General features: G+C 40.4%; 52 protein-coding genes and 2 pseudogenes. 15 read left to right on the top strand and 39 right to left on the bottom strand.

The genetic code is table 11. The annotated features are described in order from the left end of the window. Window positions 1–966: 966 nt before the first annotated feature. From rplQ to QL995_RS20370, 18 genes are all read right to left on the bottom strand, one after another. The gene (gene rplQ, locus QL995_RS20455; protein WP_002959450.1) at window positions 967–1,368 is read right to left on the bottom strand and encodes a 50S ribosomal protein L17; all 402 of its coding nucleotides are present in this window, start codon (window positions 1,366–1,368) and stop codon (window positions 967–969) included. Window positions 1,369–1,407: 39 nt separating this feature from the next. Beyond that, on the bottom strand, window positions 1,408–2,394 hold the full coding sequence (gene rpoA, locus QL995_RS20450; RefSeq protein ID WP_002959452.1) for a DNA-directed RNA polymerase subunit alpha: 987 nt from the start codon (window positions 2,392–2,394) through the stop codon (window positions 1,408–1,410). Between the two features lie 24 nt (window positions 2,395–2,418). Next, window positions 2,419–3,039, bottom strand: coding sequence for a 30S ribosomal protein S4 (gene rpsD, locus QL995_RS20445; RefSeq protein WP_002959461.1), 621 nt, complete (start codon window positions 3,037–3,039; stop codon window positions 2,419–2,421). 21 nt (window positions 3,040–3,060) lie between these two features. Continuing rightward, window positions 3,061–3,447, bottom strand: coding sequence for a 30S ribosomal protein S11 (gene rpsK / locus QL995_RS20440; protein ID WP_002959471.1), 387 nt, complete (start codon window positions 3,445–3,447; stop codon window positions 3,061–3,063). A gap of 12 nt (window positions 3,448–3,459) precedes the next feature. Continuing rightward, window positions 3,460–3,816, bottom strand: coding sequence for a 30S ribosomal protein S13 (gene rpsM / locus QL995_RS20435; RefSeq protein ID WP_007584664.1), 357 nt, complete (start codon window positions 3,814–3,816; stop codon window positions 3,460–3,462). Between the two features lie 124 nt (window positions 3,817–3,940). Beyond that, window positions 3,941–4,054: a 50S ribosomal protein L36 gene (gene rpmJ / locus QL995_RS20430; protein WP_002959476.1), complete on the bottom strand. Its 114-nt coding sequence runs from the start codon at window positions 4,052–4,054 to the stop codon at window positions 3,941–3,943. Between the two features lie 22 nt (window positions 4,055–4,076). Continuing rightward, window positions 4,077–5,405 (bottom strand): preprotein translocase subunit SecY, encoded by a 1,329-nt coding sequence (gene secY, locus QL995_RS20425; protein WP_007584663.1) that lies wholly within the window; start codon window positions 5,403–5,405, stop codon window positions 4,077–4,079. 10 nt (window positions 5,406–5,415) lie between these two features. Beyond that, window positions 5,416–5,850, bottom strand: a complete 435-nt coding sequence (gene rplO, locus QL995_RS20420; RefSeq protein ID WP_002959480.1) for a 50S ribosomal protein L15 — start codon at window positions 5,848–5,850, stop codon at window positions 5,416–5,418. A 4-nt stretch (window positions 5,851–5,854) separates the two neighbouring features. Next, window positions 5,855–6,037, bottom strand: coding sequence for a 50S ribosomal protein L30 (gene rpmD / locus QL995_RS20415; protein WP_002959482.1), 183 nt, complete (start codon window positions 6,035–6,037; stop codon window positions 5,855–5,857). Window positions 6,038–6,039: 2 nt separating this feature from the next. Next, window positions 6,040–6,546, bottom strand: coding sequence for a 30S ribosomal protein S5 (gene rpsE, locus QL995_RS20410; RefSeq protein ID WP_002959485.1), 507 nt, complete (start codon window positions 6,544–6,546; stop codon window positions 6,040–6,042). Window positions 6,547–6,555: 9 nt separating this feature from the next. After that, window positions 6,556–6,906, bottom strand: coding sequence for a 50S ribosomal protein L18 (gene rplR, locus QL995_RS20405; RefSeq protein WP_002959486.1), 351 nt, complete (start codon window positions 6,904–6,906; stop codon window positions 6,556–6,558). 9 nt (window positions 6,907–6,915) lie between these two features. Next, complete coding sequence (gene rplF, locus QL995_RS20400; RefSeq protein ID WP_002959488.1) at window positions 6,916–7,449, bottom strand: 50S ribosomal protein L6; 534 nt, start codon at window positions 7,447–7,449, stop codon at window positions 6,916–6,918. 13 nt (window positions 7,450–7,462) lie between these two features. After that, on the bottom strand, window positions 7,463–7,855 hold the full coding sequence (rpsH, locus tag QL995_RS20395; RefSeq protein WP_007584660.1) for a 30S ribosomal protein S8: 393 nt from the start codon (window positions 7,853–7,855) through the stop codon (window positions 7,463–7,465). Window positions 7,856–7,876: 21 nt separating this feature from the next. After that, window positions 7,877–8,182 carry a 30S ribosomal protein S14 gene (gene rpsN, locus QL995_RS20390; RefSeq protein WP_010554914.1) on the bottom strand — a complete coding sequence of 102 codons (306 nt, stop codon included), beginning with the start codon at window positions 8,180–8,182 and terminating at the stop codon, window positions 7,877–7,879. A gap of 10 nt (window positions 8,183–8,192) precedes the next feature. Further along, window positions 8,193–8,732, bottom strand: a complete 540-nt coding sequence (rplE, locus tag QL995_RS20385) for a 50S ribosomal protein L5 (protein ID WP_010554915.1) — start codon at window positions 8,730–8,732, stop codon at window positions 8,193–8,195. 16 nt (window positions 8,733–8,748) lie between these two features. Next, window positions 8,749–9,063, bottom strand: a complete 315-nt coding sequence (gene rplX / locus QL995_RS20380) for a 50S ribosomal protein L24 (RefSeq protein ID WP_002959496.1) — start codon at window positions 9,061–9,063, stop codon at window positions 8,749–8,751. Window positions 9,064–9,073: 10 nt separating this feature from the next. Further along, the gene (rplN, locus tag QL995_RS20375) at window positions 9,074–9,442 is read right to left on the bottom strand and encodes a 50S ribosomal protein L14 (RefSeq protein WP_002959498.1); all 369 of its coding nucleotides are present in this window, start codon (window positions 9,440–9,442) and stop codon (window positions 9,074–9,076) included. 273 nt (window positions 9,443–9,715) lie between these two features. After that, complete coding sequence (locus tag QL995_RS20370) at window positions 9,716–11,686, bottom strand: AsmA family protein (RefSeq protein ID WP_290294960.1); 1,971 nt, start codon at window positions 11,684–11,686, stop codon at window positions 9,716–9,718. A gap of 233 nt (window positions 11,687–11,919) precedes the next feature. On the opposite strand from QL995_RS20370, the gene QL995_RS20365 reads away from it, so the two are divergent. The 8 genes from QL995_RS20365 to QL995_RS20330 all read left to right on the top strand — a co-directional run bounded on the left by QL995_RS20365 (window position 11,920) and on the right by QL995_RS20330 (window position 18,905). After that, on the top strand, window positions 11,920–12,345 hold the full coding sequence (locus tag QL995_RS20365; RefSeq protein WP_290294959.1) for a hypothetical protein: 426 nt from the start codon (window positions 11,920–11,922) through the stop codon (window positions 12,343–12,345). A gap of 8 nt (window positions 12,346–12,353) precedes the next feature. After that, window positions 12,354–12,554 (top strand): helix-turn-helix transcriptional regulator, encoded by a 201-nt coding sequence (locus QL995_RS20360; protein WP_024591361.1) that lies wholly within the window; start codon window positions 12,354–12,356, stop codon window positions 12,552–12,554. Between the two features lie 155 nt (window positions 12,555–12,709). Beyond that, complete coding sequence (locus QL995_RS20355; RefSeq protein WP_024591362.1) at window positions 12,710–13,873, top strand: hypothetical protein; 1,164 nt, start codon at window positions 12,710–12,712, stop codon at window positions 13,871–13,873. 278 nt (window positions 13,874–14,151) lie between these two features. Then, complete coding sequence (locus QL995_RS20350; RefSeq protein WP_024591363.1) at window positions 14,152–14,838, top strand: TorF family putative porin; 687 nt, start codon at window positions 14,152–14,154, stop codon at window positions 14,836–14,838. Window positions 14,839–15,030: 192 nt separating this feature from the next. Beyond that, complete coding sequence (locus QL995_RS20345) at window positions 15,031–15,744, top strand: YIP1 family protein (protein WP_290294958.1); 714 nt, start codon at window positions 15,031–15,033, stop codon at window positions 15,742–15,744. Window positions 15,745–15,800: 56 nt separating this feature from the next. Further along, window positions 15,801–16,967: an efflux RND transporter periplasmic adaptor subunit gene (locus QL995_RS20340; protein WP_166420621.1), complete on the top strand. Its 1,167-nt coding sequence runs from the start codon at window positions 15,801–15,803 to the stop codon at window positions 16,965–16,967. Beyond that, window positions 16,967–17,674, top strand: a complete 708-nt coding sequence (locus QL995_RS20335; protein WP_024594267.1) for an ABC transporter ATP-binding protein — start codon at window positions 16,967–16,969, stop codon at window positions 17,672–17,674. The genes QL995_RS20340 and QL995_RS20335 overlap by 1 nt, the downstream gene beginning before the upstream one ends. Beyond that, window positions 17,667–18,905, top strand: a complete 1,239-nt coding sequence (locus tag QL995_RS20330) for an ABC transporter permease (protein ID WP_101216074.1) — start codon at window positions 17,667–17,669, stop codon at window positions 18,903–18,905. The genes QL995_RS20335 and QL995_RS20330 overlap by 8 nt, the downstream gene beginning before the upstream one ends. 13 nt (window positions 18,906–18,918) lie before the next feature. On the opposite strand, the gene QL995_RS20325 is transcribed toward QL995_RS20330, so the two are convergent. The 4 genes from QL995_RS20325 to QL995_RS20310 all read right to left on the bottom strand — a co-directional run bounded on the left by QL995_RS20325 (window position 18,919) and on the right by QL995_RS20310 (window position 24,209). Continuing rightward, the gene (locus QL995_RS20325; RefSeq protein WP_290294956.1) at window positions 18,919–19,248 is read right to left on the bottom strand and encodes a hypothetical protein; all 330 of its coding nucleotides are present in this window, start codon (window positions 19,246–19,248) and stop codon (window positions 18,919–18,921) included. Then, complete coding sequence (locus QL995_RS20320) at window positions 19,245–19,556, bottom strand: Bor family protein (RefSeq protein WP_290294955.1); 312 nt, start codon at window positions 19,554–19,556, stop codon at window positions 19,245–19,247. The genes QL995_RS20325 and QL995_RS20320 overlap by 4 nt, the downstream gene beginning before the upstream one ends. A gap of 183 nt (window positions 19,557–19,739) precedes the next feature. Further along, complete coding sequence (locus QL995_RS20315; RefSeq protein ID WP_290294954.1) at window positions 19,740–23,318, bottom strand: M1 family aminopeptidase; 3,579 nt, start codon at window positions 23,316–23,318, stop codon at window positions 19,740–19,742. 9 nt (window positions 23,319–23,327) lie between these two features. After that, complete coding sequence (locus QL995_RS20310; protein ID WP_007584623.1) at window positions 23,328–24,209, bottom strand: ABC transporter ATP-binding protein; 882 nt, start codon at window positions 24,207–24,209, stop codon at window positions 23,328–23,330. A 187-nt stretch (window positions 24,210–24,396) separates the two neighbouring features. Here QL995_RS20310 and QL995_RS20305 point away from each other — a divergent pair, with 187 nt between their 5' ends. Next, window positions 24,397–25,074 (top strand): nitroreductase family protein, encoded by a 678-nt coding sequence (locus QL995_RS20305; protein ID WP_165726607.1) that lies wholly within the window; start codon window positions 24,397–24,399, stop codon window positions 25,072–25,074. Here QL995_RS20305 and QL995_RS20300 read toward each other — a convergent pair. Then, entirely contained in the window at window positions 25,067–25,375 is a 309-nt protein-coding gene (locus QL995_RS20300; RefSeq protein WP_165726606.1) for a metalloregulator ArsR/SmtB family transcription factor, read from the bottom strand. The two genes, QL995_RS20305 and QL995_RS20300, sit on opposite strands and share 8 nt — an antisense overlap. A gap of 285 nt (window positions 25,376–25,660) precedes the next feature. Here QL995_RS20300 and QL995_RS20295 point away from each other — a divergent pair, with 285 nt between their 5' ends. Further along, window positions 25,661–26,005 (top strand): rhodanese-like domain-containing protein, encoded by a 345-nt coding sequence (locus tag QL995_RS20295; protein ID WP_002959525.1) that lies wholly within the window; start codon window positions 25,661–25,663, stop codon window positions 26,003–26,005. Between the two features lie 21 nt (window positions 26,006–26,026). Here QL995_RS20295 and QL995_RS20290 read toward each other — a convergent pair whose 3' ends face one another. The 6 genes and pseudogenes from QL995_RS20290 to QL995_RS20265 form a co-directional block, all read right to left on the bottom strand. Beyond that, the gene (locus QL995_RS20290; protein WP_007584614.1) at window positions 26,027–26,422 is read right to left on the bottom strand and encodes a DUF1801 domain-containing protein; all 396 of its coding nucleotides are present in this window, start codon (window positions 26,420–26,422) and stop codon (window positions 26,027–26,029) included. Window positions 26,423–26,459: 37 nt separating this feature from the next. Then, on the bottom strand, window positions 26,460–27,005 hold the full coding sequence (locus QL995_RS20285) for a PH domain-containing protein (protein WP_290294952.1): 546 nt from the start codon (window positions 27,003–27,005) through the stop codon (window positions 26,460–26,462). Between the two features lie 176 nt (window positions 27,006–27,181). Further along, complete coding sequence (locus tag QL995_RS20280) at window positions 27,182–31,483, bottom strand: alpha-1,6-glucosidase domain-containing protein (RefSeq protein WP_290294951.1); 4,302 nt, start codon at window positions 31,481–31,483, stop codon at window positions 27,182–27,184. 22 nt (window positions 31,484–31,505) lie between these two features. Further along, window positions 31,506–34,379, bottom strand: coding sequence for a TonB-dependent receptor (locus QL995_RS20275; protein WP_290294950.1), 2,874 nt, complete (start codon window positions 34,377–34,379; stop codon window positions 31,506–31,508). Between the two features lie 166 nt (window positions 34,380–34,545). Beyond that, window positions 34,546–35,163 carry a LysE family translocator gene (locus QL995_RS20270; RefSeq protein ID WP_290294949.1) on the bottom strand — a complete coding sequence of 206 codons (618 nt, stop codon included), beginning with the start codon at window positions 35,161–35,163 and terminating at the stop codon, window positions 34,546–34,548. Window positions 35,164–35,371: 208 nt separating this feature from the next. Continuing rightward, a pseudogene (locus QL995_RS20265) lies at window positions 35,372–35,770 on the bottom strand (DUF3224 domain-containing protein). A gap of 88 nt (window positions 35,771–35,858) precedes the next feature. On the opposite strand from QL995_RS20265, the gene QL995_RS20260 reads away from it, so the two are divergent. Further along, on the top strand, window positions 35,859–37,637 hold the full coding sequence (locus QL995_RS20260) for an ABC transporter transmembrane domain-containing protein (RefSeq protein ID WP_290294948.1): 1,779 nt from the start codon (window positions 35,859–35,861) through the stop codon (window positions 37,635–37,637). Here QL995_RS20260 and QL995_RS20255 read toward each other — a convergent pair. Next, window positions 37,634–38,266 carry an OmpA family protein gene (locus tag QL995_RS20255; protein ID WP_007584604.1) on the bottom strand — a complete coding sequence of 211 codons (633 nt, stop codon included), beginning with the start codon at window positions 38,264–38,266 and terminating at the stop codon, window positions 37,634–37,636. The genes QL995_RS20260 and QL995_RS20255 overlap by 4 nt on opposite strands. A gap of 190 nt (window positions 38,267–38,456) precedes the next feature. Between QL995_RS20255 and chrA the strand changes: the two genes are divergently transcribed. Further along, complete coding sequence (gene chrA, locus QL995_RS20250) at window positions 38,457–39,611, top strand: chromate efflux transporter (RefSeq protein WP_169061338.1); 1,155 nt, start codon at window positions 38,457–38,459, stop codon at window positions 39,609–39,611. Here chrA and QL995_RS20245 read toward each other — a convergent pair. From QL995_RS20245 to speA, 4 genes are read right to left on the bottom strand one after another with little or no spacing between them, the layout of a single operon-like run. Then, on the bottom strand, window positions 39,568–40,827 hold the full coding sequence (locus QL995_RS20245; RefSeq protein WP_007584595.1) for a mechanosensitive ion channel domain-containing protein: 1,260 nt from the start codon (window positions 40,825–40,827) through the stop codon (window positions 39,568–39,570). The genes chrA and QL995_RS20245 overlap by 44 nt on opposite strands. Then, window positions 40,824–41,744 (bottom strand): acetyltransferase, encoded by a 921-nt coding sequence (locus tag QL995_RS20240; RefSeq protein WP_290294947.1) that lies wholly within the window; start codon window positions 41,742–41,744, stop codon window positions 40,824–40,826. The genes QL995_RS20245 and QL995_RS20240 overlap by 4 nt, the downstream gene beginning before the upstream one ends. Window positions 41,745–41,769: 25 nt before the next feature. After that, on the bottom strand, window positions 41,770–42,648 hold the full coding sequence (locus QL995_RS20235) for an acyltransferase (protein WP_024594279.1): 879 nt from the start codon (window positions 42,646–42,648) through the stop codon (window positions 41,770–41,772). Window positions 42,649–42,708: 60 nt separating this feature from the next. After that, entirely contained in the window at window positions 42,709–44,589 is a 1,881-nt protein-coding gene (speA, locus tag QL995_RS20230; protein ID WP_290294946.1) for a biosynthetic arginine decarboxylase, read from the bottom strand. Window positions 44,590–44,787: 198 nt separating this feature from the next. Here speA and speE point away from each other — a divergent pair, with 198 nt between their 5' ends. Further along, a complete protein-coding gene (gene speE / locus QL995_RS20225; protein WP_290294945.1) occupies window positions 44,788–45,651 on the top strand; it encodes a polyamine aminopropyltransferase in 864 nt (287 codons plus the stop codon). Between the two features lie 221 nt (window positions 45,652–45,872). On the opposite strand, the gene QL995_RS20220 is transcribed toward speE, so the two are convergent. Further along, window positions 45,873–47,105 carry a hypothetical protein gene (locus tag QL995_RS20220; protein ID WP_290294944.1) on the bottom strand — a complete coding sequence of 411 codons (1,233 nt, stop codon included), beginning with the start codon at window positions 47,103–47,105 and terminating at the stop codon, window positions 45,873–45,875. Next, window positions 47,095–47,718 carry a plastocyanin gene (locus QL995_RS20215; RefSeq protein WP_024591381.1) on the bottom strand — a complete coding sequence of 208 codons (624 nt, stop codon included), beginning with the start codon at window positions 47,716–47,718 and terminating at the stop codon, window positions 47,095–47,097. The genes QL995_RS20220 and QL995_RS20215 overlap by 11 nt, the downstream gene beginning before the upstream one ends. 158 nt (window positions 47,719–47,876) lie before the next feature. Between QL995_RS20215 and QL995_RS20210 the strand changes: the two genes are divergently transcribed. Further along, window positions 47,877–49,919 carry a glycoside hydrolase family 97 protein gene (locus tag QL995_RS20210; protein WP_290294943.1) on the top strand — a complete coding sequence of 681 codons (2,043 nt, stop codon included), beginning with the start codon at window positions 47,877–47,879 and terminating at the stop codon, window positions 49,917–49,919. 22 nt (window positions 49,920–49,941) lie between these two features. Here the strand turns inward: QL995_RS20210 and envZ are convergent, their stop codons facing one another. Then, the gene (envZ, locus tag QL995_RS20205) at window positions 49,942–51,255 is read right to left on the bottom strand and encodes a two-component system sensor histidine kinase EnvZ (RefSeq protein WP_024607434.1); all 1,314 of its coding nucleotides are present in this window, start codon (window positions 51,253–51,255) and stop codon (window positions 49,942–49,944) included. Window positions 51,256–51,260: 5 nt separating this feature from the next. Beyond that, window positions 51,261–51,980 carry a two-component system response regulator OmpR gene (gene ompR, locus QL995_RS20200; protein WP_002959552.1) on the bottom strand — a complete coding sequence of 240 codons (720 nt, stop codon included), beginning with the start codon at window positions 51,978–51,980 and terminating at the stop codon, window positions 51,261–51,263. Between the two features lie 195 nt (window positions 51,981–52,175). On the opposite strand from ompR, the pseudogene QL995_RS20195 reads away from it, so the two are divergent. Continuing rightward, window positions 52,176–52,316: pseudogene (locus QL995_RS20195) on the top strand (transcription elongation factor GreB); the annotation flags it as partial. Between the two features lie 95 nt (window positions 52,317–52,411). Here QL995_RS20195 and QL995_RS20190 read toward each other — a convergent pair. Further along, window positions 52,412–53,698, bottom strand: a complete 1,287-nt coding sequence (locus QL995_RS20190) for a hypothetical protein (RefSeq protein WP_039490525.1) — start codon at window positions 53,696–53,698, stop codon at window positions 52,412–52,414. Window positions 53,699–53,965 lie beyond the last annotated feature (267 nt).

Below are 53,965 nucleotides of genomic sequence, written 5' to 3'. Positions count from 1 at the left end.
CTCGCTACCTAAGTAGGTTGGCTGTTAGAACTCAATCTGTACGAGTGCCCACACAGATGATTGCTTTATATTGTTAAAGAACGTTGCGATTATAAAGTTAAACTTTATCTCGCTAGGGCTGCGCATACTACGCTTTCCTATTTTTTTGTCAACACTTAAATTTAAACTTTCTAAAAAGATTCAATCTAAGTTTTACTTAACACCTTGAGTTGTTCGTGCCTCGCTATGCGTTGGCGTTTCCCGTCTCAGTGGGGTCGCATTATAGGGAGATCCGAAAACAGATCAACCCTTTTTTGAAGAAAACTTGAAATAATGTGCTGTTCGCTGAGTATTTGAGCTAAACGCTCAAAAACACAACTAAACTACCATTATTAATAGGTTCATAGAGCTATTTGAAATGAAAGTTGTGGCAACTACTAACGGGTAGAGACACATTTCGATCATCGATGCGGAAAAAACAACCAATAGAGCAAGAGTCGTATTCCTATAATCATTTAAATTAATCAAAAGCTGAGAATTAAATTGATCAGCCTATGTTTAATAATAGTTTTACATATTTTAGGAGGAAGTTTACTTAGGCCGTAATGGTTAACTTTACTCTGAGGTTCTTAGTACCGGTATATTTATAAGAGTACGCACGTTATATCTTTTAATCAGCTCTATAAGTAGAAACTTCGTTAGGGATTGCTCTAATTGTAGCTCAATTCGCGGCGGCATTATTAATAGCTGTAAATCACAATATATAGTGGAAATGATCTTTAACTAGAATCTGATAGGCTATTTTGAATGAATGGTAAATAAAGAGTAATTAGGTAGAGCTATTAAAGCAGCTGTCAAAACAACTTATCAATTCAGAATCTATGAGTCATTGCCCATAATAGAAGGTAATTACTGGTTCATATAGTTTGACAAATTTTAGGCAAGAAAAAGCCGAGCATAGGCTCGGCTTTTAGGTTTCTTTAAGACTTACTCTGCAGACTGTGCGTCTTCTTGAACTGCTTCGCTAGTCGCTGGGCGACCAACTAGTTCAATATAAGCCATTGGTGCATTATCACCAGTACGGAAGCCACACTTAAGAATACGAGTGTAACCACCTGGACGATCCGCGTTACGTGGACCGATTTCACTGAATAATTTACCAACAACTTCATTATCACGCGTGCGAGCAAACGCTAAACGGCGATTTGCTACACTGTCAGTCTTAGCCAGTGTGATTAAAGGTTCAATTACACGACGTAACTCTTTCGCTTTAGGCAAAGTAGTTTTGATGATTTCATGTTTCACCAAAGAACCTGCCATATTGCTAAACATCGCTTTACGATGGCTACTGTTACGGTTTAATTGACGACCACTCTTACGATGGCGCATGACCCTATCCTTCTAACTAAACTAATATAGTGATTTAGATTATTCAGCTAAACTTGCAGGTGGCCAATTTTCTAGGCGCATGCCCAGAGAAAGTCCACGTGAAGCTAGCACGTCTTTAATTTCAGTTAGAGACTTCTTACCTAAATTAGGTGTTTTAAGAAGCTCAACTTCAGTGCGCTGAACTAAATCACCGATATATTGAATTTGCTCGGCTTTCAAACAATTTGCTGAGCGTACTGTTAATTCAAGGTCATCAACTGGACGAAGTAGAATAGGATCGAATTCTGGCTTCTCTTCTTTCTCTTCTGGCTCAGTTACATCACGTAAATCTACGAATGCATCTAATTGCTCAGCTAAGATAGTAGACGCACGGCGGATCGCTTCTTCTGGATCTAAAGTGCCGTTTGTTTCCATATCAATGATTAACTTGTCTAAATCTGTACGTTGCTCAACTCGAGCTGATTCAACCGAGTACGCAATACGTTCAACTGGGCTAAATGATGCATCAAGCAACAATCTACCAATTGGACGCTCATCGTCATCAGAGGATAAACGACTAGATGCCGGCACATAACCACGACCACGTTCAACACGAATACGCATGCTGATCTCGCTGTTATTTGTAGTTAAATTACAAATAACGTGATCTGGATTAGCAATTGTTACATCGCCATCGTGCTGAATATCAGCCGCAGTAACAGGGCCTACACCAGATTTAGTCAGGGTCAGAAAAACTTCATCTTTGCCTTCTAACGTTACTGCTAAACCTTTAAGGTTTAATAGTATTTCAATGATGTCTTCTTGAACGCCTTCTTTCGCGCTGTACTCATGTAATACACCGTCGATTTCAACTTCAGTTACTGCACATCCAGGCATAGATGAAAGTAATATACGGCGTAAAGCATTACCCAGAGTATGGCCAAAGCCACGCTCTAATGGTTCTAAAACTATTTTAGAACGCGTTGGGTTGATAGCGTCGATGTCGACTAACCTTGGTTTTAGAAATTCTGTAACAGAACCCTGCATTTTATCCTCTCTTAACTCTTAACTTTACTTAGAGTAAAGTTCGACGATTAGTTGTTCATTAATGTCCGCAGACAGGTCTGAACGCTCAGGTAGACGCTTAAAGCTGCCTTCCAATTTCTTACCGTCAACTTCAACCCAAGTCGGCTTTTCACGTTGCTCAGCCAACTCTAGAGCAGCGATGATACGTGCTTGTGTCTTAGACTTCTCACGGATTACAACAGTATCTTCTGGAGTAATTACGTATGAAGGAATGTTCACAACACGACCATTAACTAAAATCGCTTTATGGCTTACTAACTGACGTGCTTCTGCACGTGTGCTAGCAAAACCCATGCGATATACAACATTGTCTAAACGTTGCTCTAAAAGCTGTAACAAGTTTTCACCTGTATTACCTTTAAGGCGAGCAGCTTCTTTGTAGTAGTTACGGAATTGCTTTTCTAATACACCGTATATACGACGTACTTTTTGCTTTTCACGTAATTGTAAACCGTAATCAGATAAACGACCTTTACGGGCGCCGTGCTGACCAGGTGCAGTCTCAAGTTTACACTTAGAGTCGATAGCTCTTACGCCGCTCTTAAGGAACAGGTCAGTACCTTCACGACGACTCAGCTTGAGCTTAGGGCCCAAATATCTTGCCATGTTATTTCTCCTAACCTATTGTTAAACGCGACGTTTCTTCGGTGGACGACAACCATTATGTGGTATAGGCGTCACGTCAGTAATGTTGGTAATACGGTAACCAGCAGCATTCAAAGCACGTACAGCAGATTCACGACCTGGACCTGGACCTTTGATGAAAACTTCTAGATTTTTTAAACCGTATTCTTGAGCAGCAGTACCTGCACGCTCTGCAGCAACCTGAGCAGCAAATGGTGTAGATTTACGTGAACCACGGAAACCTGAACCACCGGCAGTAGCCCATGATAGTGCATTACCTTGACGGTCGGTAATCGTTACAATAGTGTTGTTGAAAGACGCATGAACATGAGCCATACCATCAGCAACTTGTTTTTTAACCTTTTTACGACGAATTGGTGTCTTAGCCATAATACTATCCCCTTATCGCTTAATAGGCTTACGAGGACCCTTGCGGGTGCGCGCGTTAGTCTTAGTTCTTTGACCACGTAGTGGTAAAGAGCGACGGTGACGTAGGCCACGATAACAACCAAGGTCCATAAGGCGCTTGATATTTAAAGTAACTTCACGACGAAGATCACCTTCAACAGTGTACTTGCCAACTGCATCACGCAGTACGTCAAGAATTTCGTCTGAAAGTTCACCGATTTTTGTGGTTTCGGCGATACCAGTCGCTACTAAGATAGCCTTAGAGCGAGTCTTACCTATGCCATAAATAGCTGTTAAACCAATAACTGCATGTTTATGATCAGGGACGTTAATGCCAGCAATACGGGCCACTAACACATCTCCTATATTCGAATTTGGTAATCATCTGTTTGAAAAGCCCGTAAGGATACTCAAACGAAGACCAAATTACTACTAAAAACACAGGCCGAGAAAACTCAGCCTGCACGCTGTTTACTTAACCTTGCCTTTGCTTATGCTTAGGCTCACTGCAAATTACGCGTACTACACCAGCACGTTTAATAACTTTACAGTTACGGCATATTTTCTTAACGGAAGCACGTACTTTCATTGCTCAACTCCGTAAACTGACCTTATCGACCGTAGCCTTTAAGGTTCGCTTTTTTCAGCACAGAATCATACTGATGAGACATCAGGTGAGTCTGTACTTGTGCCATAAAGTCCATGATCACTACAACGATAATCAAAACTGATGTACCGCCGAAGTAGAATGGCGTTTGCCACGCCATCGTCATGAATTCAGGCACCAGACAGATAAAGGTTATATACAAAGCACCTGCCAATGTCAGGCGTGTCATCACTTTATCAATGTATTTAGATGTCTGCTCACCTGGACGAATACCTGGGATAAATGCGCCAGATTTCTTAAGGTTATCTGCTGTTTCACGTGGGTTAAAAACCAACGCTGTGTAGAAAAAGCAGAAGAAGATAATAGCCGCAGCTAAAACAAGTGAGTACAACGGTTGACCTGGGGTCAACGTAGTAGCAACAGCTTGTAATACATCAGCGACTGGACCTTCACCTTGGCCGAACCAGCTAGCAATTGTACCAGGGAACAGAATTATACTGCTAGCGAAGATTGGTGGAATAACACCCGCCATATTTACTTTTAGTGGTAAATGCGTGCTTTGAGCAGCAAATACTTGACGACCTTGTTGGCGTTTAGCGTAGTTAACAACAATACGACGTTGTCCACGTTCGAAAAACACTACAAGATAAGTAACAGCGAATACGATTACCGCAACCATCAACAGTACAAAAACATTCAAATCACCTTGGCGCGCCATTTCGACTGTCGAACCAATAGCAGACGGCAAGTTAGCTACAATACCAACAAATATTAGAACAGAGATACCGTTACCGATACCGCGCTCTGTTATTTGTTCACCCAACCACATAAGGAACATAGTACCAGTTACTAAACTCACCACTGCGGTGAAATAGAAACCCATACCAGGGTTAACAACTAACCCCTCCATCATGCCCGGTAAGCTAGAAGCAATACCGATTGATTGAATAGTAGCTAGCACAAGCGTGCCATAGCGTGTGTACTGGCTAATTTTTTTACGCCCTTGCTCACCTTCTTTCTTAAGCTCTATAAACGGAGGATACATATGCGTTAATAGTTGCGTAATAATCGAAGCCGAGATATACGGCATAATACCCAGTGCTAACACTGAAGCTCGCTCAAGTGCACCACCACTGAACATGTTGAACATCTCAACAATGGTGCCCTTTTGTTGCTCGAAGAAATCGGCAAGTACAGCGGCGTCAATCCCAGGGATCGGCACAAATGAACCTAGACGGTAAATTATGATAGCACCCAATACGAAGAGTAATCGGCGCTTCAATTCCGAAAGTCCACCTTGTGCACTTTTTGTATCTTGACCTGGTTTAGCCATTAGTACTTCCTTAGTCTTCTACCTTGCCTCCGGCAGCTTCAATAGCTTCGCGAGCACCTTTAGAGGCTTTAAGGCCTTTAACGGTAACAGCGCGTGAAACTTCGCCAGATTTAACAACTTTAACGAAAAGAACGTTCTTTTTAACTAGACCAGCTGCTTGTAACGCGCTTAGGTCTACCACATCGCCTTCTACTTTAGCGATTTCAAAAAGGTTTATTTCTGCAGATACTAAAGATTTGCGAGAAGTAAAACCAAATTTAGGTAGACGACGTTGCATAGGCATTTGACCGCCTTCAAAACCAACGCGTACTTTGCCGCCAGAACGTGATTTTTGACCTTTGTGACCACGGCCGCCAGTCTTACCTAGACCAGAACCGATACCACGACCAACACGTTTTGGAGCAGTTTTTGAACCTGCAGCAGGTGAAAGTGTATTCAAATGCATCGAATTAACCCTCTACCTTAACCATGTAAGAAACCTTGTTTATCATACCACGTACACATGCTGTGTCTTCTAACTCAACAGTGTGGTTGATACGACGTAAACCAAGACCGCGTAATGTAGCTTTATGTTTCGGTAAACGACCGATAGAGCTTTTTACTTGTGTTACTTTTACAGTTTGATTTGCCATGGTTACCCCAGTATTTCGTCTACGCGAAGGCCACGTTTAGCAGCGATTGACTGTGGAGAATTCATATTCTCAAGAGCCGAAATCGTTGCACGTACCACGTTGATCGGGTTAGTAGAACCGTAACATTTAGAAAGTACGTTCTGCACACCAGTAACTTCTAGTACTGCACGCATAGCACCACCTGCAATGATACCAGTACCTTCAGATGCTGGTTTCATGAACACTAGTGAGCCAGCATGACGTCCCTTAACAGGATGCTGTAATGTGTTGCCATTTAGGTCTACGTTGATCATGTTACGACGTGCTTTTTCCATTGCTTTTTGAATAGCAGCTGGAACTTCACGTGCTTTACCATAACCGAAACCTACTTTACCTGCGCCATCACCAACTACAGTTAGTGCAGTAAAGCTAAAGATACGACCACCTTTAACTACTTTAGACACACGGTTCACCGCGATTAGCTTTTCAGCTAGATCAGGCTGTTGTTGCTTTGCTTCTACGTTAGCCATAGTCTACTCCTAGAATTGCAAACCGGCTTCACGCGCAGCATCAGCTAGCGCCTTCACACGGCCGTGATATTTAAAGCCACTGCGATCAAAAGCAATCTTTTCGATGCCTTTGTCAGCCGCACGTTCAGCAACCGCTTTGCCAACTGCTTGCGCAGCTTCAACGTTACCGGTGCCTTTAACTGTTTCGCTAATAGCCTTTTCAACAGTAGAAGCAGCAGCCAGTACATTACCCTCAGCATTTACTACTTGAGCGTATATGTGACGTGGCGTGCGGTGGATAACAAGACGCGTTGTGCCTTGTTCAATATAATTTCTACGAGTGCGTTTAGCACGACGTAGACGAGCTGTTTTTTTATCCATCGTCTTACCTTACTTCTTCTTAGCCTCTTTACGGCGTACATTCTCATCTGAATAACGAACACCCTTACCTTTATAAGGCTCAGGTTTACGGTATGCACGAATGTTAGCAGCTGTTTGACCAACTAACTGCTTATCTACGCCCTTAACTAGAACTTCTGTTTGGCTTGGAGTTTCAATCGTAATTCCTTCAGGAACTGCGAAATTAACTGGGTGTGAGAAGCCAAGAGTTAAATCTAATGTTTTACCCTTAGCTGCAGCACGGTAACCCACGCCTACTAACTGAAGTTTCTTCTCGTAACCTTCATGCGTACCAACAACCATGTTGTTGATTAGAGCGCGAGCAGTACCTGCTTGAGCCCATGCATTAGCTACGCCATCACGAGGTAAAGTAGTAATAACGTTGTCATTAACTTGTACTTCAACAGCGTTGTTGATAGTACGAGTAAGTTCACCGTTTTTGCCTTTAACTGTGATTTCCTGGCCTTTTAATGTAACTTCTACACCGGCAGGAACAGTAATTGGTGCCTTTGCTATGCGAGACATAGTTCCCCTCCGATTAAGCTACAAAACCAATGATTTCACCACCAACACCAGCACTACGTGCTGTGCGGTCTGTCATTAGGCCTTTAGAAGTTGATACGATAGCGATACCAAGACCACCCATTACCTTAGGTAATTGGTCACGTTTCTTATAGATACGTAGACCAGGGCGACTTACACGCTGGATATTTTCAATTACAGCTTTGCCTTCGAAGTACTTCAACTCGATAGAAAGCTCAGGTTTAGTTTCACCGTTAACGGCGAAATCTACGATATAACCTTCGTCTTTTAGTACTTTAGCTAATGCTACTTTCAGCTTTGAAGTTGGCATCGTTACAGATACTTTCTTCGCTGATTGACCGTTACGAATTCGTGTAAACAAATCCGCGATAGGATCTTGCAAGCTCATAGTCTTACTCCCATGATTCTATTACCAGCTAGCCTTTTTAAGGCCAGGAATTTCACCGCGCATAGCTGCTTCGCGAACTTTAATACGGCTCATGCCGAATTTGCGAAGGAAACCATGTGGGCGGCCCGTAATGTTACAACGATTACGTTGACGTGCAGGGCTAGAATCACGAGGTAAAGCTTGTAGCTTAAGTACCGCGTCCCAACGATCATCTTCAGATGTGTTAACATCACTGATGATAGCTTTTAGTGCCGCGCGCTTTTCAGCGAACTGAGCAACTAGTTTTGTGCGCTTTGCTTCGCGCGCTTTCATAGAATTCTTTGCCATAACCCTACCCTTATTTCTTAAATGGGAAGTTAAACGCTTCTAACAACGCACGGCCTTCCTCATCAGATTTCGCAGAAGTAGTGATAGTAATATCCATACCGCGTACACGGTCTACTTTATCGTAATCGATTTCTGGGAAGATGATTTGTTCACGTACGCCCATGCTGTAGTTGCCACGTCCATCAAAAGACTTAGCACTTACGCCACGGAAGTCACGAATACGTGGGATAGCGATTGATACCAAACGCTCAAAAAAGTCCCACATACGCTCGCCGCGTAGGGTTACTTTACAACCAATCGGGTAACCTTCACGCACTTTGAAGCCAGCAACAGATTTGCGTGCTTTAGTGATTAGAGGTTTCTGACCAGAGATTGCTGCTAGATCCGCTACTGCGTTATCTAAAATCTTCTTGTCAGCTAGGGCTTCGCCCACGCCCATATTCAATGTGATCTTTTCGATCTGAGGGACTTGCATGACAGAGCTGAAACCAAACTTCTCTTGAAGTTCCGCAACTACTTTGTCTTTATATACTTCATGCAGTTTCGCCATCATTCTACTCCAACTATTAGATAGTTTTACCAGTAGATTTAAAGATACGTAATTTCTTACCATCTTCAATCTTGAAACCTACACGATCAGCTTTACTCGTTTCCGAGTTGAAGATCGCAACGTTTGATGCATCCATAGATGCTTCTTTCTCAACAATGCCGCCAGCTTGGTTCAATTGTGGAACCGGCTTTTGGTGTTTCTTGATCAAGTTTATGCCTTCGACAAAGATTCGACCAGATTCAGTAACAACTGAAAGCACTTTTCCGCGCTTACCTTTGTCTTTACCTGCTAGTACGATTACTTCGTCATCACGACGTATTTTTGCTGCCATGATTGGCTCCTTACAGTACTTCTGGGGCTAGTGAAACGATTTTCATGAACTTATCATTACGAAGTTCGCGAGTCACAGGGCCGAAAATACGTGTACCAATTGGCTGCAAGTTATCATTTAAGATAACAGCCGCGTTGCTGTCAAAACGGATCAAAGAACCATCTGGACGGCGAACACCTTTTCTGGTACGCACAACTACCGCGTTTTTAACATCACCTTTCTTCACTTTACCGCGAGGAATAGCTTCTTTTACAGAAACTTTAATGATGTCGCCAATCGCTGCGTAGCGACGGTGTGAACCACCAAGGACTTTTATACACTGCACTTTGCGAGCGCCGCTGTTATCAGCAACTTCCAGCTGAGTTTGCATTTGGATCATGTTAATGACCTCCGGTGTAGTAATTACAACGTGTCTAAAATTCGTTTAAAAATCAGACATTTCGATTAAATCCCAATCAAAAAACAAACGAGTTGTCTCTTAAGGGCGGGCAATTGTACCAGCATTGAGGGGGTAGTGATAGGTTATTTTTTAATTAATTTAGAGCGTATGGTTATTAAAGTTGAGTAATTACGGCTATGTAGCTATTTTACAGATGGTTACAAAACAAACAAGGCACTATATAAGTGCCTTGTTTGTTTTAACTATAGATGATTAACCGAATAAACCTTTTAATTTATCTTTAATCTTATCCTTTGCTTTGTCTTTGGCTTTTTCTTTTGCCTCATCAACCTTCTGCTTAGCTTCATCTTTAAGCGCATTGCCTACATCAAGCTTTATACCAACATCGTGGAAAGGCCCTTTTATACGTAGTGGTATTTTAAAACCAGTGCTGTCATCAGTGGTCCCCTGTCCTTCGATTGATCCAACTATGCCTGTAACCAAACGGTAATTAACTGTTGTTTGTGGTAAATCAACATCGCCTTCACCTGATATTCTAACGAGTGGGCTAATAAGTGATAAATCAGTATTTTTACCAACACCATTAGTAAAGTTAAAACTTCCCGTTAGTGCAGAGAAATCTGTTTGCTCTGATTCTTCAAACCCGGTATCCAACCCTTCAGACGCAGCACCAAAGTTTCCTGAAATGAGTTCCTTACCTTTACGAACCATCTCAGCTATATTCGCACCTTTTACAGCTCCATCAGCAAACTCAAATCCAAGTTTTCCGTTAAGCGCACCAATAAACGACTTTTGACTTTGGCCAGTTGTGTTTAGGTTCCAATTTAAAGACCCCTTACCCATTAGCTTGTCAAAACCTGCCGCATCAGTTAATAAAGGCTGTGCATCTATACCAGCTAAGTCAAAGTTAGTTGATATTTTATAAGGTACTTGTTGTGCGTTTACATTGATAACGCCTTTACCTGACCCTTCATAAGCAGAAAAGCTATCTAGGCTTAGTTTTGCAATGCTATTTTTTAAAGCAACAGTAAATTGATTTGCGCCCAACTTAATATCGTTAGCTTTTAATCCACTTGAACGAATAACTACATTCGCATCTAGTGAATTTAACGCACTTAGATCAATTTTAGTGTCATCCCATACTATTGGCTCTGCAGGCTTATCATTTTGCTCTACTGGCTCTTCTTGTTTTGCTACTGCTTCAGGTAGGTACGGGTTTAAATCAAGCATACCTAAATCGATATCAGCATTTACAGCTAAACGCTTACCTAGGTTAAGCTCGCTCTTACCTTTTATTTCCAATGCGTCTAACGTCGCAACTAAATCGTCTAAATTAAATTCCTCACCTGCTAGGTGCATTTTACCGTTTACACTGAACGCGTTAAAAGCATTGTCTTTAGCGTCTAACTCTACACCTTGCCATTTTGCAATACTTTTAACAGACTCACCGCTTAGTGATAACTGACCTTTAATATCTTGTCCTTGCCCAGCGATGCTCCCTTCGAACGTTAGATCAACTAAACGAGAATCTAAGGTTTGTTTAACATTAAAAGTAGCACCTTCAATTGCTTTAGCAGGAGTATCTAATTTTATATCAAGCTCAAAACGCTCCTGCATATAAGTAATCCCCCCTTTTACTTCTAATGTTTTACGAAGTGATGGAAGTAAAATAGCGAGTTCTAAATCACTAATTTGTTGCTTAGCACCTGTTAGACCATCTAGATAAGTAAATGTGCCGCCATAAATAGCAACCTCACCTAACTCAATATCAAAGTTATCTGGAAGCTTTATCGCTTCACCTGATTGGCTTTGCTCTTTAGGTTGCTCTGCAACTACATCAAACAACTGCCAATTAGCTTTACCATTTTTGTCAGTTTCTAATAGGATATTTGGTTCATTTATAACAAACTTATCTAATTTAAACTCACCACCAAATAATGAAAACCAAGGTATATGTACAGCAAGCTGTTTCATACTCGCCATATCGGCGCGCGAACCTGATTCCATATTTGCAAAATGCACGTCGTTAAGTTCTAACTTTAATGCAGGGAATACGCTAAGTGTTTTATCACCTTTAATAGTAAGAGTGCGCCCAGTTGTTTGTTCTACCTGCTGCGACACTTTATTAAAAATAGTATCAGTAGGAATTAAAAACGGTGCGGCAACAATTAGTGCTATACATAGTAAAAGTATTACACCTACAATTTTAAGTAAGGTTTTCATGATCGTCCTTTCAAACGTGCAAATAATGTTCTTATCATAGCGAGTGTTAGCCTTAAAATCATTGTAGTTGATGTAAAAAAGCCACTAAAACCATTTTACCTGTTATATATGAATCTTTCCTGAAACATTTTGATACCTTTAGGTTACAAATAAATATTGACCCGGTGATACCCCAAGGTTACATTGATACCCAGAGGTTACAAAACATCAAATACTATTACAGGATGAATATTATGAAACAACAGGATATTAAAACTGAAGAAAAATTTATGAGTCAAAATATATGGCTTAGTATAAGCACAGCCATGGTTTGTTTACTTCTCAGTGTTTACTCACTAATAAAGCACGATAACGAAGGGTTATTATTTGTTGGATTGGCCGTTTCTTTTTATGTAGTTATAGTGATTATTTACCTCATTAAAGGGGGCTTTCCGTTAAAAATGTATTTTCAATACGCTTGTAAAGATGAGTTTTTAAACACCATTGATACTAATGCCTATAAACATACAAGTTTTGCATTTGTATTTTGCCTTCTGGGTGTTTTTTATATAAGCGATGAAATACCTACCGAATTTTCGCATGCAACTATGGCGGTATTCTACCTAGGTATCGTGCTCTTGGTATATGGCGCTTCATTGCTTTGGCAAAGTCGTGATTAGGAGTGGATATGCAAAATAACATAGCAAAGTATCGAAAAGAGGCTGGGCTTTCACAGCAAGAACTTGCTGATGCTATTAACGTGTCGCGCAAAACAATAAGTACCGTAGAAACAAACCGGTTTACGCCGTCGGTAATAATTGCTCTAAAAATAGCAAAGCATTTTAATACCTCAGTTGAAAGCCTCTTTGTACTGGATGAAAATGATTGATACATGTTAAAGCATTAGTCTCATTTTATTAGCAAAAATACCGATTTAGTCACTTCAATTACAACGTATGGAGGACAGCGCTGTTGTTATTAGCGTAATTGCGCTAAAATAGACCAGCAAAAAAATATATATCTAAACCGGAGATTCTACAAGGCATGAAAAAACTGCTAATTTCACCGTCAAAAATGACGCTAGGCGAACAAGAAAATCAAATCTATCAGAACATTCTGAAGCAATCTTCAGAGTTAAGCCTTAACCTTATGGCCGTGAAAGTAGAAAACCACCCTGATGATTTTTTACCTTGGTGTTACGAATTGCTAAGTGCAAGCAGAGATCGTATGAACTACGATTTGCTAGAGCCACAGCAGTTACCAGTACTTAAGAAGCTACACGATCAGCTTATTTCAGCTATCAGCTTTTTACAGGTTAAAACTTTACGTATTGCTCCGTGGCCTGTTGTAAGTGTATTTGTAGAACAACACAAAGACGTTATTGCACTTGATGAACAGCTTCGTTTGGTAGACTACATCAAAAGCATTCGTGAACAGTCTCTTAAAGATATGATTCCTGAAGACTTACTTGCGTTTAGCGGTAAGCACATGGCATCACTTGATCCAAGCACATACAACTTTGACGTTGAATGGTTTGCATCTACAAAGAGTGCAAAGAGCTTCCATCAAATGCTTGGTGATTTACCAGGTGCTTTTGACGATGCACTAGTGAATATTCCACTTGAAGGTGATATTACTCAATACGAATATCAACAATTTGTTGCTGCTTATTCAAAAATATTCACCGACAACAACGAAAAGCCAACACTTGCGCCTGCAACACGACTGCTTGCAATGCGTCGCCCTGATTTATTTACTCCGATTACAAATAATCGATTAGATGCATTATGTGGTGCCCTTGGTGTTTCTAAACTTAAAAATAGTGATTTTGAGCGTTACTGGCAAGATATCGTAAAAGGTATTCAAGCTATGTCATGGTACAAAATGGCTAAACCTAGTAATGAGTTAGAAGAACAATTGGTTGCTATTAAAGCATTAATTCCATGTTTCTTTCACTACGCTGATGCTAAAACACCAGATAACTCTAACTACATTAAACTGCTAACCAAGCCTAAACGTACTACAACTACAACAGGTAAAACTCAGCGTAGAGGTAAAGAGTCTGCAGAAATATTAGTAGACCGTGCTCTTGCTGCTGACGATATTCCTGAACACATTCGCAGTAAACGTGATTCAATTGTGAGTGAAGTACAAAAAGGTCGCAGCGTAAACGAAACAATTAGCCTTATGCGCACTATATTCGGTTAAAATCTTCTAATTTAGCCGTACTTTTATGGTGCGGCTAGGTTAATTTATGCACCAGCAATGTGCGCAACATCTTCCTTCATGTTATATCCCCATCCTATTCATAAAATTCAAGCTCATGTTTTTAATAAATAAAAAATAATTTTTAATAAAAAATAATGAAGCTGGCACATACAGTGCAATTATCCCGTTAGTTAAACAATAAAAAGCCGTCAGCCTAAAGGTTCCGATTACATAATAAAAACCTTGGCGAGCAAAAAATCATATAACGGGAAATGGACATGCTAAAACTAAAAAAAACCATCGCTATAAGTGCTATAGCATTAATGGGCGCAACATCTTTAACATCTACAGCTGTGCATGCTGAAGTAACTGCTAATGCAGCGGCAACATCAAACTACTTATGGCGCGGTCAAGAGCAAACTGGGGGCGATGCAGCTATTTCAGGCGGTATTGATTACGCCAATGAATCGGGCTTTTATGCAGGTACTTGGGCTTCAAATGCATCGTGGGCCGATGAAATGACCTATGAGCTTGATTTATACGCAGGCTTTGGTGGCGACATTAACGAAAGCGTTAGCTACGATGTTGGCTATATTTATTACGCTTACCCAGATGCCGCTTCTGAGGCTGACGCAGATTTCTCTGAAATTTACGGTAGCATCAGTGTTGAAGGCTTTACCTTTGGTGCTTCAGTACTTGCAACATCAGCTGCAAGTGGTGATGGTACAGACTTTGGTGATTCACTTTACCTGACAGCTGATTACGGTTTTGCTGTTGGCAGTAACGGCACTGAAATGGCACTTCACTTAGGCCACTACTCTGGTGACTTTATTGGCGATGATAATATCTTAGATTACGGTGTATCAATTTCGAAAGACGGTTTTACTTTTGGTTTGTCTGATACAGATATGGATGATTCAGATATTAAAGCTTACGTTGCTTATTCTGTAGACTTTAATTTATAAGAAAGAATGTGTTACTTGCTGCGACACGAAGGGCCTTTAGGCCCTTTTCTCGTTTTTGAACAAGCCCCCTCACATCTGTTAACAAACCGTTACAATTGAATAAAAACAATACATACTTTTTCCTTTATTCTATTACTTAGTCACTGGGCATTTATAACTGTCTAGCCATAAAATAGGTATAAAGGAATAATAATGAAATCACCTAACGCGTTTAGCGCCCTACTCGATATTTATATAAATCCTAGTAAAGCTTTCAATGGTGTTGAACACGCCAAAGGTTGGTCATGGTTAGCATTTATATGTATTACCCTTGCTAGTATCGCTAGTGTTTATATTTTTTACTCTAGTGTTGATATGCAGTTTTTGATTAATGAGCAAGTAGCAGCATCAAGTATAGATGCAACAATTGGCGAGCAAAAAGCAATTCGTCAAAGTATAGAGCTAAATGCAGAAAACCAAATTTGGTTTGCTCTGTTTGGCAGCGTAATTGCGCTGGCTATCATGAATGCACTCATGGCACTTTATTATATGCTTGTGGCTAAACAAGATCCTGAATCAGAACATAGCTACGGAGCTTGGTATGGATTCTCTACCTGGACAATGATGCCAGTTGTTATTTCAAGCCTAGGCACAATTGCTCTTGTACTAAGTGCAAGTACAGATCAAATATCTCAACAAGCCGTATTTAGCTACGCATCTATTAACCAATTAATAATAGGACTTGAAATTGGCCATCCTTTTTATAGCTTATTAGAATCAATAAACTTATTTAGCTTTTGGAGCATTGCACTGGGAATGATCGGCTTAAAATGCTGGACTAATTTTTCAACTAACAAAGCACTCCTATTCTCTGCACTTCCTTCAATCATTATTTTTGGTATTTGGGCAGTCATTGCAGCAATGTAACCACTAGATGGGGGTATGTATTGCCTCCGTATTACTTAATTCACGGATAGATAAAAATGAAAAAAGCAATAATCATCACACTCGCTGTAGGCGCATTTATAGCCCTAATTGTGTCAAAGCAAATCTCTGGCGATGAAAAACAAGCCGAAGTAAATATTGCTCAAGTAGAGCTTGGCGACATTGCTGACTCAATAATGGCTTCAGGTAATTTAGTTTTTAATACACAAGTGCAATTACGCTCTGAAGTGACAGGCCGAGTAGATAAAATATTTGTTCAAGAAGGCCAAGGAGTTAAACAAGGTGACATGTTAATGCGCCTTGATACAACCGCTTTTGAATCTGAAGTTACCCGTAGTAAAGCAATCCTTCGCGCCACAGAAATTGAAATTAAACATAGTAGAACACGCCTTGCTAACCTAGAGCGCCAACTTAAAAGACAAAAAGACTTATATGATGTCGGTTTAGGTAATCAAGAGAGCTACGAGAATATTGAAAGCGCACGCGATCTAGCTAAAATTGATATTGAATCACGAATAGAGTCGTACAACCAAGCACAAGCGTCACTACAAATTGCGCAAGATCGCTTAAGTAAAAGTGTATTTAGAGCTCCAATGAGCGGCTTGCTTGCATCTGTAAATATTAAAGAAGGTGAAACCGTTATAGCCGGTACTACTAATATTATTGGTTCTGATTTGATGTTAGTAGCCGACCCAAGCGCTATTTTAGCCGAGCTGCGTGTTGATGAAACCGACATTGCGAGTATTAAGCTTAACCAAAAAGCGAATATTTATGCGGCCGCATACCCTAATAAACCATTTAGCGGCACAGTAATCAATATTGGTACTTCAGCTAAAAACCAAGCCGGCTCTCAAGGTTTATCATTTAAAGTAAAAGTATTACTCGATACTACTGAGCGCCAGCTATATGCAGGAATGAGTTGTAGAGCAGAGATCGCAACAAGCATTGCCGAAAACGGTTTAAAACTTCCAATTGAAGCAATCCAAAAAGAGGACGATAAAACATTTGTATGGCGACTAAATAGTGACAACACAGTTAGCAAAATTGCCGTAACTGTTGGAATATCATCTGATATAGAGCAAGCAATTACTGACGGCTTAAATGAGGGCGACAAAATAGTTATTGGCCCTGCGCGCCCAGTAAGTCTTTTGACTGAAGGTGATGTGGTAAAACTTAAATCAGATGCAGACAAGGAAGAAGCCTAATGTCTGCGGTAATCAAGCTAGAGCATATTAATAAACAATACAAAATGGGCTCAGAGGTATTTAAGGCACTTGATGATGTAAACGTACATATAATGCAAAACGAATACGTGGCGATTATAGGACCTTCTGGTTCAGGCAAGTCGACCTTAATGAACTTACTAGGCTGTTTAGATACACCCAGCAGTGGCGAATACTACTTAAAAGATAAACTAGTAAAAAGTATGACCGAGACAGAGCTTGCTCATCAGCGTAATGAAAGTGTCGGGTTTATATTTCAAAGCTTTAATTTAATACCACGTGCAACCGCACTAGAAAATGTAATGCAGCCTTTAGTATATCGCTTTATTCCTAGTAAACAACGCAAGCAACAAGCTCTAGAAGCACTAAAGCGGGTAGGTCTCGGTGATAAAGTTAATCATTTATCTAGCCAGCTATCGGGCGGGCAACGTCAACGTGTTGCTATTGCCCGCGCTTTAGTCACAAAACCACATATATTATTAGGAGATGAACCCACAGGTAATCTTGATAGTAAAACGACCCGCGAAATTATGGATTTGTTTGATGAGCTGCATAACGAAGGTCACACTATTATTTTAGTAACACATGAGCAAGAGATTGCCGATCATTGCCAACGCGTAATTCGTTTAGTGGACGGTAAAGTGGTAAGTGATGTAACTAAAGATGAAGGAATCAAGCAACATGTTTAAATCAGCTCTTGCCATAATGGAAGGCACTAAAGCCGCTTTTTCAGCTATTAAAGCTAATGCAATGCGCAGCGCACTGACTTGCTTGGGCATTATTATTGGTGTTGCCGCCGTAGTTACTGTAGTTGCAGTAATGCAGGGTTTTACAAAGCAAATAAACGATCAACTTGCTGATATGTCGCCAGATGTAACAACAATAAAGCCTTACACCAGTATTGAACTCGAAATGGTTGGTAAAAATGCCAAGCTTACCTACGACGATTTTTTAGCTTTAAAGTCGCGTATAAAAGAAGCTGAAACGCTAACTGCCCTAATGTTTACCTGGCGCTTTTCGGGGGGAGCTGAGTATGGAAATAAAAGCCATTCATCGCGTGTTATCGGTACTGAGCAAGACTATCAAAAAGCGTATCGTACTTATCCTGAACTTGGTCGCTTTATTCGTGCTGAAGACGATGATAAGCGAAGAAGGGTCGCATTTATCGGCCCTTCAATCATAGAAAAGCTAAACCTTCCTGAAAACCCAGTAGGTGAATATATAAAGCTAGGTGGTGAATGGTTTAGAATTATTGGCGTTGCTGAAAAACAAGGTAGCTTATTTGGTTTTGACCAAGACGATTACATTAATATTCCAATTAGTACCATGAGTGCTTTAGAAGGCGGAAGTACACAAACTAATGTGCAAATTATGTTTAGGTTAAATGAAGGTACTAACGAAGAACAAGTGCTTGCAAAAATAACCCGTGTATTGCGCCAACTACATAAACTAAAAGAGAAAGATGAAAACGACTTTGAATTTGAAACCGCTGAAAAATCTCGTGCCCAAATAGATAAATTTACCAGCAGTGCTACTGCTATTACTGCTGGTATTGTTGGAATAAGCTTACTTGTTGGCGGTATTGGTGTTATGAATATAATGCTAGTGTCGGTAACTGAACGCACACGCGTTATTGGTACATTAAAAGCACTAGGCGCAACACCTGGTTTTATTATGCTGCAGTTTTTAGTTGAAGCCGTTGTGCTTTCACTCTTTGGTGGTTTAATAGGACTCATTATAGGATATGGCGCCGCAGGGCTTATTTCGTTTTTAGTCCCTAGTATGCCTGATGCATATATACCAGCATGGGCTGTAATACTATCGTTCGGATTTACATCAATGATTGGGATTATATTTGGTTTAGCCCCTGCTATTAAAGCAGCAAGACTAAACCCTATAGATGCACTGCGTTACGAATAACTATTTTAAATAATTATTTAGCTTTAAATGGTACCTTATTACATTGTACTTCTACTGTTTTAGGGTACCAAGCTGGGCCGATTTGATTCACAACCACCTCAGCTAAACCATTAGTAAACGATTTATACGTATGAACGCTTTGCCACTCCCCTTGTGGGCAATGTGTTGTTAAATCTAACGGCTCTGATCCCTCGTACAACGCAAGTGCAAAATTATGATGCCACTGTGAGCTTTTTAGCGTTTTATTGCTTACTTTGCTCTGTATACCGTTATCAAAGTAAATATTTGTACACCCCGTTAAAATAATCAGTGTGCAACCGGCTGCAAATATCTTGATGCTCATAATGTCTCCCCTAGTATTTGCTCTTGGCACCACACTTTAATGGTATGGGCCGAGTATATTCCAAGCGTAATTAAACTCAGCGCTCCATCGCTAAACGTTTGTTGTGACTGCATTTGAATAACCGGTGTATTTGAACATATTTGTTTTACGTCTACCCGCTGCTCACCCACTAATCCCCATAAATAAAATGGGCGGCTATCTTCGAAATTAGCTTGGCTCGTTATTTTTGCTGTTGCCTGTGGCTGAATGGTTACCGCAGAACAAGCACTGAGGCTTAATGCTATCGCCCCTATAATTAATGGTTTCATACTCTTCCTTATAAACTAAATACCAGTAAGGTAACTTTATAAGAGAACATAAAATATTAGCGTAAAAAGCTGTGGGGAATATGTAGAAACGCTATGAAGTTTTATACAGTTTATTACACATAAAGGCCGCATAAATGCGGCCCTTAAAGTAGTCAACTTAAGTGGTTAGTAAATAAATAGACGTTAGAATTTAGCTAAATTATTTTTACTGTCTTTGTCGACCAGCTTAATGTAAGGATCTACCCCCGCAAATAATGGTTTTTCTTTTACTTTTAGCTCAATAGTATTGGTACCAGACACTATTTGATGCTTTTGCGAGTAAATAACAAAGTCTTCAGCTAGTAAGTTTTCAGGGTCGTCGCTAAATAATGCAATATCAATTAGCTCATCGAGCGGCTGCTCGGTTTCTTCACCCTGTCCATCGGCATGCTGCTTAGTTGCTTCAACGCTCAGTGTTACCGTATAAAAACCTTCGCTATCAACATCATCTGTAACCGACACTTCTTTCATTTCAAGCTCATAAAGCGTTATATATTTAAACTGATCGTCAATAAAACGTTGTTCAGCTTGTGTTGCATCTCGCTTTAAATAACTGAGTAAATCAAGTGTGGTTGGGTATGGCGTTGATTGGTATTTAAACTCATTCAAAAATGCTTTAAGTGCGGCATTTAAGCGTTTTTCGCCTAAGCGGTCATACAAAGCCATCATCGCAACTGAGCCTTTATTATAGTGAAGATACAGCTGACCCTGCGTTTTATATAGCGGCATTTCTTCAAAGGCTTCACCTGTACGGCCCATTAAGTATTTATCTAGCTCGTACTTTAAGAATTTACGAAGCTTCTCGGCGCCAAAGCGTTTTCTTAGCACCATTAGCGCACTGTATTGCGAAAGTGTTTCAGAAATAACAGCACTGCCCTCTACATTAGCCCCCGAAACTTGATGCCCCCACCATTGGTGCGCAACTTCATGTGCGGTTACATAGTAAGGTAGGTCAACTTTATTCTCATCTCTTAAGTCTGTAATAAAACCAATACTTTCAGAGTAAGGCACCGTATTGGCAAAACTTTGCGCAAACGAGCGATACTTAGGAAACTCAATAATACGTAACTGCTTATGCTGATACGGGCCAAAGGCTTGTGTGTAGTAATCTATTGAGTCTTGAACTGACTCAATCATGCGGTCAACATTCCATGCATGATCTTTGTGGTAGTACACCTCAATATTTACACCGTTATGCTCAACTTTTTTACTTTCAAGCTCTGCCGAAAGCACAGAGTAAAAATTTATAATTGGAGCATCCATTTCATAAACAAAAGTACGGCGCCCGTCTTTTACACTCTCACTTTTTAAGTAACCTGGTGTAATAGCAAATTGTGACTCATCGGTGGTTACCGTTGCCTTATAGTTTATAAAGCCATTAGCAGGCCCAAACTCATTTTGCGTATAATAGCGGCTGTCTTCTAGTTTATGTGCGCGCTCAAGTTCAGGTAAATCGTGCTTGCGGCGCTCATACTTATCGGCAATTTGAAAATACTTTTGATAACCAAAATTTGGTAATAATTCTCCATTATTTACAAATGTACCGTTGTGCACGAGTTGAGTATCAGATCTTCTATCAACAAAACCGTCGTGTTCACGAGAAACTAAAAGCTCACCTTCGCGTACTTCATTAGGCATTAGCGGTTGTTCAAACTCAAACCATACCATGCCAAAATCGGTTAAACGCTCTACTATTTTTCCGCCCGCCATTTTTACATCCCAGCTTTTAGATTGGCTAGGCTCATTAATTAACACACGGGTTATTGGCTCGTTTGCGGTATTCGTAAACTTAATTTTAGCCACGGCATTTAAAGCACGCTTTTTAGGATAAATATCAATGTTTAAATCAACATCAGTTATTATAGGCAGTGGCAAGTCTTTGTATTGTGAAAACTCTTGCTCATACCTTACTTGTAGCGCTTCGTTATCATCACTTGTTACAAACTCGTTGATTACACGGGTGTTGTAATAAATGTTATAACCCGCGCCCACAAATACCAATAAACTTATAACGGCTGAAATCTGGCCTTTTAAAGACATGTTGTAACGTACTAAAGATAAACGAGTACGCAATGTTTGCGACGGGCCGCGATGCCATAAAGCAAACCCTACAATAGCTAAAAACACACTCAATGCCCCCCAATATAGGGTATACCAATGCGCGCCTTGTAAAAAATGTCCATAACCGTTTATATCTGAATACGGTACGCTACTGCTTTGAGAAAAATGATACATATGATGCTCAAACCCGTAAGCACCCATTACCATTTGAGCAATGTAATACAGAATAAATAAACCCATACCTATGTATTTATTAGGGCTAATTATTTGTAAAAAGAACGCCAATATAGCCATCATAATAAAAGGCAGTAATGTAAGGTAACCCAACCTAAATAAGTACTGGCCAAGCTCTAGGTTAAATTGCCCCTTAAACAGTTGCACTGCAATGGTAAACATCATGCCTACTAAATAAAGACCACAAACTGCAGTGATTAACGCAATAATTTTAGATACCCAAAACACACTGTTATGCACCGGGAAACTGTCAACAATATCACCCATACCACTGTGGCGTTCTCGCCAAACCAGCTCTGCGCTGTAATAAGCAATAATGATAAACATAAACAAAGCGGAGGAGTTTTGAATAATGCCCACCATGTTTTGTGTAAGCGGCCAATCTGTTGTGCCATACGCGCCAATAGGCGCAAAGAGTGGTGCGAGTAACATAGTAATACTAACACCCGCTAAAATCATAAAAGGGGCACTTAATATAACCTGCTTAAGTTCAAATAAGCTGCGCATTACTAATTGCGATTGCGTATTTACCCCTTTTGACTTGTAATTTTTAGCGCTGCTAATAAGTGCTGCTTGTTTATTTTTTACAAACGTTGAGACAGCAAATTGCTTTTTCTGTTTTTTACTTACTACGCGATTACCTAACTTTCCTAGGCCAAAAAACATCGCTAAACTTATTGCTACCCATAAAATACGGTTAATTAAAAAATCGCCCGAGAGCGTTAACACTTCGGTATTTTTATCACTTACAGTCCAGTAACGGGTTAAGTCAATTAACGAACCGAGGCCGAATGGATCTGCGTAAACAACAATATTCCTAAACGCTAAATCATCAAAATAGATACTCGCCAATTGGTAGGTTATATAAATCACTACGGCCGTTACATATACCGCCATCATGGTTTTAAAATAGACCGCCACACTATTAAAAATAGCACTGAGTACCAGTAAGCTGGGTATTGCTAAATATAAAAAAGGCGCTGCGTAATATATAAACTTATTAGGGCCTACTAGCTCACTATCAAGCCAACCAACCAACAAGCCAAATTGAGATCCCAAAAACACGCCTAATGGCACAGTTAAAAAAACAACTAGCACAACCAAGTAAGCACCAAAAAAACGTCCTGATTGATAAGCAAGAGGGTTAACGGGCTTACTAAAAACCAGCTCATCCATTTTGCTTTCACTGTTGCGAATAGCAGAGCTGGCAACAAAGTTAACCACTAAAAACATAGCGAGTGTACAAAATGTAACGGTTAAAAGCATAATAGAGAAAGGCGAGTTCATATGAACATTCGCCCCACCTAACGGAAACTTACTACTGGAGCTTATAAAAAACGCCATAAAAAAGAATATTAATGAGGTCACATAAAACGAAGGCTGACGCACAAAATAACGCAGCTCAAACGCGAGCATATTAAAAAACATAACGCCTCCTTATGCTACTTGGCTGTTACGATGATTAAGCAGAGTAGAAAAATACACATCTTCTAGGTTTGCATTACTTGCTTCAAACCCTTGTGGGGCTTGCTCTGCTATTACATGTAAAATTGTTTTCCCTGCAAATAGGCGCTTAGAAATAACCGGTAATTGCGGCTCAAGTTCTTGCGCTTCTTCTTGGCTCATGGCTTTGCGCCAAATTTGTCCTTGGAGCTTATCGGTAAGCGCTATTGGGTTACCTTCTAGTAAAATCTTACCGCCAGCCAACACCGCCATATTTGGGCAAAGCTCTGCAACATCTTCAACGATATGGGTCGATAATATAACTACTTTTTGCTCGCCTAAGCTTACTAATAAGTTATGGAAACGATTACGTTCCTCTGGATCTAGCCCCGCTGTTGGCTCATCAACTATTAGTAAATCAGGGTCACCCAGTAATGCCTGTGCAATACCAAAACGCTGGCGCATACCGCCCGAAAAGCCACTGACCGCTTTTGAGCGATGTTGATATAAATTAGTGTGCGCAAGTAATCCTTCAACCGACTCTTTACGCTCTGCTTTATTATGAATACCCTTTAAAACAGCCATATGGTCCAGTAAGTCGTAAGCACTAACACGCGGGTACACACCAAAATCTTGTGGTAAGTAACCTAAGCGTTGGCGCAGTGCCTGTGGGTCTTTAAATACATCAATGCCATCAAAAGTAATTGAACCTGAATCAGCCGACTGCAGTGTTGCAATGGTACGCATAAGCGATGATTTACCTGCGCCATTTGGCCCAAGTAATCCAAACATCCCTTTACCGATAGATAAATCAACACCTTGTAGTGCATGTACGCCGTTATCGTAGGTTTTAGATAACCCTGTTATTGATAGCATTTTTACTTCCTTGAGTATAAGTAATTATTTTTATGATGCTTTATATCACAAGCAAAACAGGAACATAAGTTACTTATTGGTTAAATTTGTAACAACAAATAAACACAATTTAAACTCATAACACTTGCCTGCACTGTATTCACTCGGTATAAAAACCACATATACTTTTTATAAGAAGCGAAAAGCCATGCAAGATCACCAAAGCCAACCATTAAACGACTTTATAGAATATCCACACGACGAAATGCTAAATCGTGCTAACGAGTTTTTACAAACCAGCCAACGCCGCCATAGCATTCGTAGCTTTAGCGATCGCCCAGTACCAAAAAATATTATTGAAGCATGTATAAAAGCAGCTGGCACAGCACCTAGTGGAGCGAATCATCAGCCTTGGCATTTTGTGGCTATAAACAGTAGCGATGTAAAAAAACAAATAAGAGAAGCCGCCGAAAAGCTAGAGCGTTCTTTTTACGAAGGCAGAGCAGGTGAAGAATGGTTAGATGCGCTAAAGCCGTTAGGTACCGACGCCAATAAACCTTATTTAGAGCATGCACCTTGGCTTATAGCTGTATTTAGTCAAAAAAAGGGCGGTGTAAGCACCGATGATAAAAATACGAATTATTATGTGCATGAGTCTGTTGGTTTAGCTACCGGCTTTTTAATTCAAGCTTTGCACCGCAGTGGTTTGGCAACCCTTACTCATACTCCAAAGCCAATGAGCTTTTTAACCGACATATGTAATCGTGATAAAGATAATGAACGCCCATACATGCTACTTATTGCAGGCTACCCAAGTGATGATGCAACAATACCGGCTCATGCACTGGATAAAAAATCACTCGATGAAATAGCTACGTTTATTTAGTATTTTCTTGTCGGCAAAACCACTCATATAGCAAAGCAATGATCGACTCAACTTTTGGGTCGGTCAATGAGTAATAAATAGTATGCCCTTCTCTGCGAGTAACAACCATATTTGCCTTGCGTAAACTTGCTAAATGCTGAGATAGCGCCGACTGTGCTAAAGGTACATTTTTATTTAGCTCACCTACACTTTGCTCACCTTGTAATAAACTACATAAAATCATTAAGCGATTTTTGTTAGCCATTAATTTTAAAAACTGTTCGGCTTGCTCTGCGTTGACAGCTAGTTGTTCAATATTCATTTTATTATTTCTCTTTTTGATACCTTTTTAAGTATAGACTTTTACATTAGTAAGTTCTAATATAATTAACATTAGAATTTACTAATATTAAGGCGATCACAAAATTAACGATGCCGTTTTATTAATCGGCGGAAGTGCTGTGGCAGTATCCGCGCTATTAAGTTACTTTGTATAAAGTAACTTTCAGTTTTTAACGTTATTTATAGGTATTAACTTAATTCAACCTACTTATACCAAGTGGTGCATATTAATACCTTTTTTTAGAACAAGAGGATTTACAAACTAATGCTTACATCAATCCCTGACTTACTAAAAATTATCACACCTAACCAACGCCGTATTGACGCAGCGCAAGCGAAACTCGAACTTGAACAAAATAAAGGTTTACTTATTGATGTACGAGAACCTGCAGAGCACGCTACAAAAGCAGCTACTGGCGCTATAAATATTCCGCGTGGATTACTCGAGATGAAGCTGATGGAAATAGAAAAAGACGCAGCTCGCCCTATTTACGTGCACTGCGCAAGTGGTGCACGCGCAACGTTGGGAGCAGAAGCGTTAACGCGTGTGGGTTATGAAAACGTGACTGTTATTACCTGTGACGCAAACCAAATATGTAGCGTATTTTAAGTATCTACTAAGTACTTATAATTATGCGCCTAACAAAGGTAGGTGTTTAACGCTGTGATAAGTCAGTGCTAATTTAATACACTCTTTAACTGGGTGTTCTGGTAATGGCTTTTCACTATTTAACACTATTGCTCTATTTCCTTCAAAGGTAAGATTATGAGAGTACAACTCTCTAAATGTGCTTACTAGCTTTGATTGGCAATGAAAAAACAAATAACACGATGAGCCCTTTAAGCCTACGCGAATGGGGCTGCCATTTATTGTGTTATAACTTGGCTCTCCCCACTTTAAAGACTCTTCAACAGCTCCTAAGTTTTGCTCTTGTGCTACGGTATAAATTAACTCTCGTAATTGTATAAGCGTACTTTTAGCTGCCTCAGGATAATTATTAAATATATTTTTTATATCCGTATTCATAAAAACATCCTTATAAGTATTACAAGTTTAAAACAGGTTACTTTTGCTGCCTTTCATCAACTAAAACAAGTAGCATCTGCTCAATATTTTTAACACTATAAGTAAGTGCTCTCAGTAGCTCTTTCTCACTTTGCTCTGTTGCCTGCTGCGACGTTTTACCTTGATTAGCCAATACATCTTTTTGCTCAAGTATCGCCTCTCTAAACTCACTCGCATTAACCACACCAAGCAAAGACACTAAAGCGCCATTTCCTGACTGCCCAGCTGTTTCAAAGCTTAAACGATATAATCCAAAAATTCGCATGAGCGGCCCTTGGCTTAATCCAACATCGGTTATTTTTTCAAGCGGAATAGATTTTTCTTCTTTAAATAATATGCCACGTTTAACTACCAATTTTTGTGGTAATAAGTCAGCTGACATAGCTGCGAGTATTCGTCCGCCCACCAGCCATACAATAAGTAAAATAATAGGTATAAGCGGTATAGTAACAAGAGCCAACATTGCAAATAGCGAGGCAGTAACCATCCAGTATTGTTTTACTTTAGGATCAAAATTAGCACTTTTTAAGGTTAAGTTACTCATTAGCTTTCTTTTGTATGGTTGGGGATTTATAAAAGTACGCCAATCTAATATTGAATGCAATTTAGTCCAAACATTTATAATTAGCATTCAAATATACTTTCACACATTTATGTACATACAAAAAAGCAGAGCATACAGGGCTATGCTCGGCTTAGGTCTGGGAAAATAAACTGCTATTACTTATTAATAAGTATGCTTACATTTTCTCTATCTGGGCCTATTACATTAAACGTGTAAGTACCTTGTTCGGTAATATTTAGTGCTATATTGGCACCTACAGCTTCAAGTGGTGTTAGTTCATCAATTGCCACTACCGGCGTATCGCCTGCTCCACCGTAATCAACGGTACTCCAATCTTCAGACGCTACTTTAAATTCGTAGTCACCTGCTTCTAACTCTATTGATGTAGAGTAAATTGCATCACCCTCGTACATCAGCGGGTTATCAGTACTCCAGTCATTTAAGCTGCCACGAATAAACACTGTCGTTTGTGCAAACATTTCAGCGTTGAGCACTTTTAGCGATACGTTATTTAAATCACTGGCGTCAAATATAAACTGGTATTCACCTTCTTCTGCAATGTCGATGGTCATATTCGCGCCCGCAACCCACAACTGCTCTGCAGTGCCAACCATAACACTGGCATCTCCCTCAGCCGATCCATAATCAACCGTGCTCCAATCTTCTGACGCTACTTTAAATTCATAGCTTGCAGCACTCAGTGTTTTAGTAAAGGTGTAAATACCTTTACCTTTATAACTTAGCTCATCGGTTACTCCCCAGTCATTAAGCGTACCGCGCACATAAATAGCAGTGCCTATAAATGGCTCTTCGTTGTATAAAGTAAGCGTTGGATTTTCAGGGTTTGAAGCATCAAGCGAAAATACATAGGTTGCATCAATAGCAGCGCTGAATGTCATGTTTGCACCTGAGCGCGTTAATGCCTCGCTTTGGTTTTCAACTACATCTTTATCAGCATCAGAAAGCGCACCAAAATCAACCGTAGACCAATCTTCAGAGGCAATTTTAAATTCGTAATCGCCAGCGCTCAGTGCAATTGCTATACGGTATTCACCATCGCCAATATATTCAAATGCATCGCGTGTGCCCCAGTCGTTTAAACTACCGCGCACAAACACAGCGGTGCTGCCATAAGGTACTACATCAGGCGCGCCTACGGTCGCATTTGCACTTAAACCAACACCTTGGCTCTCACCTTGGTTTTTAGTGAATACAGCTAATGTATAAGGCGGTACAGTAAATGTGCCTTCGTTATCGCCAGCAGCAAAATTGGCGCTAGCCATACTTGCATCAACACTGTTTTTTAATACATTGTGTAATTCAAAATCCGCTGCGGTGGCAATAGTATGGCTAAGGGTTTGCTCGGTTGCGTTAATTACGACAACAAGCGCATCAAATGCAGGGTCTAAGTCTGTTAGCCCTTCGCCATCATCAATGCTCATTACTATTAAGCCATGTTGCTGCGCTTTACCTACGTTATGAAAACCCACCCGCTCAATAACATCTTGCTCTGTGGTTAATCTAAAGAGTGGGCTGCTACTACGTATTTGTAAAAATTCATTAAATACATCATGTGCAAAGGTAATATCTTGTGGCTGTGCAGCCGCTTGGGTATTAGCAGAAATAGGCATAATTTCTTGCCATTTCACTTCGTTGTCTTGCGCGGGTGGCAAGCCAATATTCCAGTTATTGGTATTTTGGGTAAAATCCACAAAGTTAAACCAGTCGCCCGAGTCGTAGCTGTTACGATCCATCGATTTTGAACGTAGCAAGTCGGCGCCCATTTGCATAAATGGAATACCTTGGCTCATAAGCGGAAGTGCTAATGCCATATTATGAGCACGAACACGCTGCTCAATACTCATATTAGTGCTGTGTTTATATTGCAGCTGATCCCATAGTGTTTCGTTATCGTGTTTTGATACGTAATGAATGCTATCGGCAGGGTCTAGTGCATACGCCGTTGGCTGAGTATTCCAAGTAAAGCTATTACCCTTTGCTGAGTTACCTTTAAAGTCTTTTAAAATGTAGTTTTGTAAATTACCCGCAAGTGACAAACGTAACGTGTCTTGCTCTGCTAAATTGCCATCTGTTGAGCTATTACTAAATAATGCACCACCGCGAACGGCTTCACGAATACGGTCGTTAAAGGTACCTACTTCGCTACCGGCCATATCGGCTTGTTTGGCTTGTACAAATAAGCGGTTACTTGCCACCTCACCAAAGTCCCAACCTTCGCCATAAAAGTAGTTATCTTCATCAACAGCTTGCACTGCATCACGTGCTGCAAGAATTGACGATTTTGGCATGTGCCCCATTACATCAAATCTAAAGCTGTCGTAACCAAATTCGCGCGCCAAAATAACTAATGAATCACTAACAAACTTATCCATCATTACATGCTCTGTAGCTGTATTTTCACAACACGTTGAGCGCTCTATTTCACCACTTACTTCGTTATAGCGATGGTAGTAACCCGGTACTAGCTTATCAAATACCGACTTGTCCCAAATACCCGATGACGTTGTATGGTTATAAACCACATCAAGCACTACGCGCAGACCAATAGACTGCAGTGATTGCACCATAGCGCGGGTTTCTTTAACGCGGGCAATGCCCTCTGGACTTGAGGCGTACGAGCCTTCAGGCGCTATAAAGTAATGCGGATCGTAACCCCAGTTAAAGCTATCTAAGCTGCGCATAGCATTAGCAAGTGCTTGTGCGTCATCTGAGCCTGGTAAATAACCGCTCATTAAATCAATAATGGTGCTGCTTTTATCTTGGGTTTTACACGCATCGGCTTCATCATTAATTTGCTCACATAAATCACCTAGCGTATCGCTAATATCTACACGTTTACTGATGTCTTCATCTATGGTGCCAATATCAGTAATAGGTAATAAATGAAAATGCGTTAAGCCATTTTGAGCCAAAGTTTGTAAGTGCTGCATAGGAGCACTATTTAGCTCAGTAAACGCAAGGTACTTACCACGGTTAGCCTCTGTTACGCTGTTATCGCGTGCGCTAAAATCACGTACATGGCCCTCGTAAATAATCGCATCTTCTGGATTTTCTACCGTAGGAATAAGGCGTGTATCCCACCCTTCGGGTTTAGTGTCTTCATCGGCTAAATTAATCAACTGGCTGTATAAACCATTGGTAGATACATTTAGTGAGTAAGGGTCTGTGCTCCAAAGCGACTCTATTTGCTGAGTCAGTGGGTGGTAAACATCAAAATTAAAGCGGTAGTAGTGGCGGTCGTATTGCATATCTAAACTTGCTTGCCAAATACCTGTCTGTGTATTTAATGTCATTGGCGTAGAGTGCACTTGTGTTTTTGCATCATCAAACACGTTTAGCATCATGTTATTAGCGGTGGGTGCCCACACAGTTACATCAATCGCGTTATTGCCATAATTTACACCCAGCACAGCTTCATTAGCATCGTCTTCGCCTTGCGTATAAAGGGCATCGAGTGCTTTAGCGGTTTGCACATAGCTTGCTTCTAGCAGCGTGCCTTCACTATCGTAACCTGCAATAACAAGCTGCGATTTAATAAGCGTTTTGGCAGTGCTTGTATCCCAACTTCCTTCGTATGCGTTCCAGGTGGTTAAATGCGGTACTTTTGACGCTTGCTCATCAGTTAAATTGCTTGATTGCAGCGTAACAGTATCGCCGTTTAAACCAGTATCAATATCCACTTCAAGCTCAGCCGTAGCTGATGAATGTAACTTAATTAGGCTTGTAAACTCGTTACTTGGTTTATACAAAATAGTATTTAAATCAATCCAATGCGCTGAAGCACCTGTTATAGCAACTGCGCGTTCGCCTAAACTTAATATAGGGTATTCAAACACCGAAGGCTCGCCATGAATGGTAAAGTTCATACGCTGAAAGGTTTCATCGTCTTGCATCAGCGGCATGGTTAAATCCACATCACCAAACGCCTTACCTGACCCTTCTGTACCAATATGAATAATAAAATTTGCACATTCGTTATAACCCTCTTTAAGGTTAATTATCCAGTACGCACCGTAGTTTGGATCAATACCATCGTATTCATGGCCGTTAGCCCAATCACTGGTATCAAATGGTGGTGCATAAGCATCACACACATCGTTATTCCACGAATGTAATCGGTAGCCTTCGTAGTTATCATCGGCTAAGCGGTTATAAAATAAAACCGCCTCTCCCTCCCCTGCAAATACAACAGGGTCTGGCAGGGTTGGGTCGGCGCCAACCACGCAACTTTCGTTATTTTCATCAGGTACTGTAGGTGCAGGGCACGATATAGGTTCGGGATCGACACATTGTGACCCCGCTTCATTAGGGACTTGTGGCACATTACAGGTAAGTAATGGTTCACCAGATTCAACATCACCTGTTCCACCACACGCTGCTAATAGCATTAACGCTAACGTTATTAGCAAATATTTAGACATAGTTATAATTTTCATTTTTAAACACTCCGTTTGCTAATTAATGACTGTATGTAAAACCAAGATAGAACTGACGACCAAAGTACTGAGTCGTCCCTGTTCGTTGCTCTGAGCCAAAGTAACTTTGGGTTGGTTCATCGGTTAAGTTATTAACTTGCAAAAGCATTGTTAGCGAGTCGCTAAAGCGATAAGAGGTTTGAAAGTCGACTACGGTTTCAGCATCAAAATTAACCACTTGCTCGTTAATGGCAACCTGCTCTGATACAAACTCATCGCGGTAGCGCACATTGAGGCGGGTTTCAAAATCATCCATTGAGTAAAAAACCGTGGCATTAAACACGTTATTAGATAGTCCAGGTAAAGATTGCGCTAACGTGTCGCCCCCTAAACTGGTGATCGATTCAATTTCACTTTCGGTGTATGAATAACTTGCATTAGCGCCTAAGCCATTAAATGGCTCAGGTAAAAAGGTAAACACTTGCGTATAAGCAAGCTCTAGCCCTCTGATATAGCCACCTTCACCGTTATTAACTGCCGTGGTGTAAATACCGTTTGTTGTCGCAACTTGCTCGCCACTGACTGGGTCTTCTATAAAATCAGGTACGTTAAAGCCATTACCTTTAAAGTCGAAGTTTTCGATTGATAAGGTTTCAACAAACGAGTCTATATTTTTATAAAATAACGCTGCTGCGATAGTGCCGTTACCTTCTTCAAAATAATATTCGTAAGATAAGTCGTATTGGTCGGCATAAAAGGGTTTTAAAAATGGGTTATTAGTACTTGAGCCATTAATAACACCATCATCGCTTACGTTTGCACTGGCATCGCCCGCTAAGCGGTTAATTGGCGCACGCGACATTACTTTAGCCGCAGCAAAGCGCACAAGTGAATTATCGTTAAGTTGCAGGTTTAAATTTAATGATGGTAAGTAGTCGGTGTATTTAGTGCCTAATACATTAGGTGCGTATAAATTATTTACAATGCCGTTCTCATCAACAATATTTTGCGCACCTAAGCGTGCATCGCCTGCGACGTTCTCTAGTACCGTTGCTGATTGATCGGTTTCAACGCGGCGCACACCCACATTACCCGATAGGTCGAGCCCCCCTATTTGCGTATTTATGTTTACCATAACGTACGCAGCTAGCACATCTTCAAACACCGAGCCGCTTTGTAGCACTGTCCACGAATAGTTACTTGTGTAACCTTGCGCGTCGTCTACGCCATCGGCGTTGCCCCATGTTTGAACAGGCTCGGGCGTGCCATCTGGAAACCACGCATTGAGCGCTTTGTCTAAATCAATGGCTAAATACGATGGGAAATAACTAAACTCGCCCTGCCAGTCAACCATAGAGGCCATATCGTCGGTTAAACGTAAAGGCGGTTGTGTTGCTGAAAACGCCCCGTCGTTACCGTACTCAAATACCGACCGTTTTCGGCTGTACTCTCTATCTGAGTAGCGCGCACCAAACTCTACTGAGCTAAATATGTCGCTTTCTAGCTCATATTTAAAATCGAGCTTAAATGCCGTTACTTCATCTTCTGTTTGATCTGGGTAAATACCATATTTGCTGACCATTACACGGTCTATATCACTAAAGGCGGCCGCCTGATTAAACCCAACGTCAGGTAAATTTAAGCCGTTTAATTGATAGTTAATTGCTACGTTGTTATCAAATACTGGCGTTTCTGCATTGGCATCTTCTGCTACTAAGCTCCACAGTAAGCCATTTCTAAAATTACTTTTTGCGCGAGAAAGCGACACATCGGCATTTACGCTTAATCTATCGGTTACCTGCCAATCGGCATTAACGCCAAAACTATCTACTTCGTCAAAGTCTTGGTTGTCGTCGTTAACTATTTCAACGCGGGTATAGCTTTGCGAAGTACGGTTAACCGCTGCGCCTATTACGGCATTACCATCGAGCTGAGCGTTTGCATATGCAGCTGTTGGCCCGCCTAATTTAACCCTCAGGCCACGGGCAAACGACTCTTTATCAAAGCGCGATAAAAACGCATCACCTTTTAATTTAAAGTTATCTACCGGCGCCCACTCTATAGCTGCTAAGTAACCATTACGGGTTTCTTCGCCGCCTAAATGCTGTAGCTCAAAGCCTTCGCTAATGTATTCGTTCTCAGGGTTAGCTAAAGGGCCATTGGTATCGTTAGCTGCGCCATCAACGTCTTTTGTGTCGTTGTAAGCAAGGCCAATAAACTGCGTTGCTACACTTGGCTGAAACAAGCGCGCATAGCCCAGCGCCACGCCCAATGTGTCGTCTAGGTATTTGCCTTGATACGAAAAACTAATTCGGTCGCCAAACTCAGTCGCATCCGATACCTCTGAGGCGCGGTCGTTATACATACCGCGCACATTAGCTACAAATTTATGTGTTTGGTCGTTATTGAGTGGGCTGGCGGTTTCAAGCTCTACCGTACCGGCCACGCCACCTTCAATAAGCGATGCCTTTGGCGATTTGTATACCGCCGCAGAGCTAATTAATTCTGACGGGTATTGGTCAAACTCAATACTGCGGCTGCCACTTGTAGATACTTGCTCGCGGCCATTAAGTGTTGAAAATACAAACCCGCCCGAAAGCCCACGTATATTAATTTGCGCCGCTTGTCCGCCCGTTCTTACTGCTGAAATACCAGGTAATCGTGTTAGTGCATCGGCCATTGAAATATCAGGCAATGCCCCTAAATCATCGGCAGAAATTTGTTCTGACACCGTATCGCTAAAACGCTTTTGATTTAAAGATTGAATTAAACTGCGACTAAAGCCTCGCACTTCAATAATTTCTAAATCTTCAGCTTGTGTGCTGGGTGATTGATTTGTTGAGCCTTCGTTTGCAGCCAATGCACTATTTGCGGCAAATAAAGCCAGCATAAGTGCACTTAGTTTAAACTTGTCCATGTGTGTGAACCTTTGAGTTATTGTTGTCAGGTGTTGCTGTGTTGTTCAAAACACAACCAACAAATTGTAACTAAAAGGTAAAATTAATGTGATGAATACGTATGCAGGGCATGAGAGTTAGGCTGCAGGTGTATGCGCGTACATACACCTGCATTTGGAACGCTATTTAAAGGCTAAGCACCACTTTTATAGCAAGAGCAATAAACACAACCCCCAGTATTTTATCAAGCCACAGGTTTTGCTTAGTAAAACCAAAGCGATTTTTTGAAACCTCAGTAAGTACTGCAACTAGTAAATACCAACCTGTATCAATTACAAACACGGTTAAGCACATAATAATGCCAATGCTTAAAGTGAGATTTTGCGGGTCAATAAACTGTGAGAACAAGGCTAAAAAGAAAATAGCGAGCTTGGGGTTCAAAAAGGCAATGGCAAAGCCATCTTGTAATGCTTTAACTGCACTTATCTCACTTTTTTGTACTTGCAGTTCGTCATTATTGGGTTTTGCTAATAGTATTTTTAAACCTAAATAGGCTAGATACCCAGCGCCCAAATATACAAGCACTTGGTATACCGTTGGAAATTGAGCCATCAATGTCCCCAAACCAAGTAACGAAGCTGCCGCATAAAGCCCAACACCCACGCCATGGCTAAGTGCAGCAAGCATACCGTTTTTCATTCCGCCACTCATTGTATGCTTTAGTACAACTGCAAGGCTTGGGCCTGGCGACATTGCACCCATCATGCATACAAGTACTAAACTAAACCATGCTGCTAATGTCATTTTTGTCCTTATAGTTCATCGTTTTCTATTAATAATATACAGACCGTTATTTGGCCTTGAAAAGCAGTCGCAGTATTTATACTTATTACTTTCCAACCTTCTTGATTTAAGTGGTATATGCGCTCATTCAAAGCATCTACATCAATGCCGTTACTAAAAAACCACGCTTTTTAAATTCTACTATTTTTTGCATTGTTTGTTATCCATTTTATAAGCGGTAGTCAAAGTCGTAATAGTGAATGCCCTGCTCAATGCGTATTTTCATACTGCCCGTTAACCCTTTTAGCTCATAGGTGCCTGAATCAGGAATAACATTTAAAATAAGACTGTCTTGTCCTTTATCCATAGTGCCAAAGTGTTGCAGTACAAAACTGCCCTGCTTACCTTCAAGCTCACCTATCACTTGCTCTATTGCCACTTAACCCGCACTGCCTTGGGTTGGCGTCATTGCGCTAAGCATCTCGCCTTGGCTTGTAGCATTTAAGTCACCTTTAAATGTTTTATCAATCGACATGCGTCCTAAGTTAATACCTTGCTGCCCTTTGGCATAACCTTCAATAGGCGCTAAAGCCACTGTAAATTCACCGCTTATTATTTTTGTTGTCATAACAATTCCTTATTGATGATATTTAATACTATTGATTTTTAATCCGATGATGCCATATCTATACCTTAACCTTTAAAAAGAATCCACTATGTCAAAAAACACCTCTGCATCCGAAAAAGCTGCTTTTAGCAGCCTATTACCTGTTTTTGCTTTTATAAAACCTTACAAATGGATGGTAGTAGCTGCGCTAGCCGCGCTATTGGTCACTGCGGGTGTTAACTTATCACTAGGTCAGGGGGTTAAGTTTGTTATTGATCATGGGTTTATTGCTGGCTCTAAAAATCAATTACAGCAAGCTGTGCTGGTACTCATTGGGTTAATCAGCTTATTAGCGATAGGTACTTTTAGCCGTTTTTATTTAATGTCGTGGATTGGCGAACGAGTCAGTAACGATATTAGAAAAGCAGTGTTTAATCGCATTGTAACGCTACACCCTAGCTACTTTGAAGAAAACCGCAGTGGCGAACTTATGTCGCGTTTAACCACCGACACCACATTACTGCAATCAATTATCGGCTCATCATTTTCTATGGCACTGCGCAGTGTACTTATGTTGATTGGTGGCTTAGCTATGCTGCTATTTACTAATTTAAAACTTACTTTAGTGGTTGTAGCCTGTGTACCGCTGGTACTTGTTCCTATGATGATATTTGGTCGCAAGGTACGCAAACTAGCAAGCTCTAGCCAAGATGCCATTGCCGACATAAGTACCTATGCCGGAGAAATCATACAAAACATCAAAGTAGTGCAAAGTTATAGCCATGAAGAACAAGAACAACATGCCTTTGCGCTTGAGACCGAAAAAGCCTTTAACGTTGCTAAAAAACGTATTAAGCAACGTTCATTTTTAATAGCCGTGGTGATTTTTTTAACCTTTAGTGCTATTAGCGCTATGTTATGGGTAGGTGGCAACGACGTACTTGCAGGCACCATGAGCGGCGGCGAGTTAGGTGCGTTTGTGTTTTACGCTATTATGGTGGCAATGTCGGTGGCAACTGTTGCTGAAGTATATGGCGAACTACAACGTGCAGCTGGTGCTGCGGCAAGGTTGCTTGAGTTACTTGCTGTTAAAAGTGAGATAGAAAACCCGCTAGATCCACAAGACGATAGCTTACTGCAAAACATTAACAGCCCTGCTATTACACTTGAAAACATTAGCTTTAACTACCCTTCACGCCCCGATGTAAGTGCACTTAATAAAATAAGCCTAAATATAAATCAAGGCCAAACCGTGGCAATTGTTGGCCCTTCTGGCGCAGGTAAAACAACGTTATTTGAATTGCTACAACGTTTTTACGATCCGGCTAGCGGAGCTATTAAGTTTAAAGATGTAAACATTAAAGACCTATCACTTAATACTCTGCGTAATAAAATGGGCATGGTAGCGCAAAACCCTATTTTATTTAGCTCCGACGTAATGCATAACATCCGCTACGGCAACCCAAGTGCAACCGATGAGCAAGTATATGCCGCAGCAAAGTATGCGCATGCCGATGAATTTATCAAACAGTTACCGCAAGGTTATAACAGCTTTTTAGGTGAGCAGGGTGTGAGGTTATCGGGTGGGCAAAAGCAGCGTATTGTACTGGCACGCGCTATATTAAAAGACCCTGAAATACTTCTTCTTGATGAAGCCACCAGCGCGCTGGATGCGCAAAGCGAGCACCACGTACAAGCGGCGCTTGAGCACCTAATGCAAAACAGAACAACGTTAATTATTGCCCATAGATTGGCAACGGTTAAACATGCCGATGTGATTGTAGTGATGGAAAATGGGGAAATCATAGCAACGGGTACTCACCAAGAGTTGTTAGCAAGTAACCCGTTGTATCAAAAACTGTGTGAATTACAGTTTAATAAGGATTAACCTTCGGTATTTGGCACTATCTGAATTTCTACGCGACGGTTTTGAGCACGGCCATTTGCACTATCATTAGTTGCAATTGGGCGTGTTTCGCCATAGCCCATAGTGCTAACACGTGTAGCCATAATTTGTTGGTTCACTAAGTAGTCTTTCACACTTTGTGCGCGTTCACGCGATAGGTTCATGTTGAAGCTATCTTTACCCGTACTGTCAGTATGCCCTTGCACACTAAGGTAGGTTTTTTCGTACTTGTTCATTACTTTAGCAATCGCATCTAACGTATCGTTAAAGCCTGATGAAATATAAGACTGAGCAGTCGCAAACGTAATGTTTGATGGCATTACTAAACGTAAGTTATCGCCTTCACGCACTACTTCAACACCTGAACCCGCTAACTCATCACGAAATGCTTCTTCTTGCTTATCCATGTAGTCGCCAACAGCAGCGCCCGCCAGTGCACCAATAGCTGCACCAATAAAAATACGTTTATCTTTATGATTACCCGTAGCCTTACCTAATACACCTCCGGCTGCGGCGCCTATAGCGGCTCCTTTACCTGTGTTATTCATTTCACAACCAGAAAGTAATACAGCTACTACGGTTACGCTTAAAAGTGATTTAGTTAAAGTCATGGTGATACCCTATTCATTAAGAATTTAGCAAGAGTATGCAAATACATGTATGAACAAACTATGAAGAGAGTGTTAAAAGCAACGCATCTTGCTTGATTGTTAAACAGACCTCAAACTAATGTGCCATTTTAATAAAAATGTCATACTACGCTGTGACAATTTAATGAATTTTACAAAGGATATTGGCGCAATGTTAATTGCTATTTTTAGACAGTTTTTTTTATTAGGGTGTATGAGCTTTGGCGGCCCTGCTGCGCATTTAGGTTATTTTAAACGCCACTTTGTAGACTCGTTAAATTGGTTAACTAACACGCGTTACGCACAACTTATTAGTTTAAGCCAAGCACTGCCTGGGCCGGGCTCTAGCCAAGTTAGTTTTGCTATTGGTGTTGAGCGTGCTGGAGTACTGGGCGGTATAGCTGCCTTTGTAGGTTTTACTCTGCCTTCGTTTTTAATAATGGTGCTGCTTGCGGTGAGTGCTCATCAGTTTGACGCTGTTTACTTTGCTATTATTGCAGGCTTAAAGTTATTTGCCGTTGTTATAGTTGCTGATGCAACACTTAGCATGGCTAAAAGCTTTTGTACAAGTGCTGCGCTTAAGTTACTTGCGGTAATGAGTACACTTGCTTTGGTGTTATTTCCAATGATGGGAACTCAAATCGCTATTTTAATAACCGCTGCAACAATAGGTGCTATATGGCCTTTATTAAAACTGGGTACAGCCACAGAAAATGTTAGCAGTACAAAAAGTAATATTAATTGGATTGCACTGGGGTTATTTGCGATCTTACTTGGTGTTAGCTTTATTCCACTAGGGCATGAGTTTGCTTTGTTTACCCCTTTTTACCAAGCGGGTGCAATGGTGTTTGGCGGCGGACACGTAGTACTGCCGGTACTTCAAGCTGGCGTGCCAGCATTGAGTGATGATCAGTTTTTAAGTGCTTACGCGAGTGCACAAGCAGTGCCTGGGCCTATGTTTACTATTGCTACTTACTTAGGCGCACAACTTACTACAGAACAACCTTTAGTGGGTGCTCTTATAGCTACACTGCTTATATTTATGCCTGGTTTTTTACTTATACTCGCATTCCAAAAGAGCTGGATTAACTTGGCAAGTAAGCCACGTTTTGCAAGCTCAATAGCAGCGCTTAATGCCGCGGTAGTAGGTTTTTTAGCGGCTGCACTGTATTCGCCAATTTGGACATCAGCGGTGCATAACCTTTGGCAAGTTGCGTTAGTAATAATTACATTTGCATGGCTGCGATTTAAAAAGCCACCTATTTGGTGGCTCTTAGCTTTATTTATTGCTGTGGGTCTTTTACAACACTATTTGCCATCACTCTAAATGTTGGCTTATCTGTTTGTTGCTCACTCGGTGGGCTTAATTGCCCACTAACACTTTGATATGCCCTAAGCCCAAACACGGGTAATACCGCAAGTAAATGGTCCATTATTTCGGCTTGTAAATGCTCGTACGAAATCCAGCGTTTGTCTTCACTAAAGCAATAAAACTCAATAGGTAAACCATGGTTTAGTGGTTGTAGCTCTCGTACCATTAACGTAAGCGACGTATTAATTTTACTGTGCTGCTTTAAATAACCTTCAGCATAGCGACGGAATAACCCTAAATTAGAAACCTGAGCAGGTAATGTCGTCACTCGAATATAGTCGTGCAGCGGAATAGCCGCATCAATTTGCTTTCTAAACTCATCACCCACTAAACAAATGCTGTGCATATCAATATTGAGTGAGCGTTTAATACGTCTACCGCCCGACTCTTGCATCCCGCGCCAGTTTTTAAACGAACCCGCAACTAGCATATAAGTTGGAATAGTTGTTATGGTGTTATCCCAGTTACGTACCTTTACAGTATTTAAACCCAAATCAATTACTTCGCCATCGGCGCCGTAATTTTCTACTTGAATCCAATCACCATAGGTTACTAGGCGATTTGCTGCTATTTGAATACTGGCTACAAAGCCTAAAATAGTGTCTTTAAATACTAACAACGTAACAGCAGCAATAGCACCAAAGCCAGAGAGAATATAAGTAGGTGACTTCTCAAGAAAAATGCTCACAATTAAAATTGCACACACAATAAAGGTTATTAGCTTAACAACCTGAATTAAGCCCTGAATAGGGACCTCGCGGGCAAACTCTAACTGGTTATAAATAGTACCCGCAATGCTCACAATACTGCTAAAAATAAAACCAGCATAAATAATAAGCAAAGCTTGTCCTATCGTTTTTAGTATTTCTCCTGCAATTTCATTAACTGGGTATACGCTATCAAACGTAGCTAAAAACAATACGCAGCACAGCATTCCGGCAATACGCTTATTTAGCTTATTAAGCATAGGAGAAAGCGCACCAATTCGCTCAGGAGAAAGCCTCGTCACTATTTTTTGAATGCCAGGTAACATTAATCTACGAGTAAATAAGTAAACAATTAATAAAGAGAATATTCCTATTGAGACTGCGGTAATTGAGCTAAGAAAATCCGCGTCGGGTACTTTTTCAAACCAAGGAGCAATTAATTCCTGAAGATGGGTGTTGGTCATAGTGTTTCAATTTCCTTACTGATTTGTGGTTCAGATAAATCTTGTTGAGCATAAATGTCGGCAAGCTGCTGATCTTTAGCAACCCATAGCTCATTCACATAATGTTGAAAATTAACTTTAAATACGTCATCGCTTTGATAGCTGCCCTGCATATTGTCATTAATGGGCGTTACGTCTATTGAAACATAAATAGAATCTAGCTCACCTTTTAGCAAGTTACGACAAACGTGATCTGTCTTACCGCTATATACTAAACTTGTATTAAGCATGGCATCAAATTGATCGGCTAATACTTCAAGCGCAAAAGCAATGCCGCCCGCTTTGGGCTTTAATAAATGTTTAAAAGGACTTTGTTGCAGATTATGTTTGGCTGGCGTATAGCGTGTACCTTCAACAAAATTAATGATGGTAGTAGGATGATGACGAAAATTACGACAGCTACGCTTCGTGCGCTCTACATCCAACCCTTTCAACTTTGGATTTTTAGCAAGCTGCGCTTTGCTTACCCGTTTCATAAACGGCATACCCATAGCCCACGCACCAGTGCCAATAAAAGGCATGTATTTTAACCCGTCTTTTAAAAAGAACTTAGGGGCAGGCAATGCATGTAATGAGCTAAGTACAGTTATATCTAACCAACTCGCGTGGTTACAAATAAGTAAATACCAACTTTTTGAGTTTAAGTCGCCACTTATATCAACCACAATATTAGGGCAACCTAACCAAAGCCCTAAACGGTTGCCATTACACCAACCTCGGTAAGCGCTGTGTAATATAGAGTTAACCACAGGCAAAGGCAGTAATAACTTAATAAGGCCCAGTACAAATACTAGCGAGCCAAAAAGTATCATGTTAGAAAACAATACGCAGCCTACAATTAAGCCGTTAAGCCAATTTGGTAACCACTTTTTTAGCATAACTGTAAGCTCATATTTTTACCTTTTACTTATGGGTTTTTTCGAGCGATTGCAGTGTTTGCTCTTTGTTTTCCCATAAGCGATTTAACTCGCTTTGAAAGCGAACTCTAAATTCAGAATCACCTGTGTAGTCACCAATAAGCTCTTCGCTTACCGGCCTTACTTCCACGTGTACGTTGATATTTTTTACCTTACCACCAGCAAAATCCATAAAAGTAGGAATACCATCTGGGTACTGAATGGTAACGTTAACCACTTTAGTAATTTGCTCGCCCATTGCTTGCATTACAAAAGCAATACCGCCCGCTTTTGGTTTTAATAAATGTGGGAACGGGCTATTTTGGCGCTCATGTTTTTGCGTAGTAAAACGAGTGCCTTCTACAAAGTTAACCACACTTACTGGCATCTCTTTAAATTTTTCGCAGGCTTTACGTGTGGTTTCTAAATCTTTGCCACGCAGCTTTGGATTCTTTTTTAATTGGCTTTTACTCGTGCGAGTCATAAACGGAAAATCAAGCGCCCACCAACATAAACCTAAAATAGGCACGTAAATAAGCTCTTTTTTCAAAAAGAAGTTTAAAAATGGAATTTTACGATTAAACACGCGCTGTAATACTAAAATATCGACCCAGCTTTGGTGATTTGCAATTACTAGGTACCAATCTTTTAGTTTAAGGTCTTCAAGGCCAGTTACATTAAGTTTAGTTGGCGTGAATAACGCTTGATTTAAGCTATTAAAGGTAACCCAAATAGTTGCAAATTGCTTAGCTGCCCAGCTCATAAGCTTTTGTAGAGGCTTAATAGGGATAAGCTTTATAAGCCCACAAACAAAAATAGGCACAAACCAAAAAAGTGTGTTTATTGTGTAAAAAATAATACTAAATACACTGCGAATAACTGACATTACTTCCATTCCTTTAAACATTGCGCAGCCACTAATACTGCGCTTTCAGTTGCTTACAAATTAATCTTCAAAATAGGTATAGCCTTCAAGGCCTGCATTAAGCTCAGCTAAATAACCTTCTTTACACTGCGTCGATACATCAAGTTTATTAACTTGGTACGCAAAGTTGTCAGCTAAAATGGCGCTATCATAGTCAACAAACTTTAATACATCCTTAACGCTATCACCTTTTATAGCATTGGTTAACACGTAGCCATCGTCGTTAAGCTCTACGTGCACCGAATCAGTGTCACCAAATAGGTTATGTAAATCACCTAAAATCTCTTGATACGCGCCTACCATAAACATAGCAATGTGGTATTGCTCGCCATGCTTATATTCTGGTATTGGTAGGCTGGTTTCGATACCAGCGCCTTCAACGTATTCACGAATCTGCCCGTCAGAATCGCAGGTAATATCTTGAATAATCGCGCGCTGAGTCAGTGGCTGAGTTAAGTTTTCGATTGGCATAACAGGAAACAACTGCTGAATACCCCATACATCAGGCAACGACTGAAATAATGAAAAGTTAACAAAGAGTTTATCAGCAAGCTTTTCGTTTAAATCGTCGAGTACTTCACGGTGCGCGCGCGCATTATTACTAAGCGATGCACGTACACGATGTAAAATAGTAAAGTAAAGCTGCTCTATTTTCGCCCACTCTAGCATGCTTACTAAGCCATGCACGTACTGATCGTGCGCTTCGCTAAATAAGTGCATAGCGTCGTGATAAATCTCTAATGCCATACGCGGGTTTAAACGCTGTAAACACTGCCACATTTCATCAAGCACTAATGCGCTATTTTCAAGCGGTGGCTCTGGATTTAAATGATTAGGCGCTTTTTCTACGTCAATTACATCGGTAATTAATACCGCATGGTGAGCAGTTAAAGCACGCCCCGACTCGGTGATAATGGCCGGATGCGTAAGATTATGCTGATCGCACACGTCTGCAAATGCATTCACTACGTTACGCGCATACTCTTCTACGGTGTAATTCATTGAACATGCACTACGCGAGCCAGAGCCCTCGTAATCAACACCTAAGCCGCCGCCCACATCAACGGTATTTAACGGTACGTTTAATTGTGTAAGCTCAGCAAAGTGGCGTGCACATTCACGTAAAGCACGGTGAATATCACGAATATTGGCAATTTGAGAACCAATATGAAAATGCACCATTTGCATTAAGTGCAGCTTATTATGCTTTTTAAGCACTTCAACAGCACTTAGTACTTGGCCTGCTGTTAAACCAAACTTGCCTTTTTCGCCGCCCGTGTTTTGCCACTTGCCTTTGCCTACTGAGTTTAGGCGAATGCGAATACCAATAGCCGGTTCAATGCCTAGGTTGTCTATTTCTTCAAGTAGTGTGGTTAGTTCTGAAAGCTTTTCTACCACAATTTTTACGCTGTGGCCCATTGCTTGACCAATACACGCTAGGCGTAAAAACTCACTGTCTTTATAGCCGTTACACACTATTGTGATTGGCTCTTTTGCTACACCCAAAATAGCCATAAGTTCTGGCTTTGAGCCTGCTTCTAAGCCAACAAGCCCGCTTGGATGCGCTAATAGCTTACTTACTACAGAACGTTGCTGATTTACTTTAATTGGGTAAACACAGGTGTATTTTCCGTTATATTCACGATTTGCTCGCGCTTGCGTAAACGCGTTAGTAAGTGTGTCTACACGATTTTTTAAAATATCAGTAAAGCGCACTAAAACCGGCAACGTTAAACCTTGTTGCTTAAACTGCTCAGTTAATTGCGTTAAAGAAATGGCCGGTTTTGTTTGGTCGCCATCTGGGTAAGCCACCAGTTCGCCTTGTGCGTTAATATCAAAATAACCATCACTCCAATGAGCAACGTTATAAGTGGCGCGTGCTGTTTCTAAACCCCAGGTCATGGCAACTCTTCTTTAGTCAATTAGGTATAAAGGCGCATTTTAATACGTCACTATCCACTAGGCTAACAAAAATTGAACTTTCACTCACTCCTAACTAACTTTATTCGTCAAATCAGTTAAAATGTCATTGAGCAAAACGCCAAGCACTGGCAGAATTGCCCCTTTTTCATACTCAACCTAAAAAGTGTAATAGTAACTATGGCAAATTTAGATCAAAGTAAGTGGTTTACTGAAATTAGCGACCGCGATGGCAGCGCATTTTCATTACGTATTAATAAAAAGTTAGATGAAAAACAGTCTCCTTTTCAAAAGGTAGAAATGTTTGAAACCACAGACTTTGGTAATTTAATGATCATCGACGGGTGTACTATGGTAACAACCCGCGAAAACTTCTTTTATCATGAGATGATCAGCCACCCTGCACTTTTAGCGCATCCAAACCCTAAAAACGTCGTTATTATTGGCGGCGGCGACTGCGGTACTTTACGCGAAGTATTAAAACACCCAGACGTAGAAACTGTAACGCAAATAGATATCGACGAAGTAGTAACGCAAATGTCGTTAAAATACTTCCCAGAGCTTTGTGAATCTAATAACGACGCCCGTGCAACTGTTATGTTTGACGACGGTATTAAATACATGCGCGAAGCCGCTGGCGAATCTATCGACGTAGTGATTGTTGATGGCACAGATCCGGTAGGTCCAGGTGAGGGTTTATTTAACCATGCGTTTTACACAAGCTGTTTAGATGCACTGCGCCCAGGTGGTATTTTAGTACAACAAAGTGAATCACCACTTATGCACATGCCACTATTAGTTGAAATGCGCGAAGCAATGTTAAGCGTAGGCTTTAACGATTTACAAACATTACCATTTCCACAACCAATTTACCCAAGCGGTTTATGGTCAGTAACACTTGCGCGTAAATCACAAGCATTTGACGGTTTTAGAGAAGACGCTGCTGCAAATATTGCACAGCACAGCGAGTACTATAACAACGGTATTCACCATGGTGCACTCGCTACACCTAACTACATGAAACGCGCATTCGATAAAAAATAATACCAATCTGCTTATATATAGGGTCTATTTAACGTTAAGAAAATTACGCTAGAACTAGGCAAAAATTTTTGTATCTAGTTGTTCTAAATAAAAAATTTTTAACGACGTTATAGTGCAATTTAATTCGTTAAATTGATCAAAGATTTATGCAGGTTGGTATAATCTATACCAATTTTATTAAACTAAAAAGGGAGCATTTAAATGCTCCCTTTTTTATACTTTTAAAAACGCCATTGCGCATTTAGCATTATTTGCTGCTGCGAGATTCGTTCATTAAATCCAATTGGCTCTCTATTTTTTGCAACACTTTTAAGTGCAGAACCTTCAACCCCTATTTGTAGTTTATTAGTGAGCTGGTAGCGCCATGTTGCGGTTAAGCCTTCCCCATTACTTGCATTAGGGTCAAACGCGGTTGTGTCGTTGTCAGTAACTTTAAAATAATCATAACGTACTGAAACTCGATGTTTGCCTTCTTTATGGCTCAGCATTAAATAATGGCTATAAAAAGCATTATCAATTAATGCGTTACTGCCCATTTCAGTTTTACCATTAAGTACCTGTGCTATTAAACGTGTTTTACTATTAAACTTATAAAGCCAAGCAGCGCTTGTAAAGCGAGTATCCCAAGCATACTGCCCTGTACTAATATTGAGTGTGGTTGGGTCACCGTTATTGTTGTAATAATAAATTCGAAATTGTGATTTTTTTAAGTAATCCCAATGTACGCCAGCGTAATAGCCAAAACGCCCGTCTACCTCTTCAAACGGTAAAACCTGATTAGCCTGCCAGCGTAATTCGTATTCGTTTAATGCCGCTACAGGCGCAAATTGCACGCTTTCGTTAAACGTTGTTTGTCTATCGTGTAATGCAAAACCACGCCACGCAAGTAAAGTACCGGCAGGATCATTGCCTTTAAATGTCGCACCTACAAAGCTAAAGCTATGTCTGCTGTTAAAACGTTTTGCTGGGCGCTTAATAGTTACCTCTGCGCCAACAGTGCGTACTTCCTCGCCTATCCAGCTATTAATAGCTGAGTTTGTATAGTTATAAGGAGAAGTCCACCCTATATCAGGATTTTCAAGCGACATAAGTGGGTAAAAGCCCCCCACGCGCATGTGCCATTTATAGTTGCTGTTAGATAGCGGCTGATACTTTATATAAGCCTGTGTAAAACCAAGGCCAACATCAGGATCTTGATTCGCATTTAACACCCCATGAGCCGACCAACTAGATGCTAAATCAACATTAAAATCTAAAATACCTTGGGATAAAATAAGTTCGTCGCTTTTAGTATCGTGCCGATATAGCCCAAGGCCGCCCTCTTGGAAGCTACGTATATCGTCTCCCTGCACGGCTCTAATTTGTATCAAGCCTTTTACTTGTGCATACAATGCATTACTAAAACATAAAGCACCGGCTAAAAATGCCAGCCTTATTAAGCGATTAATAGTCATCAAATTCATCCGTAGCAAAGTCAATTTGCTCCGCAATTTCCTGCTTTACTTTATAAGTGATCGGGTTAGTAGCCACAGTAATAGTTTGAGATTCAACCTTACTAATATCACTAAATCCAGAATGCCAAACACTTAACGTGTATTCGCCTGCATTGGCATTTAAATCAACATTCCCGTTTTCATCAGTGATTGCAAAAATAGTACTATCTACCACCACAATATAACCTAACATCCAATCATGAATATTACAGCCAAGCTCAACAACACCCGTTTGATCAAAAGTAATGGGCGCTTTTGGGTGCTCCTTATATAGCTTTAATTCGAACGTTTTGGCTTTAGAAAATGAATAAACATGATGCATGATTGAGTCCGCATTCGGAAACTCTACCTTTGCATTTTGCGGGACAACTAAAATACGCGGCTTAAATTCTCGATTTTGCTGGGTCATCGCATAAGGTGCTTCTGGAGGAATAACGCTAGAGGGGTCTCCTGCAGTTAGCCATACAACAGCATTAGGTAATGGGTCATTATTAGCATTTTTAATTGTAATATTTGCTGCAAAAACTCCAGTACTAACACTTAGTAAAAATACACAAAGTAAGCTTTTTATCATTTTCTTGTCGCTATTATCAATTTGTTTACATTATAGACCGATTAAGCCACCAAATTCTTTCTATTTTTTAAAACATTGAATACGTATGTAAGCAGTCGTATTAATCATCAACAGTCATTATCCTTAGATGTCACCACCGACTCATCTAAGGACACACCATGAGAATACCAGCACTTGTGCTTTTAGCCTTTGCTAGTAATAGCTACGGACAAACCGTAGAGCTAAAATCGCCAGACACACAAATAACAGTAAGCATCTCTGACGAAAACAACACGCCAAGCTACGCAATAAAATTTAAAAACAAAGCGGTTATAAACAAATCTTTACTGGGGTTTGAATTTAAAACACAAGCAGCTTTTAGCGACGGCTTTAAAATTAAAAGCATTGAACAACAAAGCGTTAACTCGCAGTGGCAACAACCTTGGGGCGAACGTCAAAACGTTGTTGACGAATATAACGAAGTAGCCGTTACCTTTACAAAAAACGAGCCAAATAAAGGTACTTACACTATTCGATTTAAAGCATTTGATAGTGGTGTAGGTTTTAGGTACGAAGTACCACAACAAGCCGGGTTCGAACATACAGAAATAACCAAAGAGTTAACTGAATTTGCAATAAACAATAGCCATGATGCAACAGCATGGTGGATACCTGCTCGTGGCTGGAACCGCTACGAATATGTTTACAACACTACTCCACTTAACGAAGCTCCACTAGCTCACACACCATTTACGTTTAAAACAAGTGACGGTACTCATATTAGTATTCATGAAGCCGCACTTGTTGATTACGCAGGCATGGTACTTAATCAACGCCGCTCTGGTACGTTCACTGCCGATTTGACGCCGTGGTCAGATGGTGTTGCCGTTAAAAAACAAGGTGCTTTTAAAACGCCATGGCGCACCATTCAAATAGCCGACAGCGCTGTTGGCTTAGTTAATTCAGATATAATACTAAACCTAAACGAGCCTAATAAACTCGGTGACGTGTCGTGGGTTAAGCCTGGTAAATATGTCGGTATTTGGTGGGGTATGCATATAAATACACAAACTTGGGGTAGCGGTAAAAAACACGGCGCCACTACGCAAACCACAAAATACTATATGGATTTTGCAGCGCAGTATGGTTTTGATGGCGTACTCGTTGAAGGCTGGAATATTGGTTGGGATGGCGATTGGTATTTTAATGGCGATGTATTTAACTTTACCAAACCGTACGACGACTTTGATATAGCAGCGCTTGCTCAATACGGCAAAGAAAAAGGCGTACAGCTCATTGGCCACCATGAAACATCAGGCAATGTAAGCAACTACCGTGACCAAATGGAAGATGCTTTTGCCCTTTACGAAAAATCAAACGTAAGCCAAGTAAAAACAGGTTATGTAGCCGATGGCGGAAATATAAAACGTATAGACAAAAACGGTATTGCTCGCCACGAATGGCATGACGGCCAGTTTATGGTTAACGAATACCTTTATAACGTAAAACTTGCAGCTAAACATAAAATTAGCATTAATACTCACGAGCCAATTAAAGATACAGGCTTGCGCCGTACTTATCCAAACTGGATTGCGCGCGAAGGTGCACGCGGACAAGAATATAATGCATGGGGTTCACCACCTAATCCACCAGAGCATGTACCAATGCTTGCTTTTACCCGCATGCTTGCAGGACCAATGGACTTTACGCCAGGTATTTTTGATATGAGCTTTAATGGTTTAGGAGGCGATACAAACCGCCCACAAACTACACTTGCCAAACAACTCGCACTTTATGTTGTTTTGTATAGCCCAATTCAAATGGCTGCCGACTTACCTAAAAACTATTTGGCTAAGCCCGATGCGTTTCAATTCATCCAAGACGTACCAACAGATTGGCAGCAAAGTATTGCTATTGATGGTGAAGTGGGCGACTTTATTGTATTCGCTCGTAAAGAACGTAAAAGCACTAAATACTCAGGAAATGATTGGTACTTAGGTGCTGTTACTGACGAAAAAGCCAGAACAATTAAGGTGAAACTCGACTTTTTAGAGCAAGGCAAAAAGTTTGAAGCACAAATTTATAAAGATGGTAAAAGCGCAGAGTGGAAAAACAATCCGTACGATCTAGCTATCGAAAAACGTGTTGTAACTGCAAGCGATAAACTAACGCTTAAATTAGCCACTAGTGGCGGTACAGCTATTCGTTTTAAAGCACTTTAATATAATAAAGCCCCTGCATTTACTATGCCGGGGTTGATACCTTTATTGGCAAATATACTTGTGCACTTAAACCGCCTTCTGGGCGGTTTTCTAGTTTTACTTTACCGTCGTGCATATCAACAATGCGTTTAATAATAGCAAGGCCTAGGCCACTGCCTTCACTTCCTCGTGCAGCATCGCCTTGTTTAAAAGGCTCAAAAACAGACTCTAATTCGTTTTCAGGAATGCCGGGGCCACTATCGTTTACAGCGATAACTACATATTTTTTGTTTGAATTAAAGTAGCTAAGTACTTCAATATCGCCCTCAGAATAACGCAGCGCATTACCAATCATGTTGGTAATTACACGTTTAATAGCCACAGAGCTTAACGGTATATTGCCTATATTTGGATTACTTTTAAACGTAATAGTACGTTGATGCTGAAGCTCAGAATTGACAACCTCGGCAACTAAAGCATTTATATCTTCGCAACTTAGTTCTTCACGTTTATGGTGGCGTAGATACTCAATAAACTGATCAATAATCCCGTTCATGTCTTCTATATCGTAAATAATACCTTCACGGAGATAGTCATCTTCATCAACCATCATTTCGGTGGCTAAACGGATACGCGTAAGCGGCGTACGTAAATCATGAGATACACCGGCCATTAGTAAACGGCGGTCGTTTTCAAGTGCAGCAATTCCGCGCGACATTTGGTTAAACGCGCGCGTTACTTCTATTACTTCTGTTGAGCCTTGTTCTTCTAACTTGGTAGAAAAGTCGCCTTTACCCACTTTCACTGCAGCTTGTTGCAGTGCTTTTAATGGTCTATTAAGGTGCCTTGCAAACAACCACCCACCCAGCACACTTAAAAAGCCAATACTTGATAAGTAAAAAGTTAAAAACTCTAAGTTGTTCTCTTTAAAGCCTTTAAGCGGTACTTTGACCCAATAACCTGGCGCTTGCGGTGCTTCAACCCAATAAATCAACGGATCAGTTTGGCTAATACGTACACGAGAATAACCACCAAGTTGCTCAGTCATGCTACGCGATAGCATAGAATATTCGCGGCTTTGCCCAAGCCCTTGGCGCATTGCTTCGCGCTGCGTCATGACTTCAATGCCGGTAATTTCAAAAAACTTTGCAGATACTTCGTCGTTTATTTCAACGCCATCTTCCCAGTCAATAAATACTGTTTTAATTTGCTTAGCAAGCATCAAGTTAACTTGCTCAATGGTTGGTTTTACAACATAAAAACTAACCGTAACATAAGACACTATTTGATTTATGAGCAGCAGAGCCGCCACTAAAAAAACAGTTTGTCCAAAAGCACTGCGCGGAAACATGCCCATAAATATTACTTTTCACCGTCGGGAACAAACACATACCCCAAACCCCAAACGGTTTGAATATATCGCGGATTGGCAGCATCTACTTCAATCATGCGGCGAAGTCTCGACACTTGCACATCAATGCTTCGCTCAAGCGCACTGTAATCGCGGCCACGCGCTAAGTTCATTAGCTTATCGCGGCTAAGTGGCTCACGTGGATGCGAAACAAGCGCTTTAAGCACTGCAAACTCACCACTGGTAAGCGATATTGTTTTATCCCCTTCACTCATTTCGCGCGTTGCTAAATTAAGCGTAAATTTACCAAAAGCGATTAAGTTTTCTTCAGCAGCAGGTGCGCCTGGCACTTCTTTTGCGCGGCGACGTAAAATGGCTTTTATGCGAGCAAGTAGCTCTCGTGGATTAAATGGTTTTGGAATGTAATCGTCAGCGCCAAGTTCAAGGCCAATAATGCGATCTACTTCGTCGCCCTTTGCAGTAAGCATAACAATAGGAATTTCATTTTCTTTTTGGCGTAGACGGCGGCAAATAGATAAGCCATCCTCGCCTGGGAGCATTAAATCGAGAACCATTAAGTGAAAGTTTTCTCGCTCTAGGAGTCTATCCATTTGCTCCGAGTTTCCTGCGGTTCTAACAATAAAGCCTTGCTCTACTAAATAACGTTCAAGCAAACTGCGTAAGCGCATATCGTCATCAACAACTAATACTTTTGTGGTTTCGTGTCCCATAATCTCTTTCTTATTTTTATATCCAATTACTAGTTAATATAAATGAAAAACTTAATAATCAAAAACTAATTACTTGCTTAGATTGTTACTGAACATTTCAAAGCTTACTTACTCGTACTTTATTACATTTTACGCTCGACAAGTTTTGGCAAATTTAATAACGTGCACACCATTAGAGCTAATAAAGAATTCACCATGAAAACAAATTTAGTTACCCGCGAAGGTTACTTACAATTACAACAAGAACACGACCAACTATGGAACGTTAAACGCCCAGAAGTAACAAAAATAGTAAGCTGGGCAGCCAGCCTCGGAGATCGCTCTGAGAACGCAGACTAACTTTTATAACCCCATAAAACATACTATGAATACAAAGTTCACATTAAAAACAACAACTTATAAATAGTACAAGTACTATTTTAATGTACTCTTCAACTTAGTAAAGATGGAACATTAAACTCAATTGTTGCACCTGATATCCAGGAGTCCAAAACCTCCTCATTTGTTAAATGAAACCAGTTAAAGCAATCTTCATTAAATTCCCTACAAAAAAAAGCCTCCATTTCTGATACTCTAATATTTTCAGGCAATCTACGAGTGTAAACAGCAGAGTAATTCTTTCTTTTTATTAAGTCTAAATACTCTTCTATTCTCTTTGTTAAAAGTTTATCAGATATGTAACTGGGGATATTTCTGTTATATAAATATGCACTTAAATTTCTTGCTTCTTTGTATACAACATAGCTAATAATCGGTAATGAATAATTTTTGGCAAGGTACTGTAAAAGATTCCCAAAACGGAGTGATTTTTGCACTGTAACTTTAAAGTCACAACAAGCGTCTTCTATAATCAACAGGATGTTGTATATCCTATTTTTTTCCAATAATTCTTGAATCTCCTCTACATCATTCTTACTAACTTTGCGAGCGCAAATATCATCATATAACCTCTTAGTTAATTCGCTAACTGAGCTATATTCCTCAGAGTAGCGTAAGTACAATCCAAAGGAGTTGATGAATGAAGTCGAATAAGTTGGCAATTCAGATAAAATATTATCTTTGCGAATAAATAGATGCAAACAAGCGCCTAGAAAAGATCTTATAGATTCACGACCTTGAGCTTGAGCCTCCCTAAAGTCATGCTCAGTGATGCGGACTAAAAAACCTTTGGAAATTAAGCTTTTCATCATTCTTTTTTCTGCTTCTTCGCAACCGAGAGTTTCTGAATGAGCATCGTAATGATGCTTAATCGGCGCCTTATTGCCATCATTAAACCGTGTAAGTAGAAGAAATAAATATAGTTTTTCGATATATGTTAAACAAGAAATTGCACTTTCAGACTTTAGCCTCTGCTCAATATACTCACCTAACTTTTCTATTGTTAATTTTCCATCTTTTAAATAGCACTCAACAAGGCAACTTTTACACACATATCGCTCAGACTCAAACTGCTCAATGCACTCTTTACGAGTAGAAAATAGTTTTTTTTTATTGCAGCTATCGCAGTTAAATGCTGAATGAACATTGGTACAGCTACTTTTACTTTTTATTATTGACAAAGGCTTATCTAGTTTGCTTTTAAATTCTTTAAATACATTTTGAGCATTATTTGCAAATTTAATATTCTCACCTTTCTCTAATTCCCAAAATTGATTTATTAGTTCAACTTCAGCTTCACTAACCGCTTGTTCATAACAAATATAAGCGTAATTTTTCATTTTTTTCCAGACAAAGAAAGCCTAAAGAATTGGCTTCAATTAGTTTATTAGTAATTTATTACTATTCTAAATGTAAAACACCTAAATTCAAACAAAGTTAACAATATACATTTTTACTTTCATTTTTATAAACTAAGACTGTAAGCGTCTAGCGAACCACACCTAGCATCGATGTTCTGATTATCTAAAAATACCTGCTCAATGATAAATTCGGAGCAGGTGATGAAAACTTACAGAACAAGCGCACAGTGGCAGCAGCTTTTGCTG

It is taken from the genome of Pseudoalteromonas sp. APC 3358 (assembly GCF_030408075.1).
Classification (GTDB): Bacteria; Pseudomonadota; Gammaproteobacteria; order Enterobacterales; family Alteromonadaceae; genus Pseudoalteromonas; species Pseudoalteromonas arctica.
This window is presented reverse-complemented; position numbering and strand designations above follow the sequence as displayed.

Coding starts and splice junctions, on each gene's coding strand:
- QL995_RS20305 (WP_165726607.1), top strand. CDS start 24,397: ATGCAAGATCACCAAAGCCAACCATTAAACGACTTTATAGAATATCCA.
- QL995_RS20270 (WP_290294949.1), bottom strand. CDS start 35,163: ATGACATTAGCAGCATGGTTTAGTTTAGTACTTGTATGCATGATGGGT.
- QL995_RS20275 (WP_290294950.1), bottom strand. CDS start 34,379: ATGGACAAGTTTAAACTAAGTGCACTTATGCTGGCTTTATTTGCCGCA.
- rpsD (WP_002959461.1), bottom strand. CDS start 3,039: ATGGCAAGATATTTGGGCCCTAAGCTCAAGCTGAGTCGTCGTGAAGGT.
- QL995_RS20300 (WP_165726606.1), bottom strand. CDS start 25,375: ATGAATATTGAACAACTAGCTGTCAACGCAGAGCAAGCCGAACAGTTT.
- QL995_RS20320 (WP_290294955.1), bottom strand. CDS start 19,556: ATGAAACCATTAATTATAGGGGCGATAGCATTAAGCCTCAGTGCTTGT.
- QL995_RS20370 (WP_290294960.1), bottom strand. CDS start 11,686: ATGAAAACCTTACTTAAAATTGTAGGTGTAATACTTTTACTATGTATA.
- QL995_RS20285 (WP_290294952.1), bottom strand. CDS start 27,005: ATGAGTAACTTAACCTTAAAAAGTGCTAATTTTGATCCTAAAGTAAAA.
- QL995_RS20345 (WP_290294958.1), top strand. CDS start 15,031: ATGAAATCACCTAACGCGTTTAGCGCCCTACTCGATATTTATATAAAT.
- envZ (WP_024607434.1), bottom strand. CDS start 51,255: ATGGGCATGTTTCCGCGCAGTGCTTTTGGACAAACTGTTTTTTTAGTG.
- QL995_RS20235 (WP_024594279.1), bottom strand. CDS start 42,648: ATGTCAGTTATTCGCAGTGTATTTAGTATTATTTTTTACACAATAAAC.
- QL995_RS20245 (WP_007584595.1), bottom strand. CDS start 40,827: ATGACCAACACCCATCTTCAGGAATTAATTGCTCCTTGGTTTGAAAAA.
- rplR (WP_002959486.1), bottom strand. CDS start 6,906: ATGGATAAAAAAACAGCTCGTCTACGTCGTGCTAAACGCACTCGTAGA.
- rpsE (WP_002959485.1), bottom strand. CDS start 6,546: ATGGCTAACGTAGAAGCAAAGCAACAACAGCCTGATCTAGCTGAAAAG.
- QL995_RS20255 (WP_007584604.1), bottom strand. CDS start 38,266: ATGACTTTAACTAAATCACTTTTAAGCGTAACCGTAGTAGCTGTATTA.
- QL995_RS20350 (WP_024591363.1), top strand. CDS start 14,152: ATGCTAAAACTAAAAAAAACCATCGCTATAAGTGCTATAGCATTAATG.
- rpmJ (WP_002959476.1), bottom strand. CDS start 4,054: ATGAAAGTACGTGCTTCCGTTAAGAAAATATGCCGTAACTGTAAAGTT.
- speA (WP_290294946.1), bottom strand. CDS start 44,589: ATGACCTGGGGTTTAGAAACAGCACGCGCCACTTATAACGTTGCTCAT.
- ompR (WP_002959552.1), bottom strand. CDS start 51,980: ATGGGACACGAAACCACAAAAGTATTAGTTGTTGATGACGATATGCGC.
- QL995_RS20280 (WP_290294951.1), bottom strand. CDS start 31,483: ATGAAAATTATAACTATGTCTAAATATTTGCTAATAACGTTAGCGTTA.
- rplX (WP_002959496.1), bottom strand. CDS start 9,063: ATGGCAGCAAAAATACGTCGTGATGACGAAGTAATCGTACTAGCAGGT.
- QL995_RS20330 (WP_101216074.1), top strand. CDS start 17,667: ATGTTTAAATCAGCTCTTGCCATAATGGAAGGCACTAAAGCCGCTTTT.
- QL995_RS20215 (WP_024591381.1), bottom strand. CDS start 47,718: ATGATAAAAAGCTTACTTTGTGTATTTTTACTAAGTGTTAGTACTGGA.
- QL995_RS20325 (WP_290294956.1), bottom strand. CDS start 19,248: ATGAGCATCAAGATATTTGCAGCCGGTTGCACACTGATTATTTTAACG.
- speE (WP_290294945.1), top strand. CDS start 44,788: ATGGCAAATTTAGATCAAAGTAAGTGGTTTACTGAAATTAGCGACCGC.
- secY (WP_007584663.1), bottom strand. CDS start 5,405: ATGGCTAAACCAGGTCAAGATACAAAAAGTGCACAAGGTGGACTTTCG.
- QL995_RS20315 (WP_290294954.1), bottom strand. CDS start 23,318: ATGTTTTTTAATATGCTCGCGTTTGAGCTGCGTTATTTTGTGCGTCAG.
- rpsK (WP_002959471.1), bottom strand. CDS start 3,447: ATGGCTAAGACACCAATTCGTCGTAAAAAGGTTAAAAAACAAGTTGCT.
- rplQ (WP_002959450.1), bottom strand. CDS start 1,368: ATGCGCCATCGTAAGAGTGGTCGTCAATTAAACCGTAACAGTAGCCAT.
- chrA (WP_169061338.1), top strand. CDS start 38,457: ATGTTAATTGCTATTTTTAGACAGTTTTTTTTATTAGGGTGTATGAGC.
- QL995_RS20290 (WP_007584614.1), bottom strand. CDS start 26,422: ATGAATACGGATATAAAAAATATATTTAATAATTATCCTGAGGCAGCT.
- QL995_RS20360 (WP_024591361.1), top strand. CDS start 12,354: ATGCAAAATAACATAGCAAAGTATCGAAAAGAGGCTGGGCTTTCACAG.
- rplO (WP_002959480.1), bottom strand. CDS start 5,850: ATGCATTTGAATACACTTTCACCTGCTGCAGGTTCAAAAACTGCTCCA.
- QL995_RS20340 (WP_166420621.1), top strand. CDS start 15,801: ATGAAAAAAGCAATAATCATCACACTCGCTGTAGGCGCATTTATAGCC.
- rplF (WP_002959488.1), bottom strand. CDS start 7,449: ATGTCTCGCATAGCAAAGGCACCAATTACTGTTCCTGCCGGTGTAGAA.
- QL995_RS20260 (WP_290294948.1), top strand. CDS start 35,859: ATGTCAAAAAACACCTCTGCATCCGAAAAAGCTGCTTTTAGCAGCCTA.
- QL995_RS20190 (WP_039490525.1), bottom strand. CDS start 53,698: ATGAAAAATTACGCTTATATTTGTTATGAACAAGCGGTTAGTGAAGCT.
- QL995_RS20310 (WP_007584623.1), bottom strand. CDS start 24,209: ATGCTATCAATAACAGGGTTATCTAAAACCTACGATAACGGCGTACAT.
- rpmD (WP_002959482.1), bottom strand. CDS start 6,037: ATGGCAAATCAAACTGTAAAAGTAACACAAGTAAAAAGCTCTATCGGT.
- QL995_RS20295 (WP_002959525.1), top strand. CDS start 25,661: ATGCTTACATCAATCCCTGACTTACTAAAAATTATCACACCTAACCAA.
- QL995_RS20220 (WP_290294944.1), bottom strand. CDS start 47,105: ATGACTATTAATCGCTTAATAAGGCTGGCATTTTTAGCCGGTGCTTTA.
- QL995_RS20355 (WP_024591362.1), top strand. CDS start 12,710: ATGAAAAAACTGCTAATTTCACCGTCAAAAATGACGCTAGGCGAACAA.
- QL995_RS20210 (WP_290294943.1), top strand. CDS start 47,877: ATGAGAATACCAGCACTTGTGCTTTTAGCCTTTGCTAGTAATAGCTAC.
- QL995_RS20240 (WP_290294947.1), bottom strand. CDS start 41,744: ATGCTAAAAAAGTGGTTACCAAATTGGCTTAACGGCTTAATTGTAGGC.
- rpsH (WP_007584660.1), bottom strand. CDS start 7,855: ATGAGCTTGCAAGATCCTATCGCGGATTTGTTTACACGAATTCGTAAC.
- rplE (WP_010554915.1), bottom strand. CDS start 8,732: ATGGCGAAACTGCATGAAGTATATAAAGACAAAGTAGTTGCGGAACTT.
- rpoA (WP_002959452.1), bottom strand. CDS start 2,394: ATGCAGGGTTCTGTTACAGAATTTCTAAAACCAAGGTTAGTCGACATC.
- QL995_RS20335 (WP_024594267.1), top strand. CDS start 16,967: ATGTCTGCGGTAATCAAGCTAGAGCATATTAATAAACAATACAAAATG.
- rplN (WP_002959498.1), bottom strand. CDS start 9,442: ATGATCCAAATGCAAACTCAGCTGGAAGTTGCTGATAACAGCGGCGCT.
- QL995_RS20365 (WP_290294959.1), top strand. CDS start 11,920: ATGAAACAACAGGATATTAAAACTGAAGAAAAATTTATGAGTCAAAAT.
- rpsN (WP_010554914.1), bottom strand. CDS start 8,182: ATGGCAAAGAATTCTATGAAAGCGCGCGAAGCAAAGCGCACAAAACTA.